This is a genomic window from Liquorilactobacillus sicerae, assembly GCF_029916425.1.
GTDB lineage: Bacteria > Bacillota > Bacilli > Lactobacillales > Lactobacillaceae > Liquorilactobacillus > Liquorilactobacillus sicerae.
Genome location: NZ_JAHAVQ010000013.1, coordinates 1 through 57,671 on the forward strand (window position 1 = coordinate 1; position 57,671 = coordinate 57,671).

Here is a 57,671-nt window from a genome sequence, read left to right on the forward strand (position 1 = left end):
AGTAGCTGTGGATTTGATGATGGCAAGCATACTCTAAATGTTCGACAATGGACTTGTCCTAGCTGTGGAATTCACCATGATAGAGATATAAATGCAGCTAAAAATATTCTAAGTGCTTAACTTAAGTCCTAGCTGGGCTGGAACAGCCCTTAGTAAATAGCCGTAACCTCTATTTAGCACTCTTTGAGTGTTAAACAAGTCAGTGGTGTTCCTAGAAGCTCGTTACTTTAGTAACGAGTAGTTCACTGATCCAGTTTTATAATCAGAATATAAATGGGAGGCAAAACAATGACAGAAAATTTAACATGTGAACTTCAGCCAAAACAAACAGCAACCGCGACTCAAACAACCGTCACGATTGATAAACGTTTTTCAACTAATGAGCTGCCAATTGAGGCTGGTCGTTACCGTCTGATTCTAGGAAGGTTTTGTCCTTGGGCAACTCAAGTGGCAATTGAAATTGATTACTTGGGTTTGGATCAAGCAATTTCAAAGGGCGTTATTTATCCTTTACGACGTAATGGAATCCAAACTGATTGGTGGTTTGGTGAGCGCGATGAAATTGAAGATCCAGTCTTAAAGACGACTCGTTTATCGCAAAATTATCAGAAAGCTCTGCCGGATTTTGACGGTCGTTCCAGCGTTCCGGCGTTAGTTGATGTTAAAACTGGAAAGGTTGTCAATAATGTCACAAATACGCTTTTAGATGAATTTGCTTTAAAATGGGGACGTTATGCAAATGAGAAACAGATCGAATTTTTCCCACAAACTCAGGTTGGTGAATTCAAAACTGCTGCAACTGATATCTTAGAAAACATCAACCGGTTACCAGAAAAAATTATAAGCGTTAAATCTCAAGTTGAGTATGAAAAATTAGTTCACATCTTTTTTGACCATTTAGCAAAATTCGAGCAGATTTTGCAACGGCAGAAATATTTGTGGGGTGATAAGTTAACACAATTAGATATTCGCTTGTATGTCAGTTTACTGAGATTTGATTTAGTTTATTATTATCAAAATAAACTAAATCTGCATCAACTGACAGATTATCCGGCGCTTTGGACTTATACAAAGCGCTTAGCCCAAATCCCGGCTTTTAAGAATTATACAGATTTTGAAGACATTAAAAAGCACTTCTATCAGCAAGATGATCGGCCAATTACGACTTTTGAGCGGGTGATTCCATTACTGAATGAGCAGAAGTGGTTAAATTAATTTGAAAAAAGGCTTGACAGATTTTTTCTGAAAGATTAGAATACGAATAACTTATTAATTAAAACTTAATTTTGAGAAATCTTTTGAAAAGAAGAGTAGCTATAATAATTGAGTAAAGAGAGCCTGGGTCAGCTGAAAACGGGCATCAATTAAAGTAGTGAAGATGAGCTTTGAAACAGAAGCAGCTGGTGCAAGCCAGTTGCCCGGCAGGAACCGTTAGCTTCCCAGATATTTGTGATTCACAAGTATCGTTGAGGCATCGTTCTTTGATGTGAAAAAGGGTGGCACCGCGGTTTCCTCGCCCCTTGTTTGTCAGCAGTGACGAACAGGGGGCTTTTTTTGTGCAGTTAAATTTTAAAAAGGGAGTTTAGAGTTATGACCAATACAACAGCAACCAAATTACATTACGATATCGTCGGGAGTTTTTTACGTCCAGCAGAATTAAAGCAGGCACGAGCGGACTTTGCAGCAGGTAAAATTACGGCAAACCAGTTGCACGCAGTTGAGGATAAGTTGATCAAAGATTTAGTAGCCAAAGAGAAACAAAATGGTTTGCAAATCGTTACCGATGGAGAGTTTCGCCGCAGTTATTGGCACTTAGATACTTTCTGGGGCTTTAACGGGATAAAGCATACACATGCTAAGCAGGGTTATCTTTTTCATGATGAAGAAACTCGAAATGATTCAGCTCAAGTCGTCGGAAAAATTTCGTTTAATCCTGACCATCCAGATTTGCAGGCTTATAAATTTCTTTATGATCTAACGAAAGATGATCCAGAAATTACAGCCCGTCAAAGTATTCCAGCTCCAGCACAGTTTTATGCAGAATTGGTTAGAGGCGAAGAAAACATTCAAGCATTGCAAAGGGTTTATGATTCCACTGAAGATCTGATTAATGATATTGGAGAAGCGTATCGTTCTTTGATCTTAGCACTTTATGCGACAGGTTGTCGGGATGTAAAAATTGATGACTGTACTTGGGGAATGGTCGTTGATAATAATTTCTGGAAAACAATGGCAAATGGTGCTTATAATCGTGAAAAACTTGAACAACTATATTTAGCAGTAAATAATTCAGCTTTGCATGACCTGCCAAAAGATTTGCGAATTAGCACTCATGTTTGTCGCGGTAATTATCATTCAACTTGGGCAGCTTCTGGTGGTTATGACCCAGTCGCTGATTACCTATTTGCTAAAGAAAATGTGCAGGCCTTTTATCTGGAATTTGATGATAATCGTTCCGGCGATTTTGCTCCCTTGGCTAAAGTGGCAGCTGGCAAAGATGTTGTTTTAGGCTTAGTTACCAGTAAAAAACCCGAGTTAGAGGATCAGCAGACTTTGATCAACCGAGTCAAAGAAGCCAGTCAATATCTACCGTTGGAGCATTTAGCTTTGAGTACACAATGTGGTTTTGCTTCAACGGAGGAAGGCAACAAGCTAACAGAGGAACAGCAGTGGGCCAAGATCCGCTTAGTTGTCGAAACCGCAAAAAAAATTTGGAAGTAAAAATTAAAATTAGTTGTTGACATTCGTAATCAGTTATTGTAGTATAATTTATAGTTTTTAATAAATATAAAATGATAAAAGATGAGTAGTTTGATAATTCCTTTTACAGAGAAACTTGATTGATGAGAATAGTTGCTGGAATAGTAAATGAAGATGGTCTTTTAAAAATAAAATCTGATGTGAGCTTGAACAAGTCAGCATTAGACAGGAATGCCTGTTATAGCATCGAGGTTATAAATATAATCAGTTTATTTATGACCTGGCAAGAATGATCGAAGTAATTTGATTATTGAATAACGAGTGGTAACGCGAAAAATATCGCCTCGTAGTTAGGAAATAACTGCGGGGTGTTTTTTTATATTAGAAAGGAAAAATAAAATGAGTCGATTACGAAAGCATAGTGTTAATCAGTGGATGGCGTTATGGCGAGCTACTGGTTGTGATGTTGGACGAATGTAACCTTTGAACAATAAAAATATAGAAAGTTCAATATCAACAAATGAGGTATGAAAATATGAAGAAAATTAAATTATATATGTTATCATTTTTGTCTATATTAATTTTGTTGCTGGCTAGTTGTGGTTCTAAAAATAGTGGATCAAATGAATCTAAAAAAACAAAAACCATTTCAATCGGTTATCAATCAGGAATGCCAGTTTTTACAATTGCTAAGGAACGGGGGAGTTTAGCAAAAGCTTTGGCAAAGAAGGGATATAAAGTTTCATGGCACTATTTTGATTCTACTACAGATATGATTAACTCAGCAGGAAATACAAATGGAGTTGATTTTGGTGGAGGTGGATCAACAGCATTTGTTTTTGGTCAAGCATCAGATAAATCGATAGTTAAAGTTGCGGCACAAACATCTGCAGGTCGTGGATCTGCAATTATAGTAAGAAAAAATTCAGGTATTAATTCTGTTAAAGATTTAAAGGGTAAGAAAGTTGCTGTAACAAAGGGGGCTGTACAACAATATGAATTAGTGGAAGCTCTTAAAAATGCTGGACTAAGTTATAAAGATATTAAAGTTGAATATATGGCACCTTCCGATGCATTAGCTGCTTATAAAAAGGGAGGACAATTTGATGCATTGATAATATGGGATCCTTTACTTGCTCAGGCACAAAAAAGTGTTTCAACAAAAGTAATTGCTTATAGAGGTACTATATTTGGCAAAAATGCAGACAGAAAATCGGTTGCTTATTACTTTGCAAGTACAAACTTCTTAAAACACAATAAGGCTGCTGTGAAATTGATTATTTCAGAGATAAGAAAATCAGCTGAGTGGTATAAAAATAATCCTAAAGCTGCTGCTAAATTATTAGCAAAAGCCTACAATACCAATTTTAATTATGTGTATACAGCTGCAAAAAGAAGTGGATCAAATAAGATAATTCCAGTAAATAAGGATTTATTGTCAGATCTTCAGGCACAGGCTGATGTCTTTTATAATTTGAAATTGGTGCCTAAAAAGATTAATGTGTATGATTCAAAATATTATTGGAATTATACAAAATAGAGAGGTGGACATGGAAATTAGTAAATTTAAATATAAGAAAATAATTTTTGAATTAGCGCCATTTGTCATTCCAGTTATATTATTGATTTTTTGGTATGTTACTACTACTTTCGGCTTTATATCTGATAAAGTTTTTCCGACAATTTCAAGTGTAGTTTCAGTTACTTTAGAACTGTTGAGGAATGGGGAACTAGAAGAAAATGTTCTTATTAGCTTTGAAAGAGCAGTTAGTGGTTTAATCATTGGTGGATTAATAGGCTTTATTTTAGGTATTGTTAATGGCCTATCAAAGTGGAGTTTTGCTTTCTTGGATTCTGTTATACAAATGATTAGAACAATTCCTCATTTATCTTTGTTGCCTTTAGTAGTTATTTGGTTTGGAGTATCTGAAACTGGTAAAGTCTTTTTAGTTTCTTTAGGTGTATTATTCCCAATTTATATAAATACTTTATCTGGCATAAAGGGCGTAGATCCAGAATTAAAAGAAATGGGAGAAGTATATGGATTGAAGAAAATTGGCCTTTTTAGAGAGATTATTTTTCCTGCAGCTTTGCCATCTATATTAATTGGGTTTAGATATGCCTTAGGAAATATGTGGATAACACTTATCGTTGCAGAAACCGTTGCAGCAAATTCAGGTATTGGTTATATGGCGACAAATGCAAGAGACTTTATGCAATTAAATATTATTGTTTTGAGTATAATTATTTATGCTCTTTTGGGAAAATTATCTGATATATTAGCTAAATTGTTGGAAAGCCATTACTTGTTCTGGTATTTTGCAAATAAATAAGTATACAAATGTTTAATAAAAAATAGACATGGATACTGATTTGGAGGTCAATCTACATGATTGAAGAGCGGTTATATATCTAACTGGATAAAGTGGCATAGAGAAAGAATAAAAGATTTAAATAAGACTCACGGATGGTTATCATTTGTTAGTCAAGGATTATTAAAAGAAGGCATTTAAACAAAACTAGAAAATATTCCGGGTCCATGATTATTAAAACAGGGTAATGTAATATATTTTCCTGATAAAGATATTCAAGATGCGATTAATATTAATGGGAAACCTGCCTTAAAACCAACGGCTATACTATGGGAATTTAATGAATATAGTATTGATGGCTCTGCGGTTCCTTTAACTTATAAAGAACTTGAAATTGAGACTATGATTAGACAAGATGGTTTGGAGAGAAAATTATATTTTTTACGAGTTAGAAACTCAAAGCTTGCATCTCAAAGGAAAATAAAAGAGATACCCACTTTTCCTTTATCAAATAAATGTATTTTACCTGCTACTTTTATACCAAAAGAACGATATAAAATTGCTGCACTAACAGTAGAGAATAATATTTTTGAAAATTTTGAATATCTTGGTAAAGTTGTTGTTACATTTGGTAATGGCAGATATTCATTTACACTGCTTGGAAATACAACTCCTGACGGGGTTCAAGGATATCTTCATATACATGATTACAAATGGGAAAAAGTTTCTCCCAAGCCTTCCAGGCGTATTAATAAACGCATACAAATTTGCATTGAGGGATTATGCGGATGTGTCACGTATTGAGAAATCCAAAAAAGTCAGAGTTACAACTATATTTCCGTGACAAGTGGATACAAAAATGTTAAGGGCCTCAGCAACAAATGTAGGTTTTAACTATAACTCGAAAGAAGTAATTAAACCTTCTACAGTTGCAAAAATTATTGATTTTGTTGCAAATGCTCCGCAAGACATGCAAATCACTAATATTGTTTTACGTCCAGGACAAGAACTTGGAAATGAATTTAATGTATAGTTTGAAAATGAATTATCTATATAGTTTTTATAAGTAAATATTTATATACTTTAAAAACTATAAAAAATTATAGAGACTATTAGGGGAAGTGCTTTTTTGATTCAATTAAATAAAAGAAAACCAAAATAGGAATCATAGGATGTGAGTATATAGGACAAGCTATTGAACAAACTTTAATTAAACATGAATTTTTAAAAGAAAGTATTTACGTTTCTTATCATGGCAACCAAGAAACTTACAACAAACTTTTAAAAAAAGGATTAGCTGATTGTGTTTTAAGTAACAAGCAAATATTTGTTAAGTCAGATGTAATTTTTATAACTATACACTCTCAATATATAGTTTATTTACGTGGAGTTACTTTATCCCAAAGTGTACAAGTTATTTCTTGTATAGCTGGATTATCAACTGAAGTGTTAAAAAAATGTTACTAGAATAATGATTAGCGGGCCAAACGGTTTTTTTGAAGAAAAAGATTTAGATGCTTTTACAGTAGGAGTGCGTTTACCAGTAATATTATTAAGTTACATTAATAAGAAAGATACTAAAGACGTTGAATATGCAGTTTCTATCCTTGGTTTTTGGAAGTATATTTATAGTCAAGAAAAGTTATACCGGTATTTTCTTTAGAGGGTGAAACAAAAGAATATGTTTTTAATATGGCAAAGAAGGGTAGAATTGCAGATACAGTAATTGAAGATTTAAGATCAGGTGATAGCTTTTTAACTGCATTAAACAATGAAATAAAAAGAAGCCAAAAAATAATTAAAAATATAAATAAATTGGTAGTATATTAGACGTTAACTTATTTTAGTTATTTAAGTAGATAATTAGTTTTCTAGTGGAGGGAAATATTTATTTTGGTAAATGGTATAGATATTACGCTAAAAGAAATATCAAAATCATATAATAAAAATTATATTTTAAGGAATATTAATCTAAAAATTAATAATGGTGAGTTTATTGCGGTAGTTGGCAAAAGTGGTTGCGGGAAAAGTACACTTTTGAGGATGATTTCAGGGCTTGAAACTCCAACAAGTGGTAAAGTTTTTTATGATGATATTGAACATAATAAAATTACAAAAGAAGTAAAAATCATGTTTCAAAATCCAAGATTGTTACCGTGGAAAAATTTACTAGATAATGTAAAACTTGGATTGCCAAAGGCTTCTTTTAATAAAGCTAAAGATTCATTAAAAAGTGTTGGATTATTCTTAAAAAAGAGTTCATATCCTTGGCAAATATCTGGTGGGCAAGCGCAGCGAGTCTCATTGGCAAGAGCATTAGCCAGTTCGCCTAAATTATTACTGCTAGATGAACCGTTGGGAGCTTTAGACGCTTTTACAAGAATGGAGATGCAGAATCTAATACAAAAAATTTGGTTAGAAGAAAAATTTAATGCAATCTTAGTAACCCATGATGTACCAGAAGCTGTCTATTTAGCTGATAGAGTTATTTTAGTACAAGAAAATAAAATAATTTTAGATGAAAGAATTTGTTTACCAAGACCCAGGAAACGTGAAAGTGAAGAATTTGTAAATAAAAGTAATAAAATATTGAATTTAATTATGAAAAATGCAATTTAATCTATTTGTGCTATATAATAATTTTTTTATTTTTGAGAATAAAGGAGTTTATATTTTATGAGAGAACAATCTGAATTTATTTATAAAATTATAAGCCAAATGAATAAAGAAAATTTAGATGTATGTATATTTTCATCTGCTGATGCAGTTTTCTACAGTACTGGTTTTTTATCTAGGATACTTTATTCATCTGGAAAAGTTGGAGGAGCTTTCTCAATTGTAACTAAAACGGGAGATGTTTATTTAATATGTAGTGAGTTTGAGCGTTTAAGCGCCGAAAGCATTTGCTCAAAAAAAATTAAAATACTTTCTTATCCAGTATGGATCTATATAGAAGACTATGCAAAGAAAAATATGAAAAAAAATTCTCAACCAAATAAAAATGCAGCTGTTGATTTGACCACTGAAATTATATTAGATAAATATTCTAATTATCATAGAGTGGGAATACAAGAAGACTGGATGACTTTTTATTATGAAAACTATATACGTGAAAAATTGGAATCTTATGAATTAATTGACTGTTCAAAAGTTTTGACTGAAGCCAGAGTTGTAAAAAGCAAGTGGGAAATAGATATATTGAGAAGAAATGCACAAAAAGCAGAAGTCTCAATGAATTTGACTAGTAAGAAGATTGTGCCAGGAATGAGTATGATTGAAATATATAAAATATTTGATCTATTTTGCAGAACTGGTTCAAAGTGGGTTACTAATGTTTCACATGCGCATACAATTGGAAGTTACTTCACACCATACTGGAATCCAATTGATTATAAAGTAAAGAGAGGAGACCTTGTTAGATTAGATGGTGGTCCAAATATTGATGGATATAAATCTGATTTAGGAAGGACCTACGTTGTGGAAAATTATGTTAATGATAAAAGTAAGGAAGTTTATGATGAACTTTGGAAAGGATTTATCTATGGTGTAGAGAATATAAAACCAGGGGTTAGAATGTGTGATATTTTTAATGGAATAAATGACCGAATAAATTTAAAAAAATATAATTATGTAAGAGGCCATTATGGGCATTCTATAAGTTGCAGTACAGATGGAGAAGAAGGACCTTTTATATCTCCAAAAGAAAAAAGAGTTTTTAAACCTGGTATGGTTATGTGCTTGGAAACGCCGTTTTATAGTTCTAATCTGCAAACCTTTAATATTGAAGACACTTTTTTAGTTACTGAAAATGGTACAGAATTTTTTACGCATGCTAGTCCATCTTTGATTAATTGAATCTGTATTTCAAAGTAATAAAAAATATAGTTGTGATTGAGATGTTTAATTTGAAATTAGAAAAATTAGAAGTTAGTGATTCTACAGACTTGTTAAATGTCTTACATGATGCGCATAAATCCAATGAAAAGTATAGAGTTCATTTTAAAACTGCTTATGTGGATAAAAAAATTGTTGAAAAGCATTTACAAGCGATGCCAACATTTGCGTATAGGAATAAAGAAGGTAAATTAGTTTCAACGATATCAGTTGATTTGCCTTGGATAAAAGATATGAAAAATTTATTTCTCTTACCTCATATTAATTGGTTTGCAACTGACCCAGAATATAAAAACTTGGGGTATGGGAAGAAAATTATGAATGAAGTAATAAAAAAATATATTTGTTGTGAATTAAAGGCACCTGCAGTAACTTTAGATACTGCAATTAATCATCCATGGTTAAAATATTATTATTCTTCGTTAGGGTTTTTACCGATTAAAAGAATGAGAATTGTTGAAGATCATGAATCTATTTATATGATAAAAATATTAAATAAAGCATTATTAAGTCCTGCTTTGGTTGATATAATAAAAAAGTATAAATATAGATCAGAATAAAAACTTTAAAACAGAACTGCAAGTTTAAATCTTATTTTTAAATGAATAAATTGTGAAAGGAAGAAATCAATGAGTAATTATTCACTGAAACCTGATAAAATAGACCATGAATTTGGAGGGGTACCTTTTCCACCAAACTTTTCATATGAAGATATTCAAAATTTATCTGATAAAGAGTACGAAAAAAGATGGCAAGCATGGCATAATAAAAGAAAAGAAAAATTAAATTCAGATTATGGATGGTTGTCACTTAGAAGTATTGATTGGCTAGTAGATGGAGAAACAGTAAAGATCAAGAATTTTCCAGGTCAATGGAGACAAAGTGATAATGTGGTTACTTATATTCCTGAAAAGGGAAAAGAAGTAACAAATAGAAATAAAGTTATTAGAAGTCCTAAGGATATAATAGTGGATACAGTGGCAGATGTTAATGTTGAAGATTTTTATTATGAAGAAGTCAGAGCTCAGTTAATTAAAAGGATCGGTAGTAGTGATAGAAAATTTGCAGTACGTCAACGGGATCCTAATTCCGACAATCTGAAGAATTTCAAAGGTATAAAATATTTTAAACCTAATAAAAATTGGGTTTTGCCTGCTAATTATGTTCCTTTAAAAGAATGGAAAAATGTTAAAACAGGAGCGGTTTTATCAGATCTTATCCATAATGAAACGGCTATTGGAAATTTATTTTTTACCTACAAATCAAAAAAATATAAATTCATTGTTTTTCAAGGGCACAATGATGATTCTGGATGGGCAAAAAAAGATCCTAAAACTGGTAGATTAAATTACTTAGATAATAGACAAGGATCTGATGGTTTGGGATTTATTTCATTTCGTGATGCAACAACTGGTAAAGAAACATACGGTGGTGGTCGAGGTATTAATATTGACGTTTCAAAGCCTGAAAGTGTAGATCATATTGATTTTAATTTTTCAACCAATCCTCCTTGCTTTTTCAGTGAATACTGCACATGTCCATTTGCTCCAACCGAAAATGATTTACCTTTTGCAATTTCAGCGGGTGAAAAAAATTATTAAATTAACTTATTAATATGCGGTGTATTTTCTGCTTAGACGGTTCATCTTTTCTTTTACTCGTCGTTTGTAAAATTAAGTTAGAAATAAAAAAGCCATTTGTGGTAGACTTTTGAATATCCATAATCAAAAGAGAGGTAACCACAAATGACCTATAAACATCTTACCACACGTGAATTAACCTTCATATATAATTTTTGGAAACAAGATATTAAAGCCTATCAAGCCGCTAAAGCTCTTAAACGTTCCAGCGAAACCGTTTATCGTGTTTACCGGTTTCTAGATGCTGGTAATTCAATTAGTCAATTTCAAGAAAATCATCGAATTAATAAAACTCATTGTGGTCGAAAAGCAATTGAATTACCAGAAGATGAAACCAAATACATTAAGCAGAAACTCGCATTAGGTTGGACCCCTGATACGATTATTGGTCGAGCTGAGATACAGATCAGTTGTAGTATGAGAACCTTATACCGACTCTTTCAAAGAGGTATTTTCAATGTGAAATTGTTGCCAATGAAAGGTAAAAGGCATCCAAATGGTTACGTTGAACGGCGTGGTAAAGCTGGCCGACTCGGCAGAAGCATTTATCAACGCTATCAGGATTATCCTCATTTTCAACATGAATTTGGTCATTTAGAAGCAGACACCGTCCAAGGCAAAGCACATCAAGGTGCAGTTATGACCTTAGTTGAGCGTCTCTCCAAAGTTGAAATCATTTTAAACATCCAACAAAAATCAGCTGAATGCGTTAATAAACATCTTAGTCAATGGCTGTCCCAACAGCCAAAACACCTTTTCAAGTCAATTACTTTTGATAATGGTAAAGAATTCACTGGTTGGAAAGAAATCGCAAATAAACATGATATTAGTACTTATTTTGCTGAAGTTGGGGCTCCTAATCAGCGTGGCTTAAACGAAAATAACAATGGACTAATTAGACGAGATGGTCTCAACAAAAGCATGGATTTTCGCAATTTACCAAATGCTTTAGTTCAACAAGTCAGTAGCCGGCGTAATCATATTCCAAGAAAATCATTAAATTATAAAACACCAATTGAGGTATTCATGAAAAACATCACAGATAAACAGTTATGTTATTTCTAACTTAATTTGACATTTCAAGACTTAAAATTCAGCTGTGTAACACTCTTGACAAAAGTTTTAAAAACATTAAAATAAATATTAAGTTGTTAATGTGATTTTAATTAATTAAATCTTTTGAAAAGAAGAGTAGCTGACAAAGTTAAGTACAGAGAACCCTCAAAAGTTGAAAGTGGGTATTAACTAAATTAGTGAAGATGAGCTTTGAAACAGAGGCATTTGGTGGAAGCTTGATGCTCGGTAGGAACCGTTAACTTTCCAGATATTTGGACAACAAGTATCGTTGAGGCATCTTGATTATAAGATGTAAAAAAGGGTGGTACCACGGTTTAACGTCCCTTATTTGTCGGCAGTGATGAATAAGGGATTTTTTTGTATAAAAATTTTATCAAGTAACTTATAAAATAACAAACAAATATTTTTAATTATAATTTAAATTAAAAAAGATGAGTAATTTGCTAAATCCATTTACAGAGAGACTAGTTTGATGAGAATAGTTATGGAGCAACAAATGAAGATGGTCTTTTAAGAAAATTTGATGTGAGCTTGAGGAAGCAAGCATCAAACAGGAACGCCTGTTACAGCGTCGAGGTTATAAAAAATGATTAATTTTATTTATGACCTGGTAAGGCTGATTAAAGTGATTTGATCAGCAAATAACGAGTGGTAACGCGAAAAAAACGCCTCGTAGTCAGAAATGACTGCGGGGCGTTTTTTGTTTATAAATTTATTAAATATATGGGGGGATCGTAATCTTGAAAAGAGAAGTAGTTATTAAGATTGGAAATTCTTTTGAAACTTTTAAGATAACACAAAAATGGTTAATAGCTTTCTTAATTACTGCAATGACAAACAATGTAGAGGAATTTTGATAATTAGAAATTCAAAACTAAAAACAAAATTTAAGCAGATGGTTATAACCGATTTTTTAGAAAAATTATTAATGCATATTATAGCTGAAAGGTTAAGTCAAATGAAAAATGACAAAGAAAAATCTATTACAGATGAGATTGTTGAAAAACTTTGTTCAGAAGAAAATAAAAATAATGAGGAAATGAATGAAGCCCAAAGAGCTTTGACAAATTATTTAACCGTTCTTTTTAAAGGAACTAAACAACCGGCAGTAAAGAGGCTATTCTCGTTTTTTAACGTCAATCAAAAGTTTATTCCTTTAACATCAAAAAGTGGTTTACCGATGGAAAGATCAGCCATTTTAAATGGTTTTGCAGCACATTATTTGGATCTCGATGATACGCAGGCGAATTTAAGAGGTCATCCGGGTGCAACAATTTTTTCGACTTTATTTGCAGTTACAGCTGAAGAAGACAGCGTGGAAAGCTTGCTTTGGGCGTATGTCCAAGGTGTTGAATTAGCCGGGAAATTTGGCAAGATTTTAAATCCTCAATTAGCCTGGCATGGTTGGCACACAACAGGTCTGATTGGGACAATTGCAGCAGCTGCTGCAATTGGTGTCTATAAAAAATTTGACAAGCAACAGTTGATAAATCTTCTTTCGTTTGCTGCAACTCAAGCAAGCGGGCTTGAAATTGAAGCTGGCAGTGATGGTAAACCTTTTAATGCTGGAATTGCAGCTCGGAATGCAATAACTGCTTATTTATTTGTTAAAAGTGGTTTAACGGCTAATCAGGATCCCTTTGGCAGCAATCGTGGCTGGTTTGAAGTTGTGCAAGGAAGAATGATCAGTGCACCTGATATAGTTCAAGGATGGCTAAATCCAGCTGAAATTATTGAGCCTGGTCTTTGGTTTAAGGCACATCCATTTTGTTCGGCAGCAATGTCAAGTCTTGATGCTGCTAAAGAACTCTATCGAAAGGGCGTTCGCTTGCCGGATTGTCAACGAATAGTAATTCATTTTCCAGTTGAAGGTGATCATGCTTTAAGATTTGAGAATCCGCAAAACGGGAAAGAAGGCAAATTTTCTGCTGAATATATTGTTTGGCAGGTTCTGACCTTTGGTGATGTCAAAGATGATTATTTCGAATTAGCAAATGTTCCAGATGATTTTAATGAAAGAAAGGTCCTTTTTACCAGGAAACATGATTTGCTAAAAGAAATTGAAGAAGCTAGACCAACTAAAATTGATGTATTGCTGAAAAATGGATCTTCTCTTTCAAGTGAAATTATTTTTCCTAAAGGTTCACCAAAAAATAAAGTCAGTACAAAAGAGCTGATTTATCAGCTTAATAAAGAAACTGGACAAAGAAGTGAAATTATAAAAAACATTATCTTAAATCCACAAGCAAAGGCAATAAAAATAAATTTAACCGTTAATAGGGGGAATCAATTATGAAAAAATTTTGGATTACAGTTGTGAGTTTAGTGGTTGTTGTTGTGATTGTATTTTTGGGAGTTAAACAACTAAATAGTTCAACGAGCGGCGGCAGTAAGCAGAATAAGGGAACAGTTACTTTGGCTGCTACCGGGACAAGTTTTCCAACCTCATATAAAAAGAATGGCAAACTCGTCGGCTTCGATGTTGAATTAGCTAATAAAGCTGCTAAAGCCTTGGGTTATAAAACAAAATGGGTAACTGGAGACTTCGATGGGCTGTTAGGCCAATTAGATAATGGCAAAGTTGATACAGTGGCAAATGATATCGCTGTTACACCAGAAAGGTCAAAAAAATATATTTTCAGTAAAGTTTATAATACAGAAAAAACAGCGGTTGCCGTAAAAAGCAATACTCCTTATAAGACACTCAAAGATATGGAGGGAAAAACTGTTTCTGGTGCGGTTGCTTCAAATAATACAGAAAATTTAAAAAATTATGATTCTAAAATAAAGATTAAGACTTTTGACTCTAGAGATGAAATTTATCAGTCACTTTTGGTTGGACACGTTGACGGTGCAATCGATACACGTAATAACTTAAATGCTTTAATTAAGGCTAAAAATTATAAATGGAGAGTTTTGAAAGGAAATGCTGCAACGGTTGATATAGCCTTGCCCTTTTTAAAAAATGCTAGAGGAAAGAAGTTAAGAAAAGAATTTAGTAAAGAAATTAAGAAGTTAATTGACAATGGGACAGTGCGTAAATTATCAATCAAGTATTTTGGATATGATATAACACCAAATTTAAAAAAATAGTCTAGTTAGGAGAAAATAATAAATGACAAGCTATCAAGAATTAAAGAATTTTACCAAACAAGAGTATAAAAATTATTGGGAAGAATGGCATCAAAAAAGAGAAAAGAAGATAAGCTCTCCTTATGATTGGTTGTCTTTAAAAAGCATTGATTGGCTTAGTGATGAGAAAAAATTAAAGATTGAAGGTTTTCCTGGAGAATGGGAACAAAATGGTAACATGGTCACTTATTTTCCAGAAAAGGGGAAGACAGTTTTTAATCGGGGGCAAGAAGTTACTTTGCCTAAGAAAATGCTCGTTGATGCGGTTGCTGATGTAAATGTCGAAGATTTCGAATATCAAGGAGTTAGAGCACAGTTAATAAAAAGAATTGGTTCTGATAAAAAATTTGCTGTCCGTCAACGCGATCCACAATCAAGATTCAGGAAAGATTTCAAAGGATTGCCTCATTTTGAACCTGATCAGGTTTGGGTTTTACCAGCTCATTATGTTTCTCTTGATAATTGGTATGATTTAAAAACTAAAGCGGCTGTTGGTGGCTTATCTCATAATGAAACTCAAATTGGAAAATTATATTTCGAATATGAAAACAAAGAGTATCAATTTGTTGTTTTCCAAGCACATAATGATGATTCTGGTTGGACAAAGCTTGATCCAAAGACAGGTAAAGTAAAATATTTGAATAATCGTCAAAAAACAAGCAGTAAAGGAACTATTTATTTTAGAGATCAAACAACAGGAAAAGAAACATATGGCGGAGGAAGACGAATTCGAATCAATATTTCCGATCCTCAAAAATTAGATTTTATTGATTTTAATACAGCTGTAAATTTACCTTGTGCTTTTAGTTATTTTTGTACTTGTCCATTTGCACCGGTTGAAAATACTTTGCCGTTTGCCGTTCCAGTGGGAGAAAAAAAGCCTAAAAAATAAAGGAACTCAATACATTAAAACTTTGTTTAAAAGATTGGAGGTCATAGGTTGAATTTTGAAAAATTAACAGTTAAGGATTCTTGGCAGCTAACGCAGTTATTGCATGATGCATACCAAGCAGATGAAGATTTGGGCATTCATTTTAAAGCTGCTGATATTGGTGAGAGTATTGTTAAAAAGCATTTGGTTTCGACGCCAACATTTGGTTATAAAGGCAATGAAGACAGGTTAATTTCAACCGTTTCTGTTAGGTTGCCATGGTCAATCAATCCAGGGCCATACAGCTTGCCACATATTGGCTGGGTTGCAACTGATTCGAAGCATAAGCATCAGGGACTTGCTAGAAAAATCATCTTAGATGTGATTAATAAATTCATAAAAGAAGAGTTAATGGCACCGGGCGTCACACTTGGGACAGCAGTTGAGCATCCTTGGCTTAAGGATTTTTATATTTCTCTTGGCTTTACTCCTTTTGAAGAAATTCGCAAGTATCAGGATCATAAAACGGTTTATTTAATTAAGTTATTCGATGAAGATGACTTACGAAAGATTTCAGATGAGAAATTAAGAACCATTTTGCAAAAAGCTAAGGTATTTAAGGAGGACAATGATGAGTTTTAATTGGCAATATTTTATAAAAGTTTTTGCCCAACTACCAGCATATATACCAGTTACTTTGATTATGGCAATTTTCGCGATGATATTAGCAATTATAATCGGCATTTTGATTACAGTTCTTCAATTATCACATATTTGGATTTTAAGAAAATTTGCCCAACTATACATTTCGTTATTTAGAGGTATGCCGACCCTAGTTCAACTATTTATAATTTATTATGGTTTACCGCAGTTTTTTCCATCTCTTCGTGGAGTTCCAGCAATCATCGCTGCAATTGTCGGATTAGGTTTTAAGGAATCATCATATTTAGCTGAAATATTCCGAGCTGGGTTCAATTCGGTTGATGAGGGCCAAATAGAGGCTGGTAAGTCACTGAATATTCCAAACTTGACTTTATTCTGGCATATCGTTTTACCACAAGCTGCATTGAACGCATTACCAGCGACTGGAAATACTTTTGTTAGTTTGCTAAAAGAAACATCTTTAGCATTCACGCTTGGGTTAACGGAACTGTTTGGCGAAGGTAAAATGCTTGCCGGTGAATCTTTTAATTACTTTGAAACATATTTAGCAGTTGGAATTTTGTACTGGATTTTAATCATTATTTATACTTGGCTGCAAAGCTTATTAGAAAAATCACTGCTCAAACCGTATCGGAGGAATTTGAATGAGTTTAATAGAAGTGAAAAATCTGTCAGTTAAAATTGGCAATAAAGAAATTTTAAAAAATATTAATTTAAATGTCGAAAAGGGTGCAGTAACTGCTTTTGTGGGCCCAAGCGGTTCAGGCAAGACAACTCTTTTACGTACTTTAAATCTGTTGCAGCTTCCGACAACAGGATCCATCAAGGTCGGCAATACCGTTGCAACAGCTGGCAGGATAAATGCAAAAGTAGTTCATGATCTTAGAAAAAATTCTGCAATGGTTTTTCAGCAATTTAATCTGTTTAAGAATTTAACGGTACTGGAAAATGTAGCTAATCCTTTGATTTATAACCATCTGGCAAATAAAGAAGCAGCTGAAGAAAAAGCAATTGAAGTTTTGAAAAGTGTAGGTCTAGCGGGAGTTGTTAATCAATATCCAGTAACTTTATCTGGTGGCCAGCAGCAACGAGTTTCAATTGCTCGTGCAGTAGCTGTGAAACCAAAAGTTATTTTATTAGATGAGCCTACCTCTGCTTTGGATCCAGAGTTAGTTGAGAGTGTTTTGCAAACTATTGCTGGTTTAGCAAAAGAACATATCACGCTGGCATTAGTAACACATGAAATGGAATTTGCCAGACAAATTGCTGATGAAGCAGTATTTATTGAAGATGGGCAAATCCTTTCTAAAGGACCTGCCAAAGAATTACTTTCTGGAAATACTTCTTCAACCAGAATTGATTCATTTATTAATTCGTTAAAGCGAAGTGCAATTTTATAATTTAGAAAAAGGAAGGATATAATGGCAGACGTTTTAGATTCAACTTTAATGCAGAATAATTTTGGCACAACTGAAATTCGTGAAGCTTGGACTGACAAGAATAAAATAGCTAAACAGTTACAAGTTGAAGCAGCTCTTTCAAAAGTTGAAGGACAGTTGGGAGTGATCCCCGCAGATGCTGCACAAAAAATTGTCGAGCAATCTAAGCTTGAAAACTTTGATATTGAAGCTCTTGCCAAAGAAAGTGCTCAAAAAAGGCATTCTTTGATTGGCTTGATTAATCACTTACAAAAATTAGCTGGCAGTCAAGCAGGTGAATATGTTCATTTTGGTGCAACGACTCAGGATATTGTTGATACCGGCATTATGTTGCAGACCAAAGAGGCTTATCAAATTATAGTTGAAGATAGTAAAAAATTGATTGCTATCTTGAAGAAACAGGCTAAAAAGTATCGTTCAACCGTCATGATTGGCAGGACTCACGGTATTCAAGCTATTCCGATTACTTTTGGTTTTAAATTAGCAGTTTGGCTTGATGAAGCTTTGCGAAATCATCAACGTTTAGTCAATTTAGCAAAAAATGGGATTTTTGTTGGCAATTTAAGTGGTGCTGTGGGAACTTATGCCGCCTTTGGAGAAAAGGGTCCAGAAATTGAGCGCCAGGTTTTAAGCGAGTTGGGTTTGGATGTGCCTAATATTTCGTGGCAATCTTCTCGAGATCGTTTTTCTGAATTTGCCGCTGTTTTAGGGATTTATTCCGGTTTGTTAGGAAAAATTGGTCACGAGTTGTTTAACTTAATGAAAACCGAAGTGGATGAAGTTCGTGAGCCCTTTAAAGAAGGTGAAATTGGATCCTCAACTATGCCGCAAAAAAGGAATCCGGCTTTGATTGAGGGGCTAGCGAGTTTATCGCAACCAGCATTTAAAGATGTGGGTTTGATGCTGGAATCTCTATTATTTGATGGCGAAAGAGATGCAATTCATTGGCGTAATGAATGGATCGTTTTGCCCGAGATCACCAATTACTTAGATGCTCAATTACAAAGTGCGACTTACATTTTAGCGGGAATGCAAGTCAATGAAAAACAAATGTTGCACAACATTGAGTTACAACGCAGCTTGCCTTTTGCTGAAAAAATTATGTTTAATTTAGGAAAAGTTATTGGCAAGCAATCAGCTCATAAATTAGTTTATCAATGTGCAATGGAAACGATTGAAAAAAAAGAACATTTTATTGATGTTTTATATCAACAAGCAGAAGTAAAAAATAATTTTACCAAAGAAGATTTAATCAACTGGACAGATCCGCAAAAAGATTTAGGCAGTATTTTAGAAAAAGTTGATCAAGTTGTCAGCAAAGCAGAAGAAATAGGTTGAATTTGATTAAGAAAATGAGATGTTAAATTTAATTAATATTTTTTTGGTTTGTTGATGTTCCAGTTTGTGAGAATTACTTTGCGATTGATAAAATTGTGTTAGTTAGCAACTTTGATTAAAAGTTTAAATATTTTGAATGAAAAATCAGAAAGAGGTTTTGAAAATGAGCAATAAATTTGATACCAAAAAAATTCATGCCGGTTACGTACCAGAAGATCACAATTATTCGGCAACAGTTCCGATTTATCAAAATGTAGCTTTTGACTTGGATAGTACTGCTCGAACAAAAAAAATTCTTGCAGGGGAATTACCTGGTTCATATACTTATTCGCGGGTTGCTAATCCAACGGTCGATGTTTTTGAAAAACGGATCAATGAATTAGATGGTGGTGTTGGAGCCGTTGCGGTTGGTTCTGGGATGGCTGCAATTACTGATGCTGTTTTGAATACAGCTGAAGGCGGCGGGCGGATTATTGCTCCATTAGATATTTATGGCGCAACTTTAGATGAATTCCGAACACTTTTCCCTAAGTTTGGTATCTATACTGATTTTGTTGAAAATATTAACAATTTTGATCAAGTTGAAAAGCTGATCAAGCCAGATACAAAGGCAATTTATGCCGAAAGTGTATCCAACCCGATCACTAATATTGCTGATGTTGAAGGGTTGGCAAAATTGGCTCATTCACATAATATTCCCTTGATTATTGATAATACTTTTCCAACGCCTTATTTGTTCAACCCGATTAAACATGGTGCCGATGTCGTTGTTTATTCTTCAACTAAAGGAATCAATGGCCATGGAAATGCAGTTTCCGGTATTGTGGTCGATGGCGGCCATTTCAATTGGGGGCAAGACAAATTTCCGCAATTTCTTGAACCTGAAATTACACTTAAACAGCCTGGGAGAAAAGATACCAGTTTTGCAGCAGTGTGCGGCAAGGCGGCCTTCATTCAACGCTTGCGTACTAAATATTTGAGATTATTTGGTGCGGTTTTAAGCCCATTTGATGCTTATTTAGAGCTTCTAGGATTAGAAACTATCTCTGAACGGATTAGTAAGGAAGTGGCAACGAGCTTAAAGCTTGCTCATTTTCTTGAAAGAAATACACATGTTGAAAAAGTTTATCATTCAGGTCTTTTAAATACTGATCAAAAAGATCTAGTCAAAAAGTATTTTCCACGCGGAATTGGTACGATTTTCTCATTCAAACTCAAGGGAACACAAGAAAATGTCAATAAACTCCTAGATAGTGTCAAAGTCTTTACTTACTTGCCAAATGTTGGCGATAATCGTTCACTGATCGTCAATCCAAGCGATGTAACACATCGAGAAGTACCAAAAGATGAATTAACAAAGGAAAATGTTACATTTAATTTGCTACGCCTGTCGATTGGCCTTGAAGATGCTGATGATTTAGTAGCACTTGGATCAAGCAATTAAAAAAGCTTTTGAGGAGTAATCTTATGGACGAAAAAGAGTATGCCAAACATATTGATGAGATCGTTGAACTGCGACATTATTTTCACCAACATCCTGAGCTTTCAAATCAAGAATTCAATACAACCAAGAAAATAACTGAAGTTCTTAATAATTGGGGTGTTAAAATCATTCCCACTAAGCTTGATACTGGACTTTTAGCCGAAATTAAGGGCACTCAGCCGGGTCCAGTAGTTGGTTTGCGGGCAGATATTGATGCACTTCCAGTTTACGAAAACACCAAGTTAGTTTTTAAATCACAAAACGCCGGTATTATGCATGCTTGCGGTCATGATTTGCATATGTCAAGTTTGTTAGGAACAATTCGTTTCTTTCAAGATCATCAAGATTTGGTCAATGGAACGCTTCGTTTTCTTTTTCAGCCGGCTGAAGAAGCGGGAGGTGGCGCAGATCAGGTTTTGCAGAAGGATGTTTTGTCCGGTGTCCAGGCTTTGATTGGTTTTCATAATAATCCTAATCTGCCGGTTGGTACAATTGCTCTCCAACCTGGTCCAATGATGGCTGGCTGTTATAAATTTGATATTAAAATTAAAGGGCAAGGCTCGCATGGAGCAAAACCCGAAAAAAGTAAAGATCCAATCGTTGTTTTAGCAGCCATTATTTCTAGTTTGCAAACGATCGTCAGCCGTAACATTGACCCGCAAGATGCAGTTGTTGTCAGTGTTACTCATGTTTCAGCCGGAAAAGTTTGGAATGTTATCCCTGGTGAAGCTACTTTGGGCGGAACAGTACGTTTATTTAATTTAAAAGATGCAGCCATTGTTAAAAAGCATCTGATTGAGCTTGCTCAAAGAATTGCTGCTGCTTATGAAGAAAAAGTTGAAGTTATTTGGGATGAGAGAACTTTGCCGATTGCCAATGATGTGAAGTTGACTCAAGCTGTGATTAATAATCTTTCAATCAAAGTTCAAAAACCAGTTCTTTCAATGGCAGGAGAAGATTTTGCAACTTATCAAAAACAAATACCAGGAGTTTTTGCTTTTATCGGTTCTAATGGGAAATCTGATGCAGCTGATTGGCATGAACCAGAATTTGTTGGCTTCGATGAGATGCTGCCAATCGGGATCCAGTATTTTGTTGAAGGTACATTAGGTCTCTTAAAATATTTAAAATAACTGATCAAGGTGAGTAGATGACTAAAATTATTGCCTATCATGTTCGCAAAGATGAACAGCCGTTTATTAATGAATGGAGCAAAGAAAATCAGATAGAAGTTAAAAGCCTGCCATTTGAATTACATACGGAGACTGTCAAATACGCTGAAGGTTATGATGGCATTATTTTCAAACAGCGTAGCAGATTAGATGATAATGGATCAATTTATCGGACACTGAAAGATTTTGGGATTCATCAACTATCCTGCCGCTCTGCAGGTGTTGACACAATTGATTTTGCTTCAGCTAAAGCTAATGATATCAAAATCACCAATGTTCCATCGTACTCACCACATGCAGTTGCTGAATTGGTATTAATGCAGGCGATGCAGCTGATCAGACATTATCCAGAATTTAAAGAACGGGTCGATAATAACGATTATGTGGTTGATGGTTTACGTTCACGCGAGCTATCTGAATATACGATTGGTATTATCGGTGTGGGCCGAATTGGCAGTACTGTTGCTAAAATCTTTCATGCATTAGGTGCCAAGGTTCTTGGTAATGATTTGATTGAAAAACCGGAATTAGAACAAGCCAAGATTTTAAAATACGTTACTAAAAATGATATTTATGAAAAAGCTGATATTGTGACTTCCCATGTTTATTTAAGCCCTAAAAATGTTCATTTGATCGATAAGAGAGCTTTCTTGAAGATGAAGCCAACTGCTTTTTTGATTAATGATTCACGTGGCCCGGTCGTTAATACCCAAGATCTAATAAGTGCCTTGAAACGACATCAAATTGCCGGTGCCGCACTGGATGTTGTTGAAGGCGAAACGAAAATCTTCAATTTAAAATTTTCTGGTCAAACACCGATTGCTCATTATAATGAATTAAAAAAATTACCAAATGTGATTTTAACACCGCATATCGGTTTTTATACCGATATTGCAGTCGCAAGAATGGTCAAACAGGCATTAGATGATGCTTTACTGATTATCAAAGGAAAACAAAGTCCACATGAAATTAATTTTTAAAGGAGAATAAAAAATGGTTCAAATCAGGAAAATGACAATCGATGACTATGATCAAGCATACGCTTTATGGGAAAAAACGCCGGGGATGCATTTGCATTCATTGGATAATAGTCGAGCAGGGATCGAACAGGTGATCGATCATAACCCTACTTTGTGCTTTGTAGCTGAAGATCAAAACAACATTGTTGGCACGATTTTAGGTGCCACTGATGGCCGCAAAGGATATTTTTATCATGTTGCAGTTGCTGAGAAATATCGTCATCAACAAATCGGTTCACATTTAATCACCAATGTTTTAAAGGGCTTGAAACAACAAAATATTCAAAAAGTTGGTTTGTTTACGGTTATTGATAATATTCAAGGGCAGAATTTCTGGAAACGTTTGGGATTTAAAGAGCGGCCGGATATTAAATATTTTGACCTTGATCTATAAATTTACTAATTAAGTTGGAGGATGAAGCTAATGGTTGAAAATTTTTCGTGCGGATTTAATCCTAAAAGGATCCAGACTAAGAATCAAAAAGGTTCAATTGCATTTAATAAGCGTTTTTCAACTGGTGAACTGCCAGTTGAAGCAAATCGTTATCGTTTGATCTTAGGCAAATTTTGTCCGTGGGCAACGCAAGTAGCAATTGAAATTGATTATCTAGGTTTGGATCAGGTAATTTCTAAGGGCGTCGTTTATCCTTTACGGCGTAATGGCATAACAAGTGACTGGTGGTTTGGTGATCAAGATGAGATTCAAGATCCGGTTTTAAAAACTAAGCGACTTTCCCAAAATTACCAAAAAGCAGTTGCAAGTTTTAATAGCCGTGCTAGTGTCCCGGCTTTGATCGATGTAACAACTGGTCAAGTTGTCAATAATGATCTGGATATTTTGCTGGACGAGTTGGCGCTTGAATGGCAAAAATTTGCCAATGAAAAAGTAAAAGATTTTTATCCTCAAAACGATCAAAAAAAGTTCAGAGCTCAAGCAGTAGATATTTTGGAAAATGTTAATCAGCTGCCCGGCAAAATTACAGCTGTGAAATCACAAACTGAATATGAAAGGCTAGCTAAAATCTTTTTTGATCATTTGGCAAAATATGATGGAATATTGCAGCAGCAAAAATATCTGTGGGGCAATCATTTAACTCAGTTAGATATTCGGTTGTTTGTGACACTCGTTCGCTTTGATCTGGTCTATTATTATTTGAATAAATTAAGTTATCGCCAGTTGACGGATTATCCAGCTTTGTGGGCATATGCCAAACGTTTGTATCACCTTCCGGCTTTCAAAAAGAATACCGATTTTAATGATATCAAGTTACATTTTTATCAAGTAGATGATCAGGAAGTAACTTCTTTAGGTCGGATTCTCCCACTGCTAAATGAAGAAAAATGGGATAAATGACTTTCTTGAAATAGGAAGTAAACGTTAAAGTGAACTATTTCAAAGGAGGGGGGATTTTAAATGAGTTTTGTCTTTTCAAAATTAGAAAACGAACTGATTAATGAACTAATTAAATACCGACATTATTTTCATGAAAATCCAGAACTTGCATTTCAGGAAAATAATACGACTCAAAAAATTAAAGACATCTTGCAGTCTTGGAAAATAAAAATTTTACCAACTAAATTAAAGACCGGAGTTTTTGCTGAGATTGGTCCCCAAACGGCAAAAAATACGCTAGCATTACGAGCTGATATTGATGCGTTGCCAATTCAAGAAGAATCCGGCGTCCCCTTTTCATCCAAAAACCCGGGAGTTATGCATGCTTGCGGTCATGACACACATATAGCTTCCCTTTTAGGTGCCGCTTTTTTGTTAAAGCAGCAAGAAGCCGATTTGCCAGGGAAGGTCCGTTTACTTTTTCAACCGGCGGAGGAAGATCAAGAAGGTGCTTTGCATGTCATTGAAGACGGTAAAATTGACGGAGTGAGGGCAATTATCGGTTTTCACAATACACCAGGACATCCAATTGATGCGATCGGTCTTCATACCGGGATTGTCAGCGGAGCAATTGATAAATTTAAAGTTACCTTAAAAGGTGTCGGGACTCATGCGTCAGCTCCACAAAATGGCAAGGATGTGATTGTGGCTTTGGGAGCAGAACTGAATTTATTACAAACGATCATTAGTCGGCGAATTGATCCGTTTAAACCAGCTGTTTTGAGTGTGACCCATGTTAACGCTGGCAATACTTGGAATGTTTTGCCGCAAACCGCGTTTTTTGAAGGAACGGTTCGGACTGCAGACAAAGAAGCTCGGAAACAGATCAAAACCAATTTTCTGAAGTTAGTTAAACTGACTGCTGAAGCTAGTGATACGCAAGCGGATATTGATTGGTATGATGGCGATCCTTCAGTTGATAATGATTCCTGGCTGACAGAAATTGTCAAAAATGAGTCACGCAAATTTGCGTCAATTTATGAACAGGTTCCTAAATTGGGCAGTGATGACTTTGCTTGCTTTCAGGAACATATTCCAGGTGTCTATGCAAATATTGGTAATGGCTATAATGTTAGTGCTCACAATCCTAAATTTAAAGCTGATGATCGGCTAATTGCTACCGGGGTTAAATTCTTTACACATAATACTATTCGGATTTTGAATGAATTAAATAAAAGAAAGAGGGTGAACGAAGGGTGAAAAAGAAGACGTTACGAAATCTAATTATTTTAATTGCTGCAATTGCAATTATTGTTTTAGCAATTTTTTCATTTGGAAAGCACTCCAGTTCAAATAATAAAAAAGAAATTTTGGTGGGAACTTCTCCTGGTCCGTATAGTGATCTTTTTTTAAAGGGGATAAAGCCAATTTTGGAAAAAGAAGGTTACAAAGTTAAAAGTAAATCTTTTAGTGATTTATTGAATGCCGATATTGCTTTGAATGAAGGAGATATTGACTTAAATGTTGACCAGCATACGGCTTATATGAAAAATTTCAACTCCGAGAAGAATGGAAAATTGGTTGCTTTGACAACTATTCCGACTGTACCTACTGGAATTTACCCAGCAAATAAAAAATCACTCAAGGATGTTGAAAATGGTGATAAAATAGCAATTCCAAATGATCCTTCAAATACTGCGCGGGCTTATCGGCTTCTAGTTAAAGCTGGCTGGATAACTTTGAAAAAAGGCGTTAATCCGATTAAGGCCACTAGTAAAGACATTGCCACAAACAAGTATAATTTAAAAATCACAGAAATGGATTCATCAACTATTCCACGAGCAAAATCGGATTTTGATTATATCGTTTTACCTGGTTCAATTGCTTACAGTGCAAAAATTTCATCCAAGAAAATGTTGCTGGCTGAAAATGTTGTTCATGACTATTTGTTAGTAGCGGTAACTAATAAAAAGAACTCAAACAAGAAATGGGCAAAAGATGTAATCAAAGCCTATCATTCAAAACAATTCAAAAGTTATGTGAAAAAGCATAATAAAAGTAACTACTGGGTAATGCCAAAGTGATAAGAAGTGTAGTGGGCGGTTATAAAATGTAGGAAAAGGAGGTGCGGACAAAATTCTGGACCAAATTTGGAGGAATTTGAATGTTCTCTAAAGAGAATCGACTTAAAGCTGTTAAATTTTTTTAAATATGACCATTCTTATGCACCTGTGATTCATTAATTAGGATACCCTTCTGTTGGTGCTTTGCATCACTGGCATCAGGAATATAAAAGTACCGGTAAATTAAAGTAAAAGCAGAATTACCACCAAAATAGTTGATTATTACAGCCTGCCAAAGTGGTCAGCGGAGTTATTTAGCTGAGCATATTTTACGCAATCATGGTTTTTAAGTCAAAAATTTAGATGGTGACTGACTTATCATGCTGGAGTAGCACAGACAAATAGTTTTTAGTATATCTTTGGGGTAAATGCTGATAAGAATAGAAGGTTGGAGTTAGCTTACAGTGTGATCCAGAATTAGTTAATCGACTTAAAAAGAGTTGAAGGACAAATTCGCGGAGTTCTCAAAACGATGAATAATCAAGCTGACTGTAGTTCAGTTACAACACAACTGCTGGCAGTTAAATCAGGTGTTGACAAAGTCCTTGGCTGGATTGCTTTGGAAAATTTGAAAGTTGAAGTTGATGAAGAAACGACAGATTCAAAAATTGGGGATGGCCCTGAGATCCAAGCAGCACTGAAGATTTTGCTTAAAACACGATAGAAATTGAAACCTTTTGACGGAGGATCAACAAGGGCAAAGCTTGAATTTATCAAGAAAATAGCTGCTGAGGTCTGGCGGAGCTGATTAATTATTCACTAAGTTATTAAAAAAAAGTAAGTCTCATAAAAAACTGTTTTTATTAATTTAAAAACAGTTTTTTTTTGTTTTTAAAGTATTTTATTAAAATTTCGCTGTTCAAAAAGTAAATACCTTAATCATACTGTATAATTATATTTAATTGCTTTTTAATATATTCGATTTATGAGTTGAAGCTGTCTTTTATTAATGAATAAAAATTCTAAATTAGGTGACTAAAATGAATTTAGATTATAAAGTTATACCAGTTGGTGAGCGTGCGATAATGATTGATTTTCCAGAAAAAATTGACGTTGCCCAGAATCAGTTGATTCATGCTTTGGCTGACGAGTTAAAAAAACTGAATAAGGCGGAAATTATGGACCTAATTCCCGCTTATCATACTTTGACGATTGATTTTGATCCGTTTCAGACGGATTTTCAAGCTTTTAAATTCTGGGTGCAGGATTTTTTGGCAGCTCATCTGGCAGAAGCCAAGAAAACTATTTTAAAGCGGGTTGTTGAAATTCCAGTCTGTTACGGTGGCAAATTTGGGCCAGACTTAATTGATGTTGCCAAATTTGCTGGCGTGACGACTGATGAAGTCATCAAGATGCATACTAGTCAGTTGTACTATATTTATCTGCTAGGTTTCTTACCAGGCTTTGCTTATGCTGGCTTTGTTGAAGATCAAATTGCCATGCCACGCTTAGCTAAACCGCGTTTAAAAATTCCCGCTGGAAGTGTTGGTATTGCAGGCAAACAGACTGGAATGTATCCAGTTACATCTCCTGGCGGTTGGCGGCTGATTGGTCAAACACCGCTAAAATTATATGATCCTAAGTCACCAGTGCCATTTTATCACGCTGGTGATTGGCTAAAATTTATTGCTGTTTCAGTTGCGGAATTTGAAAAAATCAAACAACAGGCAATTCGAGGAGATTATCAATTTAAAACTTACATTAAAAAAGATCGAGGTGAAGAATAATGCTTTCTTCAATCGAAATTTTAAGACCAGGTTTGGCTTCATCAATTCAAGACATAGGTCGCTGGGGTTATCAGGACAGTGGTGTGCCTGTTTCCGGAGCTGTTGATGAAGTGGCTTTTAGACTAGCAAATTTGTTAGTGGATAATCAAGCGAATGCTGCCGCAATTGAATTTATGATCATGGGACCAGATCTTAAATTTAATGTTTCATCTTTCATTGCAATTACTGGTGGGGTCTGCCAAGCCTGGCTTAATGATCAATTGCTCGAACAGAATCGAGCCTATCAAGTTATGCCAGGAGCTATTTTAAAATTTAAACCGATTACTAATGGACGTTTTGGCTACTTGGCAATTAAGGGTGGAATTTTAACAAAACCAATCCTTAACAGCCGTTCAACTTCAGTTCGCATCCAATTAGGGGGAATAAATGGTCGAAATTTGCAAGCAGCTGATCAGTTGCCAATAAAAGCTACTTACCAGCTGAAAAGCTTGGCACGACGAAAATTGGTTGTCAACCATCCAACAGAAAACTTATTAACGATTCGTTTTGTCAAGGGTCCACAGTGGCAACAGTTTTCACCAAAAGCGCAACAACTCTTTACTCAAGGGCATTTTTATATTTCTCAACAAGCTGATCGCATGGGTTATCGATTGGCTGGTCCAGTTTTGCCGATTCCGGCGCAAAGTATGTTGTCAGAAGGCACAGTAACTGGCAACATTCAAGTTACTCGCAGTGGTCAACCAATTGTTTTGCTAGCAGATCGTCAAACAGCTGGTGGTTACCCGGTAATTGGGACGGTTTGTTTAGCAGATCTGGATAAATTAATTCAGGCTAATAATCAACAACAGTTAAGGTTCAAACCAGTATCAACGACAACGGCGACTTTATTATTGCAAAAAGAAACTGAAAAGTTGCACCAATTAGCAGTGCAATTCAGACAAGCGCGTTATCAGCAGCCAATTGGGCCACAACAGGCTGCTGGCAGCCGAATAGCAGAACTTTTCAAATAATTTGTTCAACATTAAATTGAGGAGTGAATTTATTAATGGAAATTCCAGAGTTATCAGCTTTGATCAAAGCATTCAAGCAAGCTGGATTGACTAAATTAGAAATTAAAAATAAAGATGAAAAGATTGTTTTGGAAAAGCAATCAAAAGTAATTCAAGCTCCTTCAACGCAAAGCTTGACTACCACAGTTAAAGACCACCAATCTTCATCAAATATGACGGCCGCTAAAAAAGAAGATCAAACGGCAAATGAAGAAATCGTCAAGGCACCTTTTATTGGAACTTTTTATCTGGCTTCCAAACCAGGAGCCAAGCCATTTGTTCAAGTTGGTGATCAAATAACAGCTGGTCAGCAGTTGGGGATCATTGAAGCAATGAAAATGATGAATGAAATCAGAAGTCCAACAGCTGGCAAAGTAATTAAAGTTCTTGTTACTGACGGAACGGCGGTTGAGTATGATCAGCCGTTATTTGTAATCCTAAAGTGAGGTTTTGAGGCATGAAAAAAGTTTTGATTGCAAATCGCGGTGAAATTGCGGTTCGAATTATTCGTGCTTGCCGCGAACTGAATTTAAAAACAGTTGCTGTTTATTCAACTGCCGATGCAAAGGCACTGCATGTTAGGTTAGCTGATCAAGCAATCTGCATTGGACCGGCGCCAGCAGTTAAAAGCTATTTGAATCAAGCTGCAATTATAACGGCGGCCAAATTAACCCATGCTGATGCGATTCATCCGGGTTATGGATTTTTATCGGAAAATGCTGAGTTTGCTAAGAAATGCAAACAGGCTAATTTAACTTTTATCGGCCCATCAGCTGAGGTAATAGATTTAATGGGTGAAAAAGCGACTGCACGACAAACAATGATGCAGGCTGGTGTTCCGGTAACTCCAGGCAGTAATCAGGAATTTACCGATGCAAGAATTGGTTTAGCAGCTGCAAAAAAATGTGGGTTTCCAGTAATGCTTAAAGCTAGTGCCGGTGGTGGTGGCAAAGGAATGCGTGTAATAAAAACTGCAGCAGAGTTTTTGCATGAATTTTCTTTGGCACAAAATGAAGCTCAAAATGCTTTTAGTGATGGGCATATGTACGTTGAAAAATATTTAACTCATCCGCGCCATATTGAAGTTCAGATTCTGGCTGACAATTACGGCCAGGTTATGGCAGTTGGCGAGCGCGACTGTACAATTCAGCAGCATCATCAAAAAGTTATTGAAGAAGCACCAGCAATTTGTTTAGAGCCGCAAATTCGGCAAAAAATCTTAGGGGTTGCGGTTAAAGCTGCCGCGCAGATTCACTATACCGGAGCTGGAACGATTGAATTTTTATTGGCTGATGCGCAGCATTTTTATTTTATGGAAATGAATACGCGAATTCAAGTTGAACACCCGATCACCGAATTGACTAGCGGGGTTGATTTAGTTAAGTGGCAGCTAAAAATTGCGAACAAAGAACATTTGCCTCAAGAAATGAATAGTAAGACAGCGAATTTTGCGATGGAGTGTCGAATCAATGCTTTTTCAGCTGGTAAAATCAGTGGGTTGCATCTGCCTGGTGGTTTGGGGATCAGAGTTGACACTGCACTTTATCAAGGCTATATAGTTCCGCCTGACTATGATTCAATGATTGCTAAAATTATTGCTTATGGCCAAAGTCGCCAGGAAGTTATTAAACGCCTGCAATTGGCTTTAGACGAGACAGCGATTATCGGCATTCAAACCAATTTGAACTTTTTATTGCAGGTTTTAGCTGAAAGTGATTTTCAGCAGGAGAATACCGATATTAATTGGTTGGATCATTTAAGCTCAGGTATTTGAAGGGAGGAATCTTTATTGGATAAAACAGATTTGAAGAAACTAAGCCCCGTTCAGTTGCGACATTTGATTCGTCAAGGAAAGTATACTGGTCAGACAAGCGGATTAGCTGCTGGTTATACGCAAGCTAATCTGGTGATCCTACCTAAAAATTTAGCGTATGATTTTTTACTGTTTACCCAAAGGAATCCTAAACCATGTCCCGTCTTGGAGGTTAGCGATGTTGGTAGTCGCAAGTTGCACCATTTTGCTCAAGACATTGATTTAGCAAATGATTTTCCTAAATATCGGATTTATCGGCAAGGAAAATTAGTAAAAGAAGTTACTAGCATCGACTCATATTGGCGTGCCGATTTAGTCAGCTTTATCATTGGCTGCAGTTTTTCGTTTGAGTCTGAGTTGATTGCTGCTGGAATTGAAGTTCGCCAGATCACAGAGGGTGTTAACGTACCAATGTATAATACCAATATCAAATTAGATCCAGCTGGGTGCTTTCATGGGAATATGGTTGTGAGTATGCGCCCAATTCCAGAAGAACAAGTGGTGACTGCAGTTAAAGTGACAGCTGCGATGCCACGAGTCCATGGTGCTCCAATTCAAATTAGTGATCCAAAAAAAATTGGGATCAATGATTTGCTGCATCCTGATTATGGAGATGCCGTAACAATCAAGGCCGGTGAAGTTCCCGTTTTCTGGCCATGTGGTGTTACGCCACAAAATGTTATCATGCAAACTAAACCAGATTTCGTGATTACCCATGCTCCCGGACATATGTTGATCACTGATATTAAAAATGTCAGTTTGAAGTATCAATAAGCTTACTGAATTTAAGAGATAAGGGGTTGGTCACGGATTAATTATGAAAGTAATAAAAAACAAAATGGAGGGATAATCAATTGAGGATCGATTTGAACAGTGATTTAGGCGAAAGTTTTGGACGTTATCAGTTAGGAAAAGATCAGCAAGTCATTAAATTAGTAACATCGGTCAATGTTGCCTGTGGCTTTCATGCTGGGGATCCAGATGTAATGGCAAAAACAGTTGCTGCGGCTCAAAACGCTAATATTGGAATTGGTGCTCATCCTGGATATCCAGATTTGCAAGGTTTTGGGCGGCGACAAATGAAATTAAAACCGCTTGAAGTCAAGCACCTGATCATGTACCAGGTTGGAGCATTGCAGGCTTTTACTAAAGATCATAAACTGCATCATGTCAAGCCGCATGGCGCTTTATACAATATGGCAGCTAAAGATCATGTTTTAGCTTTAGCAATTTGTGAAGGAGTTCAAACCGTTGATCCACAATTGCCGATTTACGGCTTAGCAGGTAGTGAGTTGATCAAAGCTGCTCAAGAAATTGGTTTGCCATATGCACAAGAAGTTTTCGGTGATCGTAATTACATGCCAGATGGTAGTTTAGTTCCCCGTAGCCTAAAAAATGCTGTAATTACTGACCCAAAGCTGGTAGCAGCTCATGTTTTAGAGATGGTCAAGACCCAGACTGTAACCGCAGTTGATGGCACAAAAGTCCAGTTGCAGCCAGATACCGTCTGCGTTCATGGTGATAACCAGTCAGCTTTAGCAATCGTTGAATACTTGCGTCAAGACTTACTCCATCAAAATGTTATTTTGCAAAAATTTAAGTTTGTCGCAGCAGTCAAGTAAGAAGGAGAATGCAAATGAATGATAAAAAAACACCAGAGAATTTAACAACTAAAAAACGATCGCCCCGCAGCATTGCGATGGGCGCCGCGTTTTTGATGGCAATGGCAGCCGTAGGACCTGGTTTCTTGACACAAACAGCAACATTTACGGGTGAAATGGGAGCTAATTTTGGATTTGCCATTCTAATTTGTATTATTTTTGATATCATTGTTCAAATGAATGTTTGGCGTGTAATCGTTGTTAGTGGTCAAAAAGCACAAAAGTTAGCTAATGAGATTTTGCCCGGATTAGGATATTTTTTATCGTTCCTTGTGGCAGTTGGTGGGTTATTCTTTAACATTGGTAACGTTGGTGGTGCTGGATTAGGCTTGAATGTTTTATTTGGTATATCTCCAGAAAATGGAGCGATCATTGCTGGGTTATTGGCAATTATTATTTTTGTGGTCAAAAATGCCATGACGGTTATGGATCGAACAGTTCAATTATTGGCGGTAGTTAAAGTAGCAATTTTGATCTATATTATTTGTATTATGGCTGTACCCTACCAGCAAGCGGCAGTTCACACTTTTATGCCAACAAAGATCAATTTTTATGCAATTGTTACAATTGTTGGTGGAACAGTTGGTGGTTATATTTCTTTTTCTGGAGGGCACCGTTTGCTTGAGGGTGGTTTAAAGGGAAAAGAAAATATTAAATATGTTAATGAGGGAGCTTTAACAGGAATTGCTGTAGCTTCAGTCATCAGAGTATTACTATTTTTAGCTGGATTAGCAGTTGTAGTTGCTGGTTTTAAGTTGGATGCAAGTAATCCAGCAGCTTCAATTTTCAAATATGCAGCTGGTAATTTTGGTTACAAATTCTTTGGCATTCTCCTTTTTGCTGCTGGTATGACGTCAATTATTGGTTCATCATTTACTTCGACTTCATTTTTAGATTATGCAGTTGGTAAAAATGGTAACTTTTATCAAAAATATCGTAGATCCCTGATTGTTGGTTTCATCATCATTTCGACAATTATCTTCTACTTTGTTGGTTCACCCGCCAAAGTTTTAGTTTTTGTTGGTGCAGCTAATGGTTTTGTTTTGCCGATTGCACTGGCAATTATTTTATTGGCAAGTCATCATAAAAAGATAGTAGGTAGTTATCAGCATCCTAAGTGGCTGTTTTATTCAGGCTGGTTTGTTGTCTTATTTATGGCATATGCCAGCATTCAAACTGTGATGGAATTATTATAGTTCACAGAATTAAAAACTATGGTTTACTATTTTTAGACCTCAGCTTTTTGTTTCACTGTCTGTCAAACTAACAACACTTTGAATCTATTGACGAATGGTGTTGCTCAATTAAAATTCATCGAAGAAAATTCTATGAAAAAGTATCTACGTTCTTGACAGCAATTAACTTTAATAGACTATCTAAAGGTGGAAAGTTAATAATATTGAAAGCCTCCTGCTATTGTGGGGCTTTTTTTATTAAAAGAATCCTCGTTATTACGGGGATTCTTCAATATTATTAAGTTTTAATCTTAAGTAAGTAAATTACAGCTAATAATCACAAAAATTAAAGATGTCTTTTTAAGGAGTAGAGAAATCTACTCCTTTTTCATACTATAAATTTACTCTAACGGAATTATTCGTTGAATTATTTTTTCTTGTAGATTCGATCTGGATAATTCGATCAGCTACTTGCCCAGCCATAAAAACGGCATTTTCTAGGTCGCCAGTTTGGACCTCCAGCGACACCTAGAATTGTAGCTGCTTGGAAACCGCGATAATCATATATTCCTCCTGCACTCAAAACAAGCAAGTCACTGATAGCTGTAATTTGTGGGATTAAAGCAAAGGTTGTTTTAGTTTCAATGTGACAGCCAGCTTTGATGTCTTCAGCAATTAACTCGTTAAATTGGAAGTTACAGCATCTTTTGAACAATTTTTAAATTATAAAATACAGCGAAAACTTTAATCTTCACTACATTTAACTATGAGAGATGTTAGCTGGATTAGCAGCATCAAATTAATTCCAAACGGTTTTTGAGTTAGTTGACGAGTCTCTTGAACGATGATTTTTAATTGTTTAGCCGCTTGACTGCCACTACCAATAAGTTCTATGCATCAGTGTTAGGCACTGTAGCGACTAATACAGAATTATTTTCCAAGCCAATTTTCCTTGGAATAATAGATATTTTAAACCAAGTTTTTGACAAAAAGTCATTGACTGATCTCCCTAGAGTAAATTTATGGATCCTCCTAACTTAATTTTTTTAGACCACTTAAATAATACTAATTTTTTGCCTTGTTAAGGATTTTTTGAAATGTTGCGTTTTTTAACAGCAGCGGCGGAATCTTAACACTGTTTTAACGGCGATGAGCGTAGGATACGATTATGCATTAAAGCTGGAGGTGAAAAATATGTTTGTTGAAGAATATTTAATCAAGGGAATTAATTTAAAAGTTGATCGGCAACAAGCACTCGAAAAAATGAAAGTCCAAGTTAGGCATAAAGCTTCTGGAGCACTTCGAAGTACAGCAGGAGACTTTCTTTTACCAGATATTGAAATTATTTATCACTTTAATCAACAGCAAGAATTACAAATTGACTATGTTTTTTCGGACTGTGTCCCAACAGAAATAAGAGAATTCTGGGAAAAGGTTATAGGTCTTTTGGCAGATAATTAATGAGAATAATGGGAAGTGAGTAAAATGATTTTAATATTGGGAACGATTTTAACTATTTTTTTACTAGTATATTTAATTTATGTTTTGGTTAAGGGGGAGTCTTAGATGCCAATTTGGATGCAGTATTTACCATACCTTATTGTACCTTTTGTGTTAGCTATACCTTTAGGAAAATATATCGCGAAAGTTATTACAGGTCAGCACAATTTTATGAGTATTGTGATTGAACCAATTGAGCATCGATTTTATCGTTGGTTTCACATCTCAAAAAAAGAAATGAACTGGAAAAGCTATCTATTAAATGTTTTAATGTTTTCCTTGGTAAGTTTTTTGATTTTAATAGTAATTTTGAAATTTCAAAATTACCTACCAGGAAATCCAGAACATTTTGCAGGTCTTTCATGGTCGTTAGCATTTAATACGGCAGTCAGTTTTGTAACAAACACTAACTGGCAAGCTTATTCTGGTGAGAGCACTTTGTCTAATTTTTCACAATCACTAGGCTTAACCGTGCAAAACTTTGCTTCAGCAGCTGTAGGAATTGCTGTTTTGTTTGCGGTAATACGCGGATTTAAACGAACCCAGGTTAGTAATGTTGGGAATTTTTGGAGAGACTTAACGAAAATATTTTTGTATATTTTATTACCACTTAGTTTGCTGATTTCATTTATGCTGTTAGCTAGTGGCGTTCCACAATCTACTACAGGAAATCGGGTTATTAAATTAACCGAACCAGTGGCACTTAATCAAGAAAATAAATTAATTTATGGTGCGAAAATTAATCTTAAGCAACATCAAGTGACAGAAAATGGACATCTTATTAAAAAGGCAAAAATTATTACTAAAGAAACGTTGCCTCTTTACCCACAAGCTTCACAAGTGGCAATTAAGCAATTAGGAACCAATGGTGGTGGTGTTTTAGGCGCTAATTCTGCCCATCCATATGAAAATCCAACCCCAGTTTCAAATCTAGTTGAAGCAACGGCTATGCTTTTAATACCAATGGCATTGTGTTTTAGCTTTGGCGAAGTTATTGAAAAGCGTAAAGTTGGGTGGGCAATTTTTACGACGATGGCTTTATTATTTCTTGTTGCAGTGATTGTAGAAGGTATTTTTGAACAGCAAGGAACTATCTTAAACCATATTGGTAACTTAGCAATGGAAGGTAAGGAAACTCGAATTGGCGTTCCTGGTTCTGCGATTTGGTCCATAATCACGACGGCAACTTCAAGTGGTGCTACGAATGCATCATTAGACAGTTTTAGTGCACTTGGTGGTCTACTCCCGCTAGCTTTAATGCAGTTGGGGGAAGTGATTTTTGGCGGTGTTGGTTCTGGCTTATATGGAATGCTTGGCTTTATCATATTAACCGTTTTTATCGCAGGACTAATGGTTGGCCGAACACCAGAGTATTTAGGCAAAAAAATTGGGCCATATGAAATGAGAATGGCAGTTATTGCTTGTTTGTCAACGCCGGTCGCAATTTTACTGACTAGCATCGTGCCAGCAATGCTTAAAACAACTCTAGGCAGTCTGAAGAATTCAGGTGCTCATGGCTTTTCGGAATTTTTATATGCTTTTTCATCAGCTGGAGCCAACAACGGATCAAGTTTTGGTGGCTTTAATGGAAACACGATTGTGATGAATATCGCTTTGGCAGTAGCAATGATTATTTCTCGGTTTTTACCAATAGTTGCCATGCTGGCAATTGCCGGCAATATGAGCAAACAAAAAAGAGTTGCAAGCAGCTCAGGCACACTTTCAACAACTAGTCCAACCTTTATTTTTATGCTAATCATTGTGATCTTGATAATTGGAGTTTTAAGTTTCTTCCCAGCCTTGGCTTTGGGACCAATTGCCGATTTTTTAAAGAAATAAGGGGGTTGATTAATTATGGAACAAAATAACACATCAATGTTTAATAGAAAAATGCTTCAAGATGCCTTAATTGAAATGGTGATTAAGTTAAAACCATCAATTCAGATTAAAAATCCCGTTATGTTTTTAGTTTATGCCTCAGCAGTAACAACAACTATTTTATCAGGAATTTCATTTTTAGGAATTACTGATGGAATTGTTAGTAGCGGCTTTGTTATTACAGTGGCTGCGATTTTATGGGTAACTTGCCTGTTTGCAAACTTTGCTGAAGCAATTGCGGAAGGACGTGGAAAAGCTCAAGCAGCGGAGTTGAAAAAGTCAAAAAGAGCTGTTTTAGCAAAAAAGGTTATCCATCCAACGGACACAGCATTTCAGATGATCAACGGGAGTGATTTAAGACGTGGTGACCTTTTTATAGTAGCAGCAGGAGAAACAATTGCTGCAGATGGTGAAGTGATTTCTGGAGCGGCATCGGTTGATGAAAGTGCAATTACTGGCGAATCTGCTCCAGTAATTCGTGAGGCGGGCGGTGATCGCTCAGCGGTGACAGGAGGAACAACTGTTTTGTCAGATCAGATTGTTGTAAAGGTAACACAAGAAGCTGGCAATAGCTTTTTAGACAAAATGATTGGAATGGTTGAAGGTGCTAATCGAAAAAAAACTCCCAATGAAATTGCTTTGGAATTATTTCTGGTGGCACTTTCGTTAATTTTTGTCTTAGTTGTTGCTGCGCTTTACACATATGCCGTTCTTTCATCAAGAATCAATGGTATTCATAACCCATTATCCATTGTTTGGTTGATTGCATTGTTGATTTGTTTAGCGCCGACAACGATTGGTGCTTTATTATCAGCGATTGGAATTGCTGGGATGAGTCGTTTAAATCAGGCTAATGTCCTAGCTATGAGTGGCCGAGCAATTGAAGCTGCTGGTGATACTGATGTTTTGTTATTGGACAAAACTGGGACAATAACTTTAGGTAATCGGCGGGCGTCAGAGTTTATTCCTGTTGACGGTCATTCTGAGAAAGAATTAGCAATCGCCGCTCAATTAGCATCTTTAGCAGATGAAACTCCTGAAGGGCGATCAATTGTAATTTTAGCAAAAGAAAAATACAATCTGCGTGAACAAAATCTTCAGGCCAATCAGGCAAAATTTATTTCATTTTCTGCTCAAACTAAAATGAGTGGGGTTGATTATGCCGGGGATGCTATTCGCAAGGGGGCAGCCGAAAGTATTCAGGAATATGTTCTTGAAAAAAAGGGTCGAGCAAGTGAAGATTGTCAAAAAATAGTGAAAAATATTTCACAAAAAGGTGGGACTCCGCTAGTAGTCTGTAAGAATAATGTCATTTTAGGAGTAATTTACCTTAAAGACATTATTAAAAAGGGAGTTAAAGAAAAATTTGCTGATTTAAGAAAAATGGGAATTAAAACAATTATGATTACGGGTGATAATCCGATAACTGCGGCAGCAATTGCGGCTGAAGCTGGTGTTGATAGTTTTCTGGCACAGGCTACGCCAGAGAGCAAATTAAAAACTATTCGCGAATATCAAAAAAAGGGCCATTTAGTTGCCATGACTGGTGATGGGACTAATGATGCGCCAGCTCTAGCTCAAGCAGATGTAGCAGTTGCAATGAATACTGGAACACAGGCAGCTAAAGAAGCCGGAAACATGGTCGATTTGGATTCATCGCCAACCAAGCTCATTGAAATTGTAAGAATTGGTAAACAACTATTGATGACACGTGGTAGTTTGACAACCTTCTCTATTGCAAATGATATTGCTAAGTACTTTGCGATTATTCCTGCGATGTTTGTCGGACTGTATCCTAAGTTGAATTTACTTAATATTATGCATTTATACAGTCCGACAAGTGCAATTTTATCAGCTTTGATCTTTAATGCGTTGATTATTGTCGCTTTAATTCCTTTAGCACTCAAAGGTGTTCGTTATCGCGAAGTAGCAGCTAGTCAACTGCTAAGGCATAACCTGCTAATCTATGGGTTAGGTGGGATAATTGTCCCATTCATTGGAATTAAATTGATTGATTTGGTTATGACTGCTGTCTTACAGCTGCTTTAGTTACGGGGGGATTCATAATGTTAGGAAAATTGTTTTTAAAATCATTACTGGCACTGATTGTCATTACGCTAATTTGTGCTGCTTATACTGAAGTGGTTACTGTGATCGGACAGACTTTTTTCTCAAAGCAAGCTAATGGAAGTTTGATTACTGAGAAAAATAAAGTGAAAGGTTCTTCACTGATAGCGCAACCCTTTACTAGCAGAAAATACCTTTGGGGACGTCAAATGAATATTAGTTTGGGTAATTTAAATGGGGTTGGTGGCGATACTACAATGTATTCAACAGCTTCACAAATGAGTCCAGATAATCATAGTTATCAAACGACTATAAAACAAACTGCACATGTTGTTCAACAACTCGATCCACAAGAAAGGAATCATTCAGTCCCAGTTGATCTAATAACTAATTCCGGCAGTGGCTTAGATCCAGATATTTCTCCTAGAGCAGCTAAATATCAAGTGAAACGTATTGCAGCAGCTAGGGGTCTAAAAACGACAGTTGTTCAAAAAATCATTAATCAGTATACCAAGCAAAGGACACTTGGTATTTTAGGAGAGCCAAGAGTTAATGTTCTGCAAGTTAACTTGGCTTTGGATAGACTACGGGTTCAATAAAAAAGTCAACGACAGCTTACATGAAAAATTTGTAAACTGTCCTTTTGACGTGAAAAATACTCAAGGGGAGGTTAACAGATGGATTACAATCAACGAGCTGAGCGTTATTTGAATTTAGCGCAAGAAATTGATGAAACTAAGAAAAAAAAAGGAACTTTAAAAATATTTTTTGGTTATGCTGCAGGAGTAGGTAAAACTTATGCTATGTTGGCTGAAGCCCAATCTTTGCGTAAAGAAGGCAATGATGTTGTAGTCGGATACATTGAGCATCATGGAAGAAAAGAAACAGAAAATATGATTAAAAAGCTTGAAACTATTCCAATGAAAACTGAAAAGCATAAAAATTTACGGTTGAAGGAATTTGATTTGGATGCAGCTTTGAGAAGACATCCGCAAATTCTTTTAGTAGATGAATTAGCTCATACTAATTTACCTGAAAGTCGTCATCAGAAAAGGTATCAAGATGTTCAAGAATTATTAAATGTTGGCATTAATGTCTACACGACTTTAAACGTCCAGCATTTAGAAAGTTTACAAAATATCTTGGCGGATCACTTAAACTTACTAGTTCAAGAACGGGTACCTGATTATATTTTTGATATGGCAACTCAAATTAAGCTAGTTGATATTGATCCAGAGGAGTTGTTAATTCGATTAAGGAAAGGGAAAATATATCCTCAATCAACTGTAAAGAAAGCATTGAAAAATTTTTTTACTACTAGCAATTTAGTAGCCTTGCGTGAACTGGCTCTAAGAAAAATGTCTTTGCGTTTACAAAATACCATTAAAAATCAAACCGTTGAAAAATTATTAGTATGTGTTTCCGGTTCGTCAAGTAGCGCTCGGGTAATTCGATCGGCAGCACAGTTAGCTGAAGCCTTTAATTGTGAATTAATTGCAGCCTATGTCAAAGAACCTAATCCAAGTTATGCAGACAACTTTTTAAACGCTAATTTAAATTTAGCACGGCAGTTGGGGGCCAAAATTGTTAAATTAACTGGGGAAAAGCCAGCTGTTCAAATTGCTGAATATGCCAAAATAAGTCAGGTTACGAAAATTATCCTAGGTTCAAGCCCAGTTAAATGGTTTGGTCTGCGAGGGACAAACTTGATTACGCAACTCGGAATTATTTTGCCAGAAGTTGATGAATATATCATTAATGAACCGCAACTGCCCACTCAACATTTAGCTTCGAAAAAGTTGCGCCAAAAATGGCAAACAAATTTAACTGCAATTAATCCTAAAAGATGGATAAAGGATTGGATTATCATGTTGTCAATTATTGCTGCCAGTACCTTACTGGGAGAAGGGCTTTTTTATTTTGATCGGCAGATAGTTAATGTAGTTTTGCTTTATATCTTAGGATTAATGTTTGGTGCAATGGTAGTGGAACAAAAAAAAGTTATTATTTTAGCAGCTCTGATGGCAGTTTTGAGTTTTAATTATTTTTTTACGCAACCTTATTTTTCTTTAGCAACTAGTTCACAGTATGTTTTAACCTTTGGATTGATGCTATCAGTGGCTATTATCAGTAACTCTTGGACTTTACGAATTAAAAATCAAGCATTAGTAAATGCCAGACGGGTCTACCGAACAGAGGTTTTATTAAAGACAATTCAGCAGCTGCAATCAGCCAAAAAAACAGCTGAGATTATTGCAGTTACAGCTCAACAATTGCAAAAATTATATGCTGTTCCGATTATTTTTTATGAAAAAAAGGGAAATCAATTGGGAAGTCCAAGTCTTTTTCCGATTGCTGGAGATAGCTTAGTGGCAACCAAATATTTTAGCGAAAGTGAACAAGCTGTTGCATTTTGGACTTTGAAGAATGGACAAGAAGCTGGCGCCGGGACAGCAACGTTGCCTAATTCAAAATGCTGGTACCTTCCAATTTTTGGTACAACATCAACTGAAGTTTTAGCAGTTGCAGCTTTTGCAAGCACTGAAAAGCAGCACATTGAAGTTTCTGAACGTAATTTGCTGATTTCAATTTTAGATATTTGCGGCCAAACCTTTGAAAAAATGCAGATCTTAAAAGCTAAGCATCAAGCTGAAGTCAGGGTGCAGCAAGAAAAGTTACGAGCAGATTTGTTACGAGGTATCTCACATGATTTACGCACCCCGCTGACTAATATTGCTGGGAGTATTGATATTTTACGACAAGAAATTAATGCCTTATCGAGGGATGAACAATTGACGCTTTATAATTCAATTTTTAATGATGCTTCCTGGCTGATAAGTCTGGTCGAAAATTTATTAGCCATGACACATTTAGAAACGCAGCCAAAGATTCGTCATGACCCAGAATTAGTTGATGATATTATTAATGAAGCTTTAGAGCACTTAAGCCCTGGAGCAGAGCAACACCAGCTTCAAGTAAATTTAGCTGATAGTCTCTTAATGGTTCAAGCAGATGCAAAACTGGTTGTTCAGGTTGTTATTAATATTGTTAATAATGCTATTAAGTACACTCCAAGAGGTAGTCATATCTGGTTAACAGCTTTTCGAAAAAACAGAAGTCAAGTTCAATTTGAAATTGCTAATGATGGACCAAAGTTAAATGAGCAGGAACTTGCTAATTTATTTAAATTGTTTTATACGGGAGAAAGGCAAACAAGTTGGCAAACTCAACGGGGATTAGGAATTGGATTATCATTATGTAAATCGGTGATTGAAACTTTTGGTGGTAAAATTTGGGCAAAAAATTCACCTGAAAAAGGTGTTTGCTTTTATTTTACTTTGCCTGCATGGGGTGATGAATATGGAGAAAAATAAAATATTGATTGTTGAGGATGATCCGGAAATTGCACGTTTGATAGCAATGACATTGAGATCAGGCAATTATTTATTTGAACATGCTGCAGATGGACGAACTGCGTTTAATCTTTTTTCGATTTTTAAACCAGACATTTTATTACTTGATTTGATGTTGCCGGACATGGATGGGATAGATATTATTAAAAAAATTCGTCAAACTAGTAAATTACCAATTATTATAATTTCTGCCCGTGAAGAAGACTACGATAAAGTATTAGCTTTAGATGCTGGAGCGGATGATTATTTGGTGAAACCTTTTTCAGTTCAGGAGTTACTAGCACGAATCAGAGTTGCCATCAGACGAATTGGCTATGAGGAACAGGGTGGAAAGTATCCCGTCGAAAAATATTATTATAATGGTGATTTGAAAATTAATTTTCTAAGCCAGGAAGTATTAGTAAAAAAACAAGAGGTACATTTAACACCAACGGAGTATAAGGTGTTGTATTTATTAGCCAAGAATACTTCACGTGTTCTGACCCACAGTTATTTATTAAAAAAAATATGGGGTGGGGAACTTATGGAAGATAATTCTTCACTTAGAGTAACGATTGCTACTTTGAGGAGAAAAATTGAGTCGTCTGGAAATTTTCGATATATCAAGACACATATTGGTGTGGGATATCAAATGTTGCGCTATGAAAATGTTGATTAATTTAGTTAACGATGGCACTTTAGGGCAATTAATAATTTTTAATATGCATAACCCAAGGTATCCATTGTATCTAAGTTTTAGCCAACTATAGGTATGCATTAAAAATGATTGAGGATCATCAATATGCATTGAGCTTTGAAATAATAGCCCCTAATATCTTAATTATAGATATTAGGGGCTATTTATCTTTTCTTATTAGTAAGCGTTCCTAAAAAGCGGGGCTAAATTGAATTATTAATCGTTGATTAGTTGCTTGCGCGATCTTAGATAATATCTTAGTCGAAACATTCATTGATCCATTTGCAATTCTAGCAATAGTTGATTGTGGTTTAGCAATTAGATTAGCAAATTCACGTTGACTCATACCCATATTTTTACGGAGATCATGAACTTTAATCCCCTACCTTTAAGTTGATATTTTCTTGTTCAACGGGCTTTGCAAAATCAGGATCATTTTTACTTTTTTCAGCAACATATTCATCAATTTTACTCATTGTTGGTCCTCTTTATTAAAATATTTGCTTCGTCGATTCCGAGCAATCTTCTTTCACTTTCTGATATTTTTGGCATTTTTTTAGTGAACGCATTGGTGATTAAGTAATGAGATCGTTGTACTTGGAAATAGCTAGCTCTCTGAATATTTGAAGTTCTTTTAGAGCAAATTTCATAGAGATTGTTTTCCAGTTTTTTAACCCATAATTGACGTTCTGTGATAATTAGACAGTTATTTTCAATATTTTGAATGGTCGCAATTAATTTGACAGCGTCTTTATCAGGTGGTTGATCTAAAGATTTTTTAAATTCATTCCAGTGAAGCCATGACTTTAGCTTATTTGGGCATAGACCAGGCCAGTACCGAAACTAGGTTAGATTAAATTGATTTTAGCAGGTACTATGGATCTGAGAACAAAGAAGAAAAACAAAAGGAAATTAAAAAAACGTGTGTAGCCTGGAGATTTTCTTAGAGCTAGTATTTTATTATCCCATTAAATTGGTATCAAACAAGAAATATTTCTGTCAATACCAATTATGATTGAACTTCGTTTAACGTTTATTACTATTTTGAAGCGTTATAACTTGGTTACTGTTTTCATCAGGGGAATTCAATTTTAAGTAAATTCCAAATCCGATGGCCCACAAAATAGCACCAAGTGCCGGCAGACGTGAGGTGGAGCTGAAAAACAAACTCAAGAAAACTGCTGCAAAGAACAAAATTGTCAGTGGTTCAGTCAATTGATAAGCTGGCATTTTAAAACCATTTGGTACAAAGTCTGGTGATCGACGATACTTGATATGTGCAACCATTGTCAAAATGCACACCAAAATATAAATATCGCCGGAAACCGAAGCAACAAAAGTGAAGGCTGAACTAAGTTGACTGAATAAACTCAGTAATGGTGCCCCAAGCATCATTATTGCCGAAAACAAAATACTATTGATAGGAATCCCCTTGTTTGAGATTTTTTTAAAAATTTTCAGATGATTTGAATTACTTTCGACTGCTAGCTGATAAAGGTGCCTACCAGTTGAAAAAATTGCACTATTTAGTGTCGAAGTAGCTGCAATTATGACTACGAAATTAATGATTATTGCAGCTGCAGGCAAACCTGCTAATTTGAAAATTTGAACAAACGGGCTTTGTGTGGCACTGATCTTTTGCCAGGGAGCAATCATCATAATGACCGCTAAAGATCCAATATAAAAGAATAAGATTCGTCCAATGATTTGATTAATGGCCTTGGGTAAAACTTTGTGTGGTTCTTTAGTTTCAGCAGTAGTAATGCCAACAAACTCCATCCCTTGAAAAGCAAAAAATACCATTGGAAAAGCAAAAATAAACTGACCAACTCCATTTGGAAACATTGTAAAGTTTTTAGTCAGATTGGTCACAGAGGCTTGGCTGCCACTAATACCAGTGTGATGAACTAGCACCATCCATCCGCCAATTACGATCAAAGCTAAGATTGTTAAAATCTTAATTCCTGATAAGACAGTTTCTGTTTTACCAAATATACTGACGATTGATAAATTGATTAATGTCAAAGTAATCAAAAAGACAATCTGAATCAGCCAAGCAGGTGTTTTGGGAAACCAGAGTTGAAAATAAGTTGCTAAAGCAGTTAATTCAGCCATGGCTGCCAATATCAATTCCAGCCAGTAACTCCATTCGGCAAAACGGCCAAAACTGCTACCTAAATAGCGGTGAATAAATGCCACGAATGTATGTTGATTAGGATCTGCATACATCATTTCGCCAATTGAGCGCATTAACATGAAGAAAAAGAATCCAATAGCTGCATAAACAAACAAGATTGAAGGTCCAGTCCGATGAATTGTACTGCCGGCACCTAAAAACAAACCGGTTCCAATTGATCCTCCAAAAGCAATCATTTGGACTGCTAAATTGGATAAACCTCGGTATGTTCCATCATGATTAACTTTCAAATTTTCTTTACTTTTCAACTTTAAATCTCCTTAGCTTTGATTGAACTCCTTTAGACTTTCAAATTTTAATCAATCGCATCCAGTGCTTGCTTTAAATCTGCAATTAAATCATCTGCATTTTCAATGCCAACTGAAATTCGAATTAAATCAGGTGTAATACCTACTTGTTTTAACTCTGTTTCATTCAACTGAGCATGGGTAGTTGAGGCTGGATGAATAATCAAGGATTTAGCATCACCCACGTTTGCTAACAAAGAGAAAATTTTTAAATGCTCAATCAAACTCTTACCGGCTTTTTCTCCACCTTTCAAACCTAAAGTGAAGATTGATCCGACTCCCTTAGGAAAGTCACGTTTTGATAAAGCATAGTAAGGACTGTCAGGCAGTTCAGGATATTTGATCCAAGCTACTTTAGGATGATCCTTCAAGAAATTAATTACTTTACGAGTATTGGCTACATGACGTTCCAAACGTAGCGATAGGGTTTCAAGCCCTTGCAGCAGTAAGAAAGAGTTAAAAGGGCTAATTGTTGCTATCACGTAAACCTTCCGCACGTACTTTAGTAGTAAAAGCAGCACCTTTCAAATCAGCAAATACTAATCCACTATACTGTGGGTCAGGTGTGGTAAATTCTGGGTAGCGTCCGCTGGTACGATAATCAAATTTATCATTTTCAGCAATTACACCGCCTAGCGTAGTTCCATGCCCACCAATAAACTTTGTTGCTGATTCAACAACGATATCTGCTCCGTGTTCCAGCGGTCGATAAAGATAAGGCGATGCAAAAGTGTTGTCAGAAATCAAAAGAATACCATGTTGATGAGCAATTTCAGCAATTTTTTCCAAGTCAATCAAATTAATATCGGGATTTCCAATTGTTTCAACATATAGGGCTTTGGTGTGATCATTGATTTTTTTATCAAAATTTATTGGATCATCTGGATTTACAAAATGAGTTTTGATCCCAAGTTTTGGTAATGTAACATTAAATAAATTATAAGTGCCTCCATATAATGTACTGGCTGCTACAATTTCATCACCTTGTCCGGCAATATTAGTGATTGCTGCTGTGATTGCCGCTGCACCAGTTGCTAAAGTGATACCACTTGTTCCATGTTCTAAAGCAGCAATTCGTTGATCAACTACAGCAGTTGTTGGATTTGTCAGTCGGCCATAAATATTGCCTGCTTCTTTTAAACCAAAACGGTTTGCTGCTTGTTTTGCATCCTTAAAAACGTACGAAGTTGTTTGATAAATGGGGACAGCTCGAGCACCAGTTTCATCTACAGTTTGCCCAGCATGTACTTGAAGTGTTTCGAAACGAAAATTATTTTTTGTCATATTAAATTCCTCCTGTGAATAAAAATATTAAGATAATAAAAAATCCCTACAGTATAATTAATTACACTGTAGGGACGTATTCAACGCGGTACCACCCGTATTCATTTGAATATTACTATTCAAATCTCAACGGCACTAATATATGCCAGGGATTATATCGTATCCTCACGAATCATAGGCTTTCACCACTGATTTACAACTCCGAGCTCATCTTCAGCTTTATTCAAACGCCCATTTGCACCTGCTTGGGCTCTCTTCAGGATGAAATTCAGCTTACTCTTCTCATCAACATTTAATTATTATCTTGTTCGTATGCTATCACTTAAAATTTTACATGTCAACACCTTTTTGAAGAAATTATTATTGTACATTGCAAAAAGAGATGGTTTGAAGCTTTTTAGTATAAAATAAATTTAGAACAATTATTTAAAAAATTGTACTCTAAATGGAGATAAAATATTCAACTTGACATTTTTCTTAATAAAGCTTAAAATGCTATTAAATTATTAATTTTAAATTAAACTACACATATTCTTTTGAAAAGAAGAGTAGCTGTCATGATCGAGTCAAGAGAGCCTGGGAAAGCTGAAAACAGGTATCGATAAAACAGTGAAGATGAGCTTTGAAACAGAAGCAGTTAGTGAAAGCTGGCTGTTCGGTAGGAACCGTTACTTTCCCAGATATTTGTGATTTACAAGTATTGTTGAGACATCGACTTTTGATGTGAAAAAGGGTGGCACCGCGATTTTTTCGTCCCTTGTTCGTCATAATTGACAAACAAGGGTTTTTTTGTGTAATTAATTTAATAATATTTTAGAAAGGTGGAAAAATATAGAAGAAAAGAATAACTTCGCTTGGATAATAAAAAGCTTTATGTTTATTGAATCAAAATCTATTCTGCTTAAATCTGTAATTTACAGAATCATGACAGATTTGCAAAGAATAAGGATGATCCGAATTGCTTACATAGCTTAAAAATTTAAAAAGAATTATACAAGGGGGTTGAATATGGATTGGACGGTAATCCAGGCTGCAATTCCAAATTTTGTGGCTGGATTAAAAATCACACTATGGATGTCATTTGTGGGAATTTTAGGTTCTTTAATCGTTGGCTTATTTTGTAGTTTGATACAGTACTTTAAACTGCCAGTGATTGCAAAAATTATTTCAGTGTACGTTGAAGTTTCGCGTAATACACCATTATTGATCCAGTTATTTTTCTTATATTATGCATTTCCTGTAATTGGTTGGAAAATGTCAGCTGGAACTTGTGGTGTTGTTGGATTGACCTTTTTAGGTGGCAGCTATATGGCAGAAGCTTTTACCGGAGGGTTCAAAGGTATTACCCAAAGTCAAATTGATGCCGGTAAAGCCATCGGTATGAATCGTAAACAATTGGCTAGATATGTTATTTTTCCACAAGGTTTGTCGTTGAGTGTTCCGGCATTGGCAGCCAATGTAATTTTCCTAATCAAAGAAACTTCAATTTTTTCAGTAATTGCGATCCCAGAACTGACCAATACGGCGCTTGATTTAATTGGAATCTATTATCGTAGCAATGAATATCTGTTTATGCTGGTCGTTGCTTATGCCATTATTTTGATACCATTATCGATCATTCTGACACTTCTAGAAAGGAAGGTACGTTATGGATCGTTTGGGAATTGATATTTTATTTGCTGGCAATAATTTTCAAAGATTACTTGGCGGCTTATGGACAACGGTTTGGATTGCTCTTTTATCGATTATCATTGGGCTGATCTTAGGTACGATTTTGGGGATGCTGCGGACATTGAAAAATCGTCCATTGCGAGTCGTACTTCGCTTATATTTGGAATTTTTTCGAATCGTTCCAACAGTCGTTTTGCTCTTTTTGGCCTATTACATCCTACCACGCCAACTAAATATTAATTTGCCAGCCGATCAAGTTGCCGTTTTAGCCTTTGCCTTGTGGGTATCAGCTGAATTCAGTGATATTGTTCGCGGAGCTTTAATTTCAGTTCCAAAACATCAGCGTGAATCAGGCTTGGCAATCGGCTTGAATCATTGGCAGCTTTTCCGCTATGTATTGTTGCCGCAAGCATTGACTTTGGAGCTGCCAGCGACGATCAACCTGGCAACTCGTGTTGTTAAAACGACATCACTTTTAATGCTGATCAGTGTCATGGATGTGATCAATATTGGCCAGCAGATCGTTGAAGCTAATGGGCAGACGAATCAAAATGGGATCTTTTGGGTCTACGGCTTGATCTTTTTCTTCTACTTCATTGTTGATTATCCATTGTCACTGCTGGCAAAAAAATTAAATGCTGCCAACCAGTATTAATTGGAGGAAGATCTGATGACAAAAGAAATTTTACGAGTTGAAAAGCTGAACAAGTTTTACGGTCAAAAGCAGATTTTATTTGATGTTGATTTTTCGATCAACCAAGGTGAAGTCTTAGCCTTACTTGGCCCGTCTGGTTCGGGGAAAAGTACACTGATTCGCTGCTTGAACGGCTTGGAGCAGTATCAAAGTGGCACGGTGTTTTTTAGTAACCAAAAAATTGACCCAACAGAAAAAACTTGGTTGAAATTACGGCAAAAGATCGGGATGGTTTTTCAAAGTTACGATTTGTTTCCAAATTTAACAGTTCTAGACAATATTTTGTTGGGACCGACCAAGGTTCAAAAAAAGAGCCGGGCAGCAGCAAAAAAAGAAGCTGTTTCGTTGTTGCAGCGTGTTGGCTTGGAACAATATGTTAATGCTTATCCCAGACAGTTATCCGGTGGTCAAAAACAGCGAATCGCAATTGTCAGAGCTTTAGCCCTACATCCTAAATTGATGTTGTTTGATGAAGTTACCGCGTCGCTTGATCCAGAAATGGTTCGCGGTGTCTTGGAAATCATCAAAGAATTATCTGAAAAAGATGATATGACGATGATCATCGTAACGCATGAAATGAACTTTGCGGAACAGATTGCCGATCGGGTCTTGTTCTTAGAGGATGGTCATATTTTGGAAAGTACTGCTGGCAAACAGTTCTTTGTTCATGCTCAGACACAACGAGCACGTGAATTTTTAGAGAGTATGAAATTTTAAAAAATAGGAGAAGGGGAAATCTTATGAAAAAATTCAATTTAAAAAAATTTATTGCAACTGGGGCAGTTTTAGCCGCCGCCGCTTTGACTTTGACGGCTTGCGGTTCATCAAAGAGTTCAAGTTCATCATCTAGTTCAAATAATCAAAGTTCAGTTGCGGCGATCAAAAAACGTGGTACGATTAAAGTTGCCGTTTTTGGCGATTTGAAACCTTACGGCTGGGTCAATCAAGACGGCAAACGGGTTGGCTATGATGTTACTTTGGCACGGCGGGTTGCTAAAGACCTTGGTGTTAAAATCAAGTTTGTGCAAGTCAATGCTGACAGCCGTGTTGATGCGCTGTCTTCAAATAAGGTTGATTTAGTATTGGCAAACTTTACGGTCACAGCCGATCGTAAAAAAGTTGTTGATTTTGCCAATCCGTATATGAAAGTTTCAGTTGGGGTTGTTTCGCCCAAGAGTAATTTGATCACGGATGTTAGTCAGTTAAAGGGTAAGCAGGTCATTGTAACCAAGGGCACCACAGCCGAAACATACTTTACTCAGAAACAAAAGAGTGTTAACCTGTTGAAATTTGATTCTAAAACGCAGCAATTTAATGCTTTGAAGAATAAACGTGGGGTTGCTTTGGCTGATGATAATACTTACTTGTATGCCTGGGCTAAGTCACATCCTGATTACAAAGTTGGAATTAAAAAGCTGGGTGAAAATTCTTATATTGCACCAGCTGTTAAAAAGGGTAATAAATCATTGTTGAATTGGACTAATAAAGAGATTAACAAACTTACTAAACAAGGCTTCTTTAAAAAATCCTACAATCAGGATTTGAAACCTTACTTCAGTTCAGATGTTAAATCTTCTGATGTAATTATCAATAAATGATCCTAAATTTAAAAGATTCCTGCAAGCAATTGCCTGCAGGTTTTTTTAGTTTAGCAATAAGCTGTATTCCAAGATTGTAAGCATAGATGAATTAATTTACAAGCTGTTATGATTTAAACTGTAATTAATCATTAGCAAAATGCTGCTCCAAAACTTGTAAAACACCACTTTGCTGATTAGTTGGGGCAAGATATTTGGCAGTCTGCAAAACTTCATGACTACCATTAGCCATTGCGTAGCTATGACCAGCCAGTTGCAACATTTCTAAATCATTGCCACCATCCCCAAAAGCCATCAACTCATTTGAAGTGATTTTCCAATGAGCTAGCAGTTTTTTCAGGGCAGTAGCTTTATTCAAACCTGGGACGATCAAATCAAGATCATCATTGCCGCCGGAAGTTGCTGCAACCTGGCCATTGGTGATCTCGGGAATCAGTTTTTGGAAATAAGTTCCTTGACCATCAATTACATGGATATTGATTTTAAAGAAATTATCGGCCGGCAATTCCTGAAATGAATTGATTTCTTGTAAAGCCGGATAATAAAATTGCGCTAATTTTCTGAATTTAAGTGGATCATTTTTACAAATATAAGCACTCTTGGCGCCACAAATATTTATATGCAAAACTTGGGGCATGCTCTTTAAAAGCTTGATGGTTTTCTTTAAAATGGGGTTGGCAAAACTGCCAGCAAAGATCTCCTGATTACGATCGATCACAAGGGCTCCGTTCTCAGCTGCAAAACTTATTTGATCGGCAATTGGTGAAAAAATTTGGCGCAAACGTTGATACTGGTTGCCACTAGCAACAATAAATTTAATCTTTTTGTGTTTCATAATTTGATAGATGGCTAAGAAGCGCTGTTGCTCATAGCTTTTATCATTTTTTAAAAAGGTACCATCCATATCGACGGCGACGGCTTTGATCATTATCCTCACTCCAGGTTGTCAAGTTGAATTTACTCTTATGATAACGTTTTATCAAGGAATAGGAAAGCTCAATTTAATTGATGACTTTTTAAAAGCTATTTTGAACCCGCCGTGCTTTGTGCTACATTAAAAGTGTCAAGCAAAAAAAATCAAAGGTGGTTTAAGATTGTGAGCGACATTCCATCATTAAAGTTAAAGATAATTGGCTGGAGTCTGCTGATTGGTTTAACAGTTGGCATAGTAGTCAGCTGTTTTCGCTGGTTGATTGAATATTCCTTGAAGAATTGGCATCAGCTCTATGCTCTTGCCAGTAATTCGTGGTTTTGGTTATTAGTGGTTTTACTGCTATTTGGCGTAATTACCTGGTTGATCGGATGGATCGTCAAACCAGAACCGCATGTTAAAGGCTCAGGAATTCCGGAAGTTGAACTGCAATTAGCTGATAAGCTGACGCTAACTAGGCCACTATCAATTGTTTGGCGGAAATTTGCTGCTGGGGTTTTAGCAATTGGATCTGGTGGCTTTTTAGGCAGGGAAGGTCCTTCGGTTCAATTAGGTGCTGCTCTTGGCCAGGCATTAGCCGAAAAACTCAAACTTGATCGACAAAATTGGCGTTTGTTTGTTGCAGCCGGTGCCGCTTCTGGCTTGTCAGCGGCGTTCAGTGCTCCTTTAGCCGGAACGATGTTTGTTTTAGAAGAAGTTTCCCATAGCTTTTCAGTGCTGTTGTGGTTAGGTTCTTTAAGTGGTGCGTTGATGGCCGATTTGGTGACCGAAAAAGTCTTTGGTTTAACTCCGGTTTTGAAGATTAGCTACCAACAAAGCATGCCCTTAAAATATTACTGGATCTTAATAGTTTTAGGATTATTGCTAGGGGTACTAGGCTTTTTATATCAACAGGTTACCTTGCGGAGTTCACGTTTCTACTTGCTGTTTAGCCGAGTTCCACGTCAGTACCATACAATTATCATGCTGTTATGTACTTTACCAGTTGCTTTGTGGCTTCCCCAGATTATTGGCGGTGGTAATTCTTTGATTGTTATGCTGCCACATATTGGCTGGAGTGTTGGCCTGTTGCTGATCGTTTTTGTTTTGCGCTTTGTGTTAGCGGCAATTTCATTTGGTTCCGGAGTACCCGGTGGCATTTTTTTGCCGATCTTAACTTTAGGAGCTGTTATCGGTGCATTAGTCGGGACGATTTTACATACGATCGGTCTGTTGCCGGCAATTTATATTCCCAACTTAATTATTTTTGCGATGGCTGGTTATTTTGCTGGCATCAGTAAGGCACCTTTTACCGCAATTATTTTAATCACTGAAATGGTTGGCTCATTGGCGCACCTCATGCCGTTAGCGACAGTTTCACTATTAGCTTATGTTGTGATTGATTTGTTAGGAGGGGCACCAATTTATGAATCACTAGCAGCTAAAATGCATTTAAATCAGCAATTGACCAATTTGACTGGTCGTTTGGATCAGTTCAAATTGGTTGTTTCACCAGTCAGTAATTTGACCGGCAAAGAAGTTCGGCAGATTGCTTGGCCAACTGGAGCAATTTTGACACGGATCACACGGGATGAAAAACAAGTTGTTGCTAAGGGTGATACTGTTTTGCGACCCAAAGATCAGCTGACGATTTTGGTTGATAGTTGCAAGTTGGGGGAAGTTAAAGACTTTTTACTGAAGCAAAATTAGTATTTTAAAGCAATTCTTTAGCTTAATACTCAGCAATAAAGTCTAAAAGTGTTAGCTATTCTTTGCTTTTAACGAGCATTTGAGAGAGTTCCCAAGTTTTTTTCGATACTAATTATAAATAGTGATTATTGCCAAAAAAGCATTCTGCAACTTGTTAAGCTTACAGAATGCTTTTTTGACAGTTAAGATTAAGCTGATGAGCAGCAATTTATCTTATTTTTCAGCTTTGTACTTGTTGGTTAAACTGTTTAATTACTTGATTTAGATCTTAGTTTAATATTTTTTCAAGGATATCATCGGCAATTAACGCGCGTTTTTCTTTAGCTTCGGTCGTATTAATTCCTTGATATGGGTTTTCGAAAATTTCTTTAATTCCTTGATCCTTAATTAATACAATCCGATTTGCCATCCGGACAGCTTCATTAATATCATGAGTAACTAAAATAGTTGTGATCTGCTTTTTTTGACAAACCTCTATGATTAAATCTTGCATATTGCGCCTGGTTAGTGCATCCAAAGCTCCTAAGGGTTCATCTAATAATAGCAGGTCAGGATGAGCAAATAAAGCTCTGGCTAATGCCAGACGCTGTTTTTGACCACCAGATAATTTTGTGGGATAAACAGCTGCGTATTCAGTTAAGCCAACTAAATCAAGTAGGTTTTTGACTTCTTTTTGAGCTTGCGCATTTTTGCTAGCAAAAGTAATATTATCTAATACCGACATCCATGGTAAAAGTCGGTCCTCTTGAAACATCATTCTAGCCTTGTCATTCATTTTATCAATCAGTTGATCATTTTGCTTGATTTTTCCGTTATTTGGTTGCTCCAAACCGGCAATTAAACGTAACAGTGTACTTTTTCCACCACCGCTTTTCCCAACCAGTGCTAAAAATTCATGATGATAAACATCTAAATCAACGTTTTTTAAAACAATATGCTGACCATAGACTTTACTGATATCACGGATGGTCATTAAAACATTTGCTGTCATTTTTCCTCCTATCCGCGCCAATCTAAAAAGATAATTTCTAGATTTTTAGCAATGAAATCTGATAATTTTCCTAGCAACGCATAAATTAAAATACATAAAATAATTGTTTTCATATCCATAAACTGCTCAGCGTTAGTTGACATATAACCAATTCCAGAACTTGCAGAAATTGTTTCAGCGACAATTAAAGTTGTCCACATTACGCCAAGCGCATACCTGACTCCCATTAAAATCGTTGGTAGGGCTGCTGGAAAAATGATTTTACGAATCATAGCTGAACGATTCAAGCCATAAGCTTTACCCATCTCAATAATTTTATGATCAACTGAAGTGATACCATGATAAGTATTAATATACATAGGAAACATACAACCAATTGCTACCAGAAAAATCTTTGCTGGTTCACCAATACCCATTAACAAAATAACCAGTGGAATCAAAGCCAAATGAGGGATGTTGCGGAGCATTTGAACGGTACTGTCAAATGTTAAGCGAGCAACTTTTGATAAACCATTAATAAAACCAAGAACAAAACCTACACCACCACCAATCACGAAGCCGACAGTTGCTCGATATAAGCTGATGCTCATATTCTGAGGGAGTTCCCCCTTAATGGTCAAATCAATACCATCTTTTAAAACTTCTAGCGGTGAAGGCAAAATTGATGATGAGACCCATCCAATACTGACAACTAGCTGCCAAAACAAAACAATGGCAAGCGGAATAATCCAGGGGATGATTCCTTGAAGCGAAAACTTTTTCTTATTAAGGACTGATGCGTCACTCATGACAACTACCTCCTTGTGCATTTAATTCCTGTTGCAACTGAAATCTCAAAATTTTTCCTACCCGATTGTGAGGCAGTTTATTTACAAAAATTAATTGTTGCGGCCGTTCAAATTTAGCAAGATCCTTTTCCAATAATTGAGTTAACTCTTTTTTGGCAATTGCTTGGTTGATAGAATCATTCAAAACAATTACTGTCACGATTTTTTCACCAAATAGCTGATCGAAAATACCAACTGCTGCAGCTTCGCGAACAAAATCTGCTTGCAATAATACATTTTCAATCTTAAGTGGACTAATCTTATGTCCACCGTAATTGATTAGTTCCTTAGATCTACCAGTTAAATAAAGATAACCGTCAGAATCAAAATATCCTAAATCTCCCGTCCTTAGCCAACCATCGATGAAATCAAGGCTAGGATCCCGATTTACATAGGATGTAATTACATTTTTGCCTTTTAACAAAATTTCTCCAACCTGGTTAGGAAGCTCTTCTGGTTGATTATTGATCAGGATACTGACTTTAGTTCCAATCGGTTTGCCAACAGAACCTCTTTTGGAATGTTCTAAAGGATTGACACATATCTGGCCGGCAGCTTCGGTCATACCGTAACCTTGGATGATTGGAATTTGATATTTTTTTTCGAAGCGTTGTTGCAATTTACTACTTAAAGGAGCAGAAGCACTTCTTAAAAATCTTAGGCTTGAAGAAGTTACAAAATTTTGCTGAGCTTTTTTATTTGCCAGTAAAATTGAAATAACACTGGGAGAAGCCGAGACCCAGGTTATTTTTTCATCTTTTATTTGCTGCCAGAAATGGCTAGCACTGAACTTCAATGGCAAAAGAACACATCCACCACTCAATAGAGTTGAAAGCATAGCAATTATTTGAGCATTGATATGAAAGAGTGGCAAAACGATTAAAGTTCGATCTGCTTCAGTTAGCTGCTGACTTTGAATTACAAACTGAGTTGCTGTCAATAAATTTTCATGAGTTAAGATAACTTTTTTTGGTTTTCCAGTTGTGCCGGAAGTATACATCATCAGGGCGGGCTGAGTTGCTAACGGTGGGGTAATTGAACTTTTATTGAAATTTGAGTCATTGTTTACTTTATAAAAAACATGACAAGGCAACACCCCTAAAAAGCTAACTTCTCTTTGCTGCCACCTGTTTTGCTTTTGTAACAATTCAAAATGTTCAGTTGATGGGAAAACAACTTGATAGTTTTCAGTCACTAATTCGTTTTCCAGTTCGTTAGCGGTCAATAAAGGAGCAGCCGGATGAATTAGCAGTCCATACTCATAAGCAGCTAGCATTATCAGCGGATAAACTGCACTGTTTTCTTTAGTGACTAGGATTCGATCATTTGGACGCAAATTTATAGATTGAAAAAAATCAATCAGCTGGTTGATGGCAGTTTTTGTTTGTTTACGTGTTAGCCAAACATTAGCTGCCAGATCTTTAATTATTTTTTTATCCGGTTGAGCTGTTAGTATTTCATTAATTTTTGAAATCAGCTGCGACATTTTAGCCAGCTTCCTCTCTCTTGCTATATTATTATTTCAAATAATCAACATGTTTACTGATGGTTACCTGCTTGTTTAAAATCCCAGACTGATAAAATGTATTGGCAATTTTTTGTTCTTCTTTGGCATATTCATCATTCATTTTATAAATACCAAATACTCGACGCTTAACTGCCAATTGTACAACTTTTTTAGAAAGTTTAAGATCTTTAACCATCATTTTGATAACTTTGGCATGATGAGTATTAGCCCAGTGCATATCTTGTTCACCATATTTAATGATCAAACGACTCAAAGAACGATGATTTTTAGCAAACTTAGTTGGCGAAACAATGAAACTGCGATTAACGGCACCAGTTTGTTTACCATTTATCAATAATTTTGAGTTTTCAGTCAACTCAACTTGAGCGACAGTTGGATCCCAATTAGCCCAGGCATCGACTTTATCTTTGGAATAGGCAACAGCAGCTGCATCTTGATCTAAATTGACCCACTTAATATCATCGACTCCTAAACCAGCTTTACGTAAAGCACGTAATAGCATATATTGCGAACTTGTACCTTTAGTGTAGGCAACTCGTTTGCCTTTAAGATCTTTGAGTGAATTAATTCCAGAATTCTTTTTAACTATAATGCCGCTACCTTTTTCTTTAGTGCCTCCAGCAGCAACATAGGTAAGTTTTGTTCCGGCAGCTAAAGCAGAAACTGGCGGAGTATCTCCAACACGGGCATAGTCTACATTACCAGTTGCCAACGCTTGCATCATAGCTGCACCATTTTGAAATTCTTTGAACTTAACTTTGTATCCTTTTTTCTCCATCTTTTTGGCAAATTGACCACGACTTTTGGCAATATCAAACT

Annotated in this window: 53 protein-coding genes, 3 pseudogenes and 1 other annotated feature (1 of these 57 running past the window's edge); of the genes and pseudogenes, 47 read left to right on the forward strand and 9 right to left on the reverse strand. The window is 35.9% G+C overall.

The window, feature by feature from the left end; all coding sequences use genetic code 11:
- The 41 genes from KH893_RS08685 to KH893_RS08880 all read left to right on the forward strand — a co-directional run.
- On the forward strand, positions 1–120 hold a 120-nt coding region (locus KH893_RS08685; protein ID WP_281165828.1), incomplete at its 5' end, for a zinc ribbon domain-containing protein.
- Between the two features lie 168 nt (positions 121–288).
- Positions 289–1,215, forward strand: a complete 927-nt coding sequence (locus tag KH893_RS08690) for a glutathione S-transferase C-terminal domain-containing protein (protein WP_281165764.1) — start codon at positions 289–291, stop codon at positions 1,213–1,215.
- 375 nt (positions 1,216–1,590) lie between these two features.
- The gene (locus KH893_RS08695) at positions 1,591–2,721 is read left to right on the forward strand and encodes a 5-methyltetrahydropteroyltriglutamate--homocysteine S-methyltransferase (RefSeq protein ID WP_281165765.1); all 1,131 of its coding nucleotides are present in this window, start codon (positions 1,591–1,593) and stop codon (positions 2,719–2,721) included.
- A gap of 514 nt (positions 2,722–3,235) precedes the next feature.
- Positions 3,236–4,240: an aliphatic sulfonate ABC transporter substrate-binding protein gene (locus KH893_RS08700; protein ID WP_281165766.1), complete on the forward strand. Its 1,005-nt coding sequence runs from the start codon at positions 3,236–3,238 to the stop codon at positions 4,238–4,240.
- Between the two features lie 10 nt (positions 4,241–4,250).
- The gene (locus tag KH893_RS08705) at positions 4,251–5,033 is read left to right on the forward strand and encodes an ABC transporter permease subunit (RefSeq protein WP_281165767.1); all 783 of its coding nucleotides are present in this window, start codon (positions 4,251–4,253) and stop codon (positions 5,031–5,033) included.
- 381 nt (positions 5,034–5,414) lie between these two features.
- Positions 5,415–5,816: a hypothetical protein gene (locus KH893_RS08710; RefSeq protein WP_281165768.1), complete on the forward strand. Its 402-nt coding sequence runs from the start codon at positions 5,415–5,417 to the stop codon at positions 5,814–5,816.
- A 55-nt stretch (positions 5,817–5,871) separates the two neighbouring features.
- Positions 5,872–6,045 carry an SDR family oxidoreductase gene (locus KH893_RS08715; protein ID WP_281165769.1) on the forward strand — a complete coding sequence of 58 codons (174 nt, stop codon included), beginning with the start codon at positions 5,872–5,874 and terminating at the stop codon, positions 6,043–6,045.
- A 134-nt stretch (positions 6,046–6,179) separates the two neighbouring features.
- Complete coding sequence (locus tag KH893_RS13200) at positions 6,180–6,479, forward strand: NAD(P)-binding domain-containing protein (RefSeq protein ID WP_427860194.1); 300 nt, start codon at positions 6,180–6,182, stop codon at positions 6,477–6,479.
- A 426-nt stretch (positions 6,480–6,905) separates the two neighbouring features.
- Positions 6,906–7,631 carry an ABC transporter ATP-binding protein gene (locus KH893_RS08720; RefSeq protein ID WP_281165770.1) on the forward strand — a complete coding sequence of 242 codons (726 nt, stop codon included), beginning with the start codon at positions 6,906–6,908 and terminating at the stop codon, positions 7,629–7,631.
- Positions 7,632–7,688: 57 nt separating this feature from the next.
- Entirely contained in the window at positions 7,689–8,867 is a 1,179-nt protein-coding gene (locus KH893_RS08725; RefSeq protein ID WP_281165771.1) for a M24 family metallopeptidase, read from the forward strand.
- A 50-nt stretch (positions 8,868–8,917) separates the two neighbouring features.
- Positions 8,918–9,466 (forward strand): GNAT family N-acetyltransferase, encoded by a 549-nt coding sequence (locus KH893_RS08730; RefSeq protein ID WP_281165772.1) that lies wholly within the window; start codon positions 8,918–8,920, stop codon positions 9,464–9,466.
- A 69-nt stretch (positions 9,467–9,535) separates the two neighbouring features.
- Positions 9,536–10,507: a DUF1684 domain-containing protein gene (locus tag KH893_RS08735; protein WP_281165773.1), complete on the forward strand. Its 972-nt coding sequence runs from the start codon at positions 9,536–9,538 to the stop codon at positions 10,505–10,507.
- Positions 10,508–10,651: 144 nt separating this feature from the next.
- Complete coding sequence (locus tag KH893_RS08740) at positions 10,652–11,611, forward strand: IS30 family transposase (RefSeq protein WP_281165774.1); 960 nt, start codon at positions 10,652–10,654, stop codon at positions 11,609–11,611.
- 970 nt (positions 11,612–12,581) lie between these two features.
- Positions 12,582–13,919 carry an MmgE/PrpD family protein gene (locus KH893_RS08745; RefSeq protein WP_281165775.1) on the forward strand — a complete coding sequence of 446 codons (1,338 nt, stop codon included), beginning with the start codon at positions 12,582–12,584 and terminating at the stop codon, positions 13,917–13,919.
- The gene (locus tag KH893_RS08750; RefSeq protein ID WP_281165776.1) at positions 13,916–14,716 is read left to right on the forward strand and encodes a transporter substrate-binding domain-containing protein; all 801 of its coding nucleotides are present in this window, start codon (positions 13,916–13,918) and stop codon (positions 14,714–14,716) included. The genes KH893_RS08745 and KH893_RS08750 overlap by 4 nt, the downstream gene beginning before the upstream one ends.
- Positions 14,717–14,738: 22 nt before the next feature.
- Complete coding sequence (locus tag KH893_RS08755; protein WP_281165777.1) at positions 14,739–15,647, forward strand: DUF1684 domain-containing protein; 909 nt, start codon at positions 14,739–14,741, stop codon at positions 15,645–15,647.
- A 48-nt stretch (positions 15,648–15,695) separates the two neighbouring features.
- Complete coding sequence (locus tag KH893_RS08760; protein ID WP_281165778.1) at positions 15,696–16,268, forward strand: GNAT family N-acetyltransferase; 573 nt, start codon at positions 15,696–15,698, stop codon at positions 16,266–16,268.
- Positions 16,258–16,968, forward strand: a complete 711-nt coding sequence (locus tag KH893_RS08765; protein WP_281165779.1) for an amino acid ABC transporter permease — start codon at positions 16,258–16,260, stop codon at positions 16,966–16,968. The genes KH893_RS08760 and KH893_RS08765 overlap by 11 nt, the downstream gene beginning before the upstream one ends.
- Positions 16,934–17,689: an amino acid ABC transporter ATP-binding protein gene (locus KH893_RS08770; RefSeq protein WP_281165780.1), complete on the forward strand. Its 756-nt coding sequence runs from the start codon at positions 16,934–16,936 to the stop codon at positions 17,687–17,689. The genes KH893_RS08765 and KH893_RS08770 overlap by 35 nt, the downstream gene beginning before the upstream one ends.
- Before the next feature lie 21 nt (positions 17,690–17,710).
- Positions 17,711–19,066: an adenylosuccinate lyase gene (gene purB, locus KH893_RS08775; protein WP_281165781.1), complete on the forward strand. Its 1,356-nt coding sequence runs from the start codon at positions 17,711–17,713 to the stop codon at positions 19,064–19,066.
- Positions 19,067–19,229: 163 nt separating this feature from the next.
- A complete protein-coding gene (locus tag KH893_RS08780) occupies positions 19,230–20,510 on the forward strand; it encodes an O-acetylhomoserine aminocarboxypropyltransferase/cysteine synthase family protein (RefSeq protein WP_281165782.1) in 1,281 nt (426 codons plus the stop codon).
- A gap of 23 nt (positions 20,511–20,533) precedes the next feature.
- Entirely contained in the window at positions 20,534–21,682 is a 1,149-nt protein-coding gene (locus tag KH893_RS08785) for an amidohydrolase (protein WP_281165783.1), read from the forward strand.
- Positions 21,683–21,699: 17 nt separating this feature from the next.
- On the forward strand, positions 21,700–22,701 hold the full coding sequence (locus tag KH893_RS08790) for an NAD(P)-dependent oxidoreductase (protein ID WP_281165784.1): 1,002 nt from the start codon (positions 21,700–21,702) through the stop codon (positions 22,699–22,701).
- Between the two features lie 13 nt (positions 22,702–22,714).
- Entirely contained in the window at positions 22,715–23,134 is a 420-nt protein-coding gene (locus tag KH893_RS08795; protein WP_281165785.1) for a GNAT family N-acetyltransferase, read from the forward strand.
- A 30-nt stretch (positions 23,135–23,164) separates the two neighbouring features.
- Positions 23,165–24,094, forward strand: a complete 930-nt coding sequence (locus KH893_RS08800) for a glutathione S-transferase C-terminal domain-containing protein (RefSeq protein ID WP_281165786.1) — start codon at positions 23,165–23,167, stop codon at positions 24,092–24,094.
- Between the two features lie 60 nt (positions 24,095–24,154).
- Positions 24,155–25,333: an amidohydrolase gene (locus KH893_RS08805; RefSeq protein WP_281165787.1), complete on the forward strand. Its 1,179-nt coding sequence runs from the start codon at positions 24,155–24,157 to the stop codon at positions 25,331–25,333.
- Positions 25,330–26,157: a MetQ/NlpA family ABC transporter substrate-binding protein gene (locus tag KH893_RS08810; RefSeq protein WP_281165788.1), complete on the forward strand. Its 828-nt coding sequence runs from the start codon at positions 25,330–25,332 to the stop codon at positions 26,155–26,157. The genes KH893_RS08805 and KH893_RS08810 overlap by 4 nt, the downstream gene beginning before the upstream one ends.
- 511 nt (positions 26,158–26,668) lie before the next feature.
- Positions 26,669–26,860 carry a metal-sensitive transcriptional regulator gene (locus KH893_RS08815; RefSeq protein WP_281165789.1) on the forward strand — a complete coding sequence of 64 codons (192 nt, stop codon included), beginning with the start codon at positions 26,669–26,671 and terminating at the stop codon, positions 26,858–26,860.
- Positions 26,861–27,176: 316 nt separating this feature from the next.
- Entirely contained in the window at positions 27,177–27,923 is a 747-nt protein-coding gene (gene pxpB / locus KH893_RS08820; RefSeq protein WP_281165790.1) for a 5-oxoprolinase subunit PxpB, read from the forward strand.
- Positions 27,923–28,933 (forward strand): 5-oxoprolinase subunit C family protein, encoded by a 1,011-nt coding sequence (locus KH893_RS08825; RefSeq protein ID WP_281165791.1) that lies wholly within the window; start codon positions 27,923–27,925, stop codon positions 28,931–28,933. Before pxpB ends, KH893_RS08825 begins: the two co-directional genes overlap by 1 nt.
- Before the next feature lie 35 nt (positions 28,934–28,968).
- Positions 28,969–29,418, forward strand: a complete 450-nt coding sequence (accB, locus tag KH893_RS08830; protein WP_281165792.1) for an acetyl-CoA carboxylase biotin carboxyl carrier protein — start codon at positions 28,969–28,971, stop codon at positions 29,416–29,418.
- Positions 29,419–29,429: 11 nt separating this feature from the next.
- Complete coding sequence (locus KH893_RS08835) at positions 29,430–30,746, forward strand: acetyl-CoA carboxylase biotin carboxylase subunit (protein ID WP_281165793.1); 1,317 nt, start codon at positions 29,430–29,432, stop codon at positions 30,744–30,746.
- 15 nt (positions 30,747–30,761) lie between these two features.
- A complete protein-coding gene (locus KH893_RS08840; protein WP_281165794.1) occupies positions 30,762–31,559 on the forward strand; it encodes a putative hydro-lyase in 798 nt (265 codons plus the stop codon).
- An 80-nt stretch (positions 31,560–31,639) separates the two neighbouring features.
- The gene (locus KH893_RS08845; RefSeq protein ID WP_281165795.1) at positions 31,640–32,407 is read left to right on the forward strand and encodes a LamB/YcsF family protein; all 768 of its coding nucleotides are present in this window, start codon (positions 31,640–31,642) and stop codon (positions 32,405–32,407) included.
- Positions 32,408–32,415: 8 nt separating this feature from the next.
- Positions 32,416–33,642: an NRAMP family divalent metal transporter gene (locus KH893_RS08850; protein ID WP_427860178.1), complete on the forward strand. Its 1,227-nt coding sequence runs from the start codon at positions 32,416–32,418 to the stop codon at positions 33,640–33,642.
- A gap of 1,173 nt (positions 33,643–34,815) precedes the next feature.
- On the forward strand, positions 34,816–35,082 hold the full coding sequence (locus KH893_RS08855) for a hypothetical protein (RefSeq protein ID WP_281165797.1): 267 nt from the start codon (positions 34,816–34,818) through the stop codon (positions 35,080–35,082).
- A gap of 105 nt (positions 35,083–35,187) precedes the next feature.
- Positions 35,188–36,960, forward strand: a complete 1,773-nt coding sequence (kdpA, locus tag KH893_RS08860; RefSeq protein WP_281165798.1) for a potassium-transporting ATPase subunit KdpA — start codon at positions 35,188–35,190, stop codon at positions 36,958–36,960.
- Between the two features lie 15 nt (positions 36,961–36,975).
- On the forward strand, positions 36,976–39,048 hold the full coding sequence (gene kdpB, locus KH893_RS08865; protein ID WP_427860181.1) for a potassium-transporting ATPase subunit KdpB: 2,073 nt from the start codon (positions 36,976–36,978) through the stop codon (positions 39,046–39,048).
- Between the two features lie 17 nt (positions 39,049–39,065).
- On the forward strand, positions 39,066–39,665 hold the full coding sequence (gene kdpC, locus KH893_RS08870) for a potassium-transporting ATPase subunit KdpC (protein ID WP_281165799.1): 600 nt from the start codon (positions 39,066–39,068) through the stop codon (positions 39,663–39,665).
- A 78-nt stretch (positions 39,666–39,743) separates the two neighbouring features.
- Complete coding sequence (locus KH893_RS08875) at positions 39,744–42,440, forward strand: sensor histidine kinase (protein WP_281165800.1); 2,697 nt, start codon at positions 39,744–39,746, stop codon at positions 42,438–42,440.
- Positions 42,421–43,137 carry a response regulator transcription factor gene (locus tag KH893_RS08880; RefSeq protein ID WP_281165801.1) on the forward strand — a complete coding sequence of 239 codons (717 nt, stop codon included), beginning with the start codon at positions 42,421–42,423 and terminating at the stop codon, positions 43,135–43,137. Before KH893_RS08875 ends, KH893_RS08880 begins: the two co-directional genes overlap by 20 nt.
- A gap of 208 nt (positions 43,138–43,345) precedes the next feature.
- Here KH893_RS08880 and KH893_RS08885 read toward each other — a convergent pair.
- Together KH893_RS08885 and KH893_RS08890 are read right to left on the reverse strand one after the other, a co-directional pair.
- A pseudogene (locus KH893_RS08885) lies at positions 43,346–43,631 on the reverse strand (helix-turn-helix domain-containing protein).
- Positions 43,624–43,890, reverse strand: a complete 267-nt coding sequence (locus KH893_RS08890) for a type II toxin-antitoxin system RelE/ParE family toxin (RefSeq protein WP_427860196.1) — start codon at positions 43,888–43,890, stop codon at positions 43,624–43,626. Before KH893_RS08890 ends, KH893_RS08885 begins: the two are co-directional and overlap by 8 nt.
- A gap of 50 nt (positions 43,891–43,940) precedes the next feature.
- Between KH893_RS08890 and KH893_RS08895 the strand changes: the two are divergent.
- Positions 43,941–44,012 (forward strand): annotated as a pseudogene (locus KH893_RS08895) (site-specific integrase); the annotation flags it as partial.
- A gap of 169 nt (positions 44,013–44,181) precedes the next feature.
- Here the strand turns inward: KH893_RS08895 and KH893_RS08900 are convergent.
- Together KH893_RS08900 and KH893_RS08905 are read right to left on the reverse strand one after the other, a co-directional pair.
- The gene (locus KH893_RS08900) at positions 44,182–45,600 is read right to left on the reverse strand and encodes an amino acid permease (RefSeq protein WP_281165802.1); all 1,419 of its coding nucleotides are present in this window, start codon (positions 45,598–45,600) and stop codon (positions 44,182–44,184) included.
- A 47-nt stretch (positions 45,601–45,647) separates the two neighbouring features.
- A pseudogene (locus tag KH893_RS08905) lies at positions 45,648–46,923 on the reverse strand (O-acetylhomoserine aminocarboxypropyltransferase/cysteine synthase family protein).
- A 528-nt stretch (positions 46,924–47,451) separates the two neighbouring features.
- Positions 47,452–47,684: a binding site (T-box leader), on the forward strand.
- A 247-nt stretch (positions 47,685–47,931) separates the two neighbouring features.
- Here KH893_RS08905 and KH893_RS08910 point away from each other — a divergent pair.
- The 4 genes from KH893_RS08910 to KH893_RS08925 are packed head-to-tail and all read left to right on the forward strand — an operon-like array spanning position 47,932 to position 50,886.
- Positions 47,932–48,591, forward strand: a complete 660-nt coding sequence (locus tag KH893_RS08910; protein ID WP_281165803.1) for an amino acid ABC transporter permease — start codon at positions 47,932–47,934, stop codon at positions 48,589–48,591.
- Positions 48,572–49,249 (forward strand): amino acid ABC transporter permease, encoded by a 678-nt coding sequence (locus tag KH893_RS08915; RefSeq protein ID WP_281165804.1) that lies wholly within the window; start codon positions 48,572–48,574, stop codon positions 49,247–49,249. Before KH893_RS08910 ends, KH893_RS08915 begins: the two co-directional genes overlap by 20 nt.
- 15 nt (positions 49,250–49,264) lie before the next feature.
- Entirely contained in the window at positions 49,265–50,005 is a 741-nt protein-coding gene (locus KH893_RS08920) for an amino acid ABC transporter ATP-binding protein (protein WP_281165805.1), read from the forward strand.
- A gap of 23 nt (positions 50,006–50,028) precedes the next feature.
- Positions 50,029–50,886 (forward strand): transporter substrate-binding domain-containing protein, encoded by an 858-nt coding sequence (locus KH893_RS08925; protein ID WP_281165806.1) that lies wholly within the window; start codon positions 50,029–50,031, stop codon positions 50,884–50,886.
- 124 nt (positions 50,887–51,010) lie between these two features.
- Here KH893_RS08925 and KH893_RS08930 read toward each other — a convergent pair whose 3' ends face one another.
- Positions 51,011–51,814 (reverse strand): Cof-type HAD-IIB family hydrolase, encoded by an 804-nt coding sequence (locus tag KH893_RS08930; protein ID WP_281165807.1) that lies wholly within the window; start codon positions 51,812–51,814, stop codon positions 51,011–51,013.
- Between the two features lie 168 nt (positions 51,815–51,982).
- Between KH893_RS08930 and KH893_RS08935 the strand changes: the two genes are divergently transcribed.
- Complete coding sequence (locus tag KH893_RS08935) at positions 51,983–53,506, forward strand: ClC family H(+)/Cl(-) exchange transporter (protein ID WP_281165808.1); 1,524 nt, start codon at positions 51,983–51,985, stop codon at positions 53,504–53,506.
- A gap of 268 nt (positions 53,507–53,774) precedes the next feature.
- Here the strand turns inward: KH893_RS08935 and KH893_RS08940 are convergent, their stop codons facing one another.
- The 4 genes in view from KH893_RS08940 to KH893_RS08955 are tightly spaced (at most 31 nt apart) and all read right to left on the reverse strand, a layout consistent with a single transcriptional unit that may run on beyond the window.
- Positions 53,775–54,497, reverse strand: a complete 723-nt coding sequence (locus tag KH893_RS08940) for an ABC transporter ATP-binding protein (protein WP_281165809.1) — start codon at positions 54,495–54,497, stop codon at positions 53,775–53,777.
- Positions 54,498–54,505: 8 nt separating this feature from the next.
- The gene (locus KH893_RS08945; RefSeq protein WP_281165810.1) at positions 54,506–55,285 is read right to left on the reverse strand and encodes an ABC transporter permease subunit; all 780 of its coding nucleotides are present in this window, start codon (positions 55,283–55,285) and stop codon (positions 54,506–54,508) included.
- Positions 55,278–56,810: an AMP-binding protein gene (locus KH893_RS08950; protein ID WP_281165811.1), complete on the reverse strand. Its 1,533-nt coding sequence runs from the start codon at positions 56,808–56,810 to the stop codon at positions 55,278–55,280. Before KH893_RS08950 ends, KH893_RS08945 begins: the two co-directional genes overlap by 8 nt.
- A gap of 31 nt (positions 56,811–56,841) precedes the next feature.
- On the reverse strand, positions 56,842–57,671 hold the 3' portion of the coding sequence (locus tag KH893_RS08955) for an aliphatic sulfonate ABC transporter substrate-binding protein (protein ID WP_281165812.1). The gene runs 142 nt beyond the window's last position; only the last 830 of its 972 coding nucleotides appear in the window; its start codon lies off the right edge, out of view; its stop codon occupies positions 56,842–56,844.

Bases quoted from the DNA above. Each gene is read 5' to 3' on its own strand.
- KH893_RS08690 (WP_281165764.1), top strand. From the start codon at position 289: ATGACAGAAAATTTAACATGTGAACTTCAGCCAAAACAAACAGCAACC.
- KH893_RS08695 (WP_281165765.1), top strand. From the start codon at position 1,591: ATGACCAATACAACAGCAACCAAATTACATTACGATATCGTCGGGAGT.
- KH893_RS08700 (WP_281165766.1), top strand. From the start codon at position 3,236: ATGAAGAAAATTAAATTATATATGTTATCATTTTTGTCTATATTAATT.
- KH893_RS08705 (WP_281165767.1), top strand. From the start codon at position 4,251: ATGGAAATTAGTAAATTTAAATATAAGAAAATAATTTTTGAATTAGCG.
- KH893_RS08710 (WP_281165768.1), top strand. From the start codon at position 5,415: ATGATTAGACAAGATGGTTTGGAGAGAAAATTATATTTTTTACGAGTT.
- KH893_RS08715 (WP_281165769.1), top strand. From the start codon at position 5,872: ATGTTAAGGGCCTCAGCAACAAATGTAGGTTTTAACTATAACTCGAAA.
- KH893_RS08725 (WP_281165771.1), top strand. From the start codon at position 7,689: ATGAGAGAACAATCTGAATTTATTTATAAAATTATAAGCCAAATGAAT.
- KH893_RS08735 (WP_281165773.1), top strand. From the start codon at position 9,536: ATGAGTAATTATTCACTGAAACCTGATAAAATAGACCATGAATTTGGA.
- KH893_RS08740 (WP_281165774.1), top strand. From the start codon at position 10,652: ATGACCTATAAACATCTTACCACACGTGAATTAACCTTCATATATAAT.
- KH893_RS08745 (WP_281165775.1), top strand. From the start codon at position 12,582: ATGAAAAATGACAAAGAAAAATCTATTACAGATGAGATTGTTGAAAAA.
- KH893_RS08750 (WP_281165776.1), top strand. From the start codon at position 13,916: ATGAAAAAATTTTGGATTACAGTTGTGAGTTTAGTGGTTGTTGTTGTG.
- KH893_RS08755 (WP_281165777.1), top strand. From the start codon at position 14,739: ATGACAAGCTATCAAGAATTAAAGAATTTTACCAAACAAGAGTATAAA.
- KH893_RS08765 (WP_281165779.1), top strand. From the start codon at position 16,258: ATGAGTTTTAATTGGCAATATTTTATAAAAGTTTTTGCCCAACTACCA.
- KH893_RS08770 (WP_281165780.1), top strand. From the start codon at position 16,934: ATGAGTTTAATAGAAGTGAAAAATCTGTCAGTTAAAATTGGCAATAAA.
- purB (WP_281165781.1), top strand. From the start codon at position 17,711: ATGGCAGACGTTTTAGATTCAACTTTAATGCAGAATAATTTTGGCACA.
- KH893_RS08780 (WP_281165782.1), top strand. From the start codon at position 19,230: ATGAGCAATAAATTTGATACCAAAAAAATTCATGCCGGTTACGTACCA.
- KH893_RS08785 (WP_281165783.1), top strand. From the start codon at position 20,534: ATGGACGAAAAAGAGTATGCCAAACATATTGATGAGATCGTTGAACTG.
- KH893_RS08790 (WP_281165784.1), top strand. From the start codon at position 21,700: ATGACTAAAATTATTGCCTATCATGTTCGCAAAGATGAACAGCCGTTT.
- KH893_RS08795 (WP_281165785.1), top strand. From the start codon at position 22,715: ATGGTTCAAATCAGGAAAATGACAATCGATGACTATGATCAAGCATAC.
- KH893_RS08800 (WP_281165786.1), top strand. From the start codon at position 23,165: ATGGTTGAAAATTTTTCGTGCGGATTTAATCCTAAAAGGATCCAGACT.
- KH893_RS08805 (WP_281165787.1), top strand. From the start codon at position 24,155: ATGAGTTTTGTCTTTTCAAAATTAGAAAACGAACTGATTAATGAACTA.
- KH893_RS08815 (WP_281165789.1), top strand. From the start codon at position 26,669: ATGAATAATCAAGCTGACTGTAGTTCAGTTACAACACAACTGCTGGCA.
- pxpB (WP_281165790.1), top strand. From the start codon at position 27,177: ATGAATTTAGATTATAAAGTTATACCAGTTGGTGAGCGTGCGATAATG.
- KH893_RS08825 (WP_281165791.1), top strand. From the start codon at position 27,923: ATGCTTTCTTCAATCGAAATTTTAAGACCAGGTTTGGCTTCATCAATT.
- accB (WP_281165792.1), top strand. From the start codon at position 28,969: ATGGAAATTCCAGAGTTATCAGCTTTGATCAAAGCATTCAAGCAAGCT.
- KH893_RS08835 (WP_281165793.1), top strand. From the start codon at position 29,430: ATGAAAAAAGTTTTGATTGCAAATCGCGGTGAAATTGCGGTTCGAATT.
- KH893_RS08850 (WP_427860178.1), top strand. From the start codon at position 32,416: ATGCAAATGAATGATAAAAAAACACCAGAGAATTTAACAACTAAAAAA.
- KH893_RS08855 (WP_281165797.1), top strand. From the start codon at position 34,816: ATGTTTGTTGAAGAATATTTAATCAAGGGAATTAATTTAAAAGTTGAT.
- kdpA (WP_281165798.1), top strand. From the start codon at position 35,188: ATGCCAATTTGGATGCAGTATTTACCATACCTTATTGTACCTTTTGTG.
- kdpB (WP_427860181.1), top strand. From the start codon at position 36,976: ATGGAACAAAATAACACATCAATGTTTAATAGAAAAATGCTTCAAGAT.
- kdpC (WP_281165799.1), top strand. From the start codon at position 39,066: ATGTTAGGAAAATTGTTTTTAAAATCATTACTGGCACTGATTGTCATT.
- KH893_RS08875 (WP_281165800.1), top strand. From the start codon at position 39,744: ATGGATTACAATCAACGAGCTGAGCGTTATTTGAATTTAGCGCAAGAA.
- KH893_RS08880 (WP_281165801.1), top strand. From the start codon at position 42,421: ATGAATATGGAGAAAAATAAAATATTGATTGTTGAGGATGATCCGGAA.
- KH893_RS08910 (WP_281165803.1), top strand. From the start codon at position 47,932: ATGGATTGGACGGTAATCCAGGCTGCAATTCCAAATTTTGTGGCTGGA.
- KH893_RS08915 (WP_281165804.1), top strand. From the start codon at position 48,572: ATGGATCGTTTGGGAATTGATATTTTATTTGCTGGCAATAATTTTCAA.
- KH893_RS08920 (WP_281165805.1), top strand. From the start codon at position 49,265: ATGACAAAAGAAATTTTACGAGTTGAAAAGCTGAACAAGTTTTACGGT.
- KH893_RS08925 (WP_281165806.1), top strand. From the start codon at position 50,029: ATGAAAAAATTCAATTTAAAAAAATTTATTGCAACTGGGGCAGTTTTA.
- KH893_RS08930 (WP_281165807.1), bottom strand. From the start codon at position 51,814: ATGATCAAAGCCGTCGCCGTCGATATGGATGGTACCTTTTTAAAAAAT.
- KH893_RS08940 (WP_281165809.1), bottom strand. From the start codon at position 54,497: ATGACAGCAAATGTTTTAATGACCATCCGTGATATCAGTAAAGTCTAT.
- KH893_RS08945 (WP_281165810.1), bottom strand. From the start codon at position 55,285: ATGAGTGACGCATCAGTCCTTAATAAGAAAAAGTTTTCGCTTCAAGGA.
- KH893_RS08950 (WP_281165811.1), bottom strand. From the start codon at position 56,810: ATGTCGCAGCTGATTTCAAAAATTAATGAAATACTAACAGCTCAACCG.